The 57,671-nt window shown below is 37.2% G+C and carries 47 protein-coding genes and 3 pseudogenes; 29 read left to right on the top strand and 21 right to left on the bottom strand.

The window, feature by feature from the left end; all coding sequences use genetic code 11:
• The first annotated feature begins 61 nt into the window (after window positions 1–61).
• Window positions 62–298, top strand: coding sequence for a hypothetical protein (locus tag KNQ97_RS00255; RefSeq protein WP_000044010.1), 237 nt, complete (start codon window positions 62–64; stop codon window positions 296–298).
• 167 nt (window positions 299–465) lie between these two features.
• Complete coding sequence (locus tag KNQ97_RS00250; RefSeq protein WP_000582742.1) at window positions 466–1,053, top strand: uracil-DNA glycosylase family protein; 588 nt, start codon at window positions 466–468, stop codon at window positions 1,051–1,053.
• Between the two features lie 8 nt (window positions 1,054–1,061).
• On the opposite strand, the gene KNQ97_RS00245 is transcribed toward KNQ97_RS00250, so the two are convergent.
• Window positions 1,062–2,621, bottom strand: coding sequence for a phospholipase D family protein (locus KNQ97_RS00245; protein ID WP_103236526.1), 1,560 nt, complete (start codon window positions 2,619–2,621; stop codon window positions 1,062–1,064).
• A 432-nt stretch (window positions 2,622–3,053) separates the two neighbouring features.
• On the opposite strand from KNQ97_RS00245, the gene KNQ97_RS00240 reads away from it, so the two are divergent.
• A complete protein-coding gene (locus tag KNQ97_RS00240; protein WP_103236525.1) occupies window positions 3,054–3,521 on the top strand; it encodes a hypothetical protein in 468 nt (155 codons plus the stop codon).
• Between the two features lie 812 nt (window positions 3,522–4,333).
• Window positions 4,334–4,699: a hypothetical protein gene (locus KNQ97_RS00235; protein ID WP_001127350.1), complete on the top strand. Its 366-nt coding sequence runs from the start codon at window positions 4,334–4,336 to the stop codon at window positions 4,697–4,699.
• A gap of 77 nt (window positions 4,700–4,776) precedes the next feature.
• Here KNQ97_RS00235 and KNQ97_RS00230 read toward each other — a convergent pair whose 3' ends face one another.
• A complete protein-coding gene (locus tag KNQ97_RS00230; protein ID WP_253611639.1) occupies window positions 4,777–5,940 on the bottom strand; it encodes a catalase family protein in 1,164 nt (387 codons plus the stop codon).
• A gap of 182 nt (window positions 5,941–6,122) precedes the next feature.
• Here KNQ97_RS00230 and KNQ97_RS00225 point away from each other — a divergent pair, with 182 nt between their 5' ends.
• The 3 genes and pseudogenes from KNQ97_RS00225 to KNQ97_RS00215 all read left to right on the top strand — a co-directional run bounded on the left by KNQ97_RS00225 (window position 6,123) and on the right by KNQ97_RS00215 (window position 7,996).
• Window positions 6,123–6,371 (top strand): hypothetical protein, encoded by a 249-nt coding sequence (locus KNQ97_RS00225; RefSeq protein WP_096639839.1) that lies wholly within the window; start codon window positions 6,123–6,125, stop codon window positions 6,369–6,371.
• Window positions 6,325–6,657 (top strand): annotated as a pseudogene (locus KNQ97_RS00220) (phage capsid protein); the annotation flags it as partial. The gene KNQ97_RS00225 and the pseudogene KNQ97_RS00220, both read left to right, overlap by 47 nt.
• Before the next feature lie 229 nt (window positions 6,658–6,886).
• Window positions 6,887–7,996 (top strand): S-(hydroxymethyl)glutathione dehydrogenase/class III alcohol dehydrogenase, encoded by a 1,110-nt coding sequence (locus tag KNQ97_RS00215; RefSeq protein ID WP_000842124.1) that lies wholly within the window; start codon window positions 6,887–6,889, stop codon window positions 7,994–7,996.
• Window positions 7,997–8,043: 47 nt separating this feature from the next.
• Here the strand turns inward: KNQ97_RS00215 and KNQ97_RS00210 are convergent, their stop codons facing one another.
• The 4 genes and pseudogenes from KNQ97_RS00210 to KNQ97_RS00195 form a co-directional block, all read right to left on the bottom strand.
• Window positions 8,044–8,136, bottom strand: coding sequence for a DUF4882 family protein (locus tag KNQ97_RS00210; protein WP_252361924.1), 93 nt, complete (start codon window positions 8,134–8,136; stop codon window positions 8,044–8,046).
• 44 nt (window positions 8,137–8,180) lie between these two features.
• Window positions 8,181–8,318, bottom strand: a pseudogene (locus tag KNQ97_RS00205) (DUF4882 domain-containing protein); the annotation flags it as partial.
• 98 nt (window positions 8,319–8,416) lie between these two features.
• On the bottom strand, window positions 8,417–9,433 hold the full coding sequence (locus tag KNQ97_RS00200) for a fimbrial protein (protein WP_253611638.1): 1,017 nt from the start codon (window positions 9,431–9,433) through the stop codon (window positions 8,417–8,419).
• Window positions 9,430–10,182: pseudogene (locus tag KNQ97_RS00195) on the bottom strand (fimbria/pilus outer membrane usher protein); the annotation flags it as partial. The gene KNQ97_RS00200 and the pseudogene KNQ97_RS00195, both read right to left, overlap by 4 nt.
• A 716-nt stretch (window positions 10,183–10,898) precedes the next feature.
• Here KNQ97_RS00195 and KNQ97_RS00190 point away from each other — a divergent pair.
• Genes KNQ97_RS00190 through KNQ97_RS00155 form a run of 8 tightly spaced genes read left to right on the top strand, consistent with a single transcriptional unit; the run spans window position 10,899 to window position 20,610 of the window.
• Window positions 10,899–11,957: an ABC transporter substrate-binding protein gene (locus tag KNQ97_RS00190; protein ID WP_162283751.1), complete on the top strand. Its 1,059-nt coding sequence runs from the start codon at window positions 10,899–10,901 to the stop codon at window positions 11,955–11,957.
• Window positions 11,958–11,970: 13 nt separating this feature from the next.
• The gene (locus tag KNQ97_RS00185) at window positions 11,971–12,681 is read left to right on the top strand and encodes a class II aldolase/adducin family protein (protein WP_000209266.1); all 711 of its coding nucleotides are present in this window, start codon (window positions 11,971–11,973) and stop codon (window positions 12,679–12,681) included.
• A gap of 32 nt (window positions 12,682–12,713) precedes the next feature.
• Window positions 12,714–13,907, top strand: coding sequence for an LLM class flavin-dependent oxidoreductase (locus KNQ97_RS00180; RefSeq protein ID WP_031965301.1), 1,194 nt, complete (start codon window positions 12,714–12,716; stop codon window positions 13,905–13,907).
• 10 nt (window positions 13,908–13,917) lie between these two features.
• Window positions 13,918–15,492 carry an ABC transporter substrate-binding protein gene (locus KNQ97_RS00175; RefSeq protein ID WP_253611637.1) on the top strand — a complete coding sequence of 525 codons (1,575 nt, stop codon included), beginning with the start codon at window positions 13,918–13,920 and terminating at the stop codon, window positions 15,490–15,492.
• Window positions 15,493–15,497: 5 nt separating this feature from the next.
• A complete protein-coding gene (locus tag KNQ97_RS00170) occupies window positions 15,498–16,649 on the top strand; it encodes an ABC transporter permease (RefSeq protein ID WP_000155280.1) in 1,152 nt (383 codons plus the stop codon).
• The gene (locus KNQ97_RS00165) at window positions 16,646–17,494 is read left to right on the top strand and encodes an ABC transporter permease (RefSeq protein ID WP_174757587.1); all 849 of its coding nucleotides are present in this window, start codon (window positions 16,646–16,648) and stop codon (window positions 17,492–17,494) included. The genes KNQ97_RS00170 and KNQ97_RS00165 overlap by 4 nt, the downstream gene beginning before the upstream one ends.
• Before the next feature lie 2 nt (window positions 17,495–17,496).
• On the top strand, window positions 17,497–19,314 hold the full coding sequence (locus KNQ97_RS00160) for an ABC transporter ATP-binding protein (RefSeq protein WP_253611636.1): 1,818 nt from the start codon (window positions 17,497–17,499) through the stop codon (window positions 19,312–19,314).
• Between the two features lie 27 nt (window positions 19,315–19,341).
• Window positions 19,342–20,610, top strand: a complete 1,269-nt coding sequence (locus KNQ97_RS00155) for an acyl-CoA dehydrogenase family protein (RefSeq protein ID WP_021510746.1) — start codon at window positions 19,342–19,344, stop codon at window positions 20,608–20,610.
• 336 nt (window positions 20,611–20,946) lie between these two features.
• Here the strand turns inward: KNQ97_RS00155 and KNQ97_RS00150 are convergent, their stop codons facing one another.
• Window positions 20,947–21,999: an ABC transporter substrate-binding protein gene (locus KNQ97_RS00150; RefSeq protein ID WP_253611635.1), complete on the bottom strand. Its 1,053-nt coding sequence runs from the start codon at window positions 21,997–21,999 to the stop codon at window positions 20,947–20,949.
• Between the two features lie 283 nt (window positions 22,000–22,282).
• On the opposite strand from KNQ97_RS00150, the gene KNQ97_RS00145 reads away from it, so the two are divergent.
• The 4 genes from KNQ97_RS00145 to KNQ97_RS00125 all read left to right on the top strand — a co-directional run bounded on the left by KNQ97_RS00145 (window position 22,283) and on the right by KNQ97_RS00125 (window position 29,882).
• Entirely contained in the window at window positions 22,283–24,094 is a 1,812-nt protein-coding gene (locus tag KNQ97_RS00145) for an ABC transporter ATP-binding protein (protein WP_253611759.1), read from the top strand.
• Window positions 24,091–25,923 carry an ABC transporter ATP-binding protein gene (locus KNQ97_RS00140; protein ID WP_001098213.1) on the top strand — a complete coding sequence of 611 codons (1,833 nt, stop codon included), beginning with the start codon at window positions 24,091–24,093 and terminating at the stop codon, window positions 25,921–25,923. Before KNQ97_RS00145 ends, KNQ97_RS00140 begins: the two co-directional genes overlap by 4 nt.
• 166 nt (window positions 25,924–26,089) lie before the next feature.
• The gene (locus KNQ97_RS00130; RefSeq protein ID WP_021510743.1) at window positions 26,090–28,582 is read left to right on the top strand and encodes a TonB-dependent siderophore receptor; all 2,493 of its coding nucleotides are present in this window, start codon (window positions 26,090–26,092) and stop codon (window positions 28,580–28,582) included.
• A gap of 88 nt (window positions 28,583–28,670) precedes the next feature.
• Window positions 28,671–29,882 carry a lipase family protein gene (locus KNQ97_RS00125; RefSeq protein WP_081039298.1) on the top strand — a complete coding sequence of 404 codons (1,212 nt, stop codon included), beginning with the start codon at window positions 28,671–28,673 and terminating at the stop codon, window positions 29,880–29,882.
• A 92-nt stretch (window positions 29,883–29,974) separates the two neighbouring features.
• Here the strand turns inward: KNQ97_RS00125 and KNQ97_RS00120 are convergent, their stop codons facing one another.
• Window positions 29,975–31,063 carry an LLM class flavin-dependent oxidoreductase gene (locus tag KNQ97_RS00120; protein WP_253611634.1) on the bottom strand — a complete coding sequence of 363 codons (1,089 nt, stop codon included), beginning with the start codon at window positions 31,061–31,063 and terminating at the stop codon, window positions 29,975–29,977.
• Window positions 31,064–31,379: 316 nt separating this feature from the next.
• Between KNQ97_RS00120 and KNQ97_RS00115 the strand changes: the two genes are divergently transcribed.
• Entirely contained in the window at window positions 31,380–32,456 is a 1,077-nt protein-coding gene (locus KNQ97_RS00115) for a sigma-54-dependent Fis family transcriptional regulator (RefSeq protein WP_000846949.1), read from the top strand.
• 29 nt (window positions 32,457–32,485) lie between these two features.
• On the opposite strand, the gene tatC is transcribed toward KNQ97_RS00115, so the two are convergent.
• From tatC to KNQ97_RS00080, 7 genes are all read right to left on the bottom strand, one after another.
• Complete coding sequence (gene tatC, locus KNQ97_RS00110) at window positions 32,486–33,232, bottom strand: twin-arginine translocase subunit TatC (protein ID WP_005131906.1); 747 nt, start codon at window positions 33,230–33,232, stop codon at window positions 32,486–32,488.
• Complete coding sequence (gene tatB, locus KNQ97_RS00105; protein WP_031965290.1) at window positions 33,229–33,645, bottom strand: Sec-independent protein translocase protein TatB; 417 nt, start codon at window positions 33,643–33,645, stop codon at window positions 33,229–33,231. Before tatB ends, tatC begins: the two co-directional genes overlap by 4 nt.
• A gap of 13 nt (window positions 33,646–33,658) precedes the next feature.
• Window positions 33,659–33,874 carry a Sec-independent protein translocase subunit TatA gene (locus KNQ97_RS00100; protein WP_005040670.1) on the bottom strand — a complete coding sequence of 72 codons (216 nt, stop codon included), beginning with the start codon at window positions 33,872–33,874 and terminating at the stop codon, window positions 33,659–33,661.
• 96 nt (window positions 33,875–33,970) lie between these two features.
• Window positions 33,971–34,741 (bottom strand): ABC transporter ATP-binding protein, encoded by a 771-nt coding sequence (locus tag KNQ97_RS00095; RefSeq protein WP_253611633.1) that lies wholly within the window; start codon window positions 34,739–34,741, stop codon window positions 33,971–33,973.
• A 19-nt stretch (window positions 34,742–34,760) separates the two neighbouring features.
• Window positions 34,761–35,549: an ABC transporter permease gene (locus tag KNQ97_RS00090; protein WP_253611632.1), complete on the bottom strand. Its 789-nt coding sequence runs from the start codon at window positions 35,547–35,549 to the stop codon at window positions 34,761–34,763.
• On the bottom strand, window positions 35,549–36,388 hold the full coding sequence (locus KNQ97_RS00085) for an ABC transporter permease (RefSeq protein ID WP_057076285.1): 840 nt from the start codon (window positions 36,386–36,388) through the stop codon (window positions 35,549–35,551). Before KNQ97_RS00085 ends, KNQ97_RS00090 begins: the two co-directional genes overlap by 1 nt.
• A 3-nt stretch (window positions 36,389–36,391) precedes the next feature.
• Window positions 36,392–37,465 carry an ABC transporter substrate-binding protein gene (locus KNQ97_RS00080; protein WP_004701586.1) on the bottom strand — a complete coding sequence of 358 codons (1,074 nt, stop codon included), beginning with the start codon at window positions 37,463–37,465 and terminating at the stop codon, window positions 36,392–36,394.
• A gap of 314 nt (window positions 37,466–37,779) precedes the next feature.
• On the opposite strand from KNQ97_RS00080, the gene KNQ97_RS00075 reads away from it, so the two are divergent.
• The 4 genes from KNQ97_RS00075 to KNQ97_RS00060 all read left to right on the top strand — a co-directional run bounded on the left by KNQ97_RS00075 (window position 37,780) and on the right by KNQ97_RS00060 (window position 41,094).
• Window positions 37,780–38,913 carry an LLM class flavin-dependent oxidoreductase gene (locus tag KNQ97_RS00075; protein WP_253611631.1) on the top strand — a complete coding sequence of 378 codons (1,134 nt, stop codon included), beginning with the start codon at window positions 37,780–37,782 and terminating at the stop codon, window positions 38,911–38,913.
• A 190-nt stretch (window positions 38,914–39,103) separates the two neighbouring features.
• Window positions 39,104–39,931 carry an energy transducer TonB gene (locus KNQ97_RS00070; RefSeq protein ID WP_103236512.1) on the top strand — a complete coding sequence of 276 codons (828 nt, stop codon included), beginning with the start codon at window positions 39,104–39,106 and terminating at the stop codon, window positions 39,929–39,931.
• 24 nt (window positions 39,932–39,955) lie between these two features.
• On the top strand, window positions 39,956–40,690 hold the full coding sequence (locus KNQ97_RS00065) for a MotA/TolQ/ExbB proton channel family protein (protein ID WP_253611630.1): 735 nt from the start codon (window positions 39,956–39,958) through the stop codon (window positions 40,688–40,690).
• On the top strand, window positions 40,690–41,094 hold the full coding sequence (locus tag KNQ97_RS00060; RefSeq protein ID WP_001018517.1) for a biopolymer transporter ExbD: 405 nt from the start codon (window positions 40,690–40,692) through the stop codon (window positions 41,092–41,094). The genes KNQ97_RS00065 and KNQ97_RS00060 overlap by 1 nt, the downstream gene beginning before the upstream one ends.
• A 62-nt stretch (window positions 41,095–41,156) precedes the next feature.
• On the opposite strand, the gene KNQ97_RS00055 is transcribed toward KNQ97_RS00060, so the two are convergent.
• Complete coding sequence (locus KNQ97_RS00055) at window positions 41,157–42,740, bottom strand: ABC transporter substrate-binding protein (RefSeq protein WP_253611629.1); 1,584 nt, start codon at window positions 42,738–42,740, stop codon at window positions 41,157–41,159.
• 285 nt (window positions 42,741–43,025) lie between these two features.
• On the opposite strand from KNQ97_RS00055, the gene KNQ97_RS00050 reads away from it, so the two are divergent.
• The 3 genes from KNQ97_RS00050 to KNQ97_RS00040 all read left to right on the top strand — a co-directional run bounded on the left by KNQ97_RS00050 (window position 43,026) and on the right by KNQ97_RS00040 (window position 49,440).
• Window positions 43,026–45,638: a TonB-dependent siderophore receptor gene (locus tag KNQ97_RS00050; RefSeq protein WP_253611628.1), complete on the top strand. Its 2,613-nt coding sequence runs from the start codon at window positions 43,026–43,028 to the stop codon at window positions 45,636–45,638.
• Window positions 45,639–45,890: 252 nt separating this feature from the next.
• Window positions 45,891–48,221 carry a TonB-dependent receptor gene (locus KNQ97_RS00045; RefSeq protein WP_367398805.1) on the top strand — a complete coding sequence of 777 codons (2,331 nt, stop codon included), beginning with the start codon at window positions 45,891–45,893 and terminating at the stop codon, window positions 48,219–48,221.
• 22 nt (window positions 48,222–48,243) lie between these two features.
• The gene (locus KNQ97_RS00040; protein WP_057076290.1) at window positions 48,244–49,440 is read left to right on the top strand and encodes an LLM class flavin-dependent oxidoreductase; all 1,197 of its coding nucleotides are present in this window, start codon (window positions 48,244–48,246) and stop codon (window positions 49,438–49,440) included.
• A 742-nt stretch (window positions 49,441–50,182) separates the two neighbouring features.
• Here KNQ97_RS00040 and KNQ97_RS00035 read toward each other — a convergent pair.
• Window positions 50,183–51,013 carry an aldo/keto reductase gene (locus KNQ97_RS00035; RefSeq protein ID WP_031946949.1) on the bottom strand — a complete coding sequence of 277 codons (831 nt, stop codon included), beginning with the start codon at window positions 51,011–51,013 and terminating at the stop codon, window positions 50,183–50,185.
• A gap of 31 nt (window positions 51,014–51,044) precedes the next feature.
• Window positions 51,045–51,653, bottom strand: a complete 609-nt coding sequence (locus KNQ97_RS00030; protein WP_024432744.1) for a CoA pyrophosphatase — start codon at window positions 51,651–51,653, stop codon at window positions 51,045–51,047.
• 217 nt (window positions 51,654–51,870) lie between these two features.
• Between KNQ97_RS00030 and KNQ97_RS00025 the strand changes: the two genes are divergently transcribed.
• Window positions 51,871–52,884 (top strand): glycoside hydrolase family 3 N-terminal domain-containing protein, encoded by a 1,014-nt coding sequence (locus tag KNQ97_RS00025; RefSeq protein WP_253611627.1) that lies wholly within the window; start codon window positions 51,871–51,873, stop codon window positions 52,882–52,884.
• A gap of 52 nt (window positions 52,885–52,936) precedes the next feature.
• Here KNQ97_RS00025 and KNQ97_RS00020 read toward each other — a convergent pair whose 3' ends face one another.
• The 3 genes from KNQ97_RS00020 to KNQ97_RS00010 all read right to left on the bottom strand — a co-directional run bounded on the left by KNQ97_RS00020 (window position 52,937) and on the right by KNQ97_RS00010 (window position 56,628).
• Window positions 52,937–54,550 carry a GMC family oxidoreductase gene (locus tag KNQ97_RS00020; protein ID WP_253611626.1) on the bottom strand — a complete coding sequence of 538 codons (1,614 nt, stop codon included), beginning with the start codon at window positions 54,548–54,550 and terminating at the stop codon, window positions 52,937–52,939.
• 20 nt (window positions 54,551–54,570) lie between these two features.
• On the bottom strand, window positions 54,571–55,440 hold the full coding sequence (locus KNQ97_RS00015) for a sugar phosphate isomerase/epimerase (RefSeq protein WP_253611625.1): 870 nt from the start codon (window positions 55,438–55,440) through the stop codon (window positions 54,571–54,573).
• A gap of 108 nt (window positions 55,441–55,548) precedes the next feature.
• Entirely contained in the window at window positions 55,549–56,628 is a 1,080-nt protein-coding gene (locus KNQ97_RS00010; RefSeq protein ID WP_253611624.1) for a substrate-binding domain-containing protein, read from the bottom strand.
• 221 nt (window positions 56,629–56,849) lie between these two features.
• Between KNQ97_RS00010 and KNQ97_RS00005 the strand changes: the two genes are divergently transcribed.
• Complete coding sequence (locus KNQ97_RS00005; RefSeq protein WP_024437599.1) at window positions 56,850–57,515, top strand: ThuA domain-containing protein; 666 nt, start codon at window positions 56,850–56,852, stop codon at window positions 57,513–57,515.
• The last annotated feature ends 156 nt before the right edge of the window (window positions 57,516–57,671 follow it).

Below are 57,671 nucleotides of genomic sequence, written 5' to 3'. Positions count from 1 at the left end.
ACATTGTAGCAAAACACCCTTTACTATTTTTTATGTTAAGAATAAAAAAATGGAGATTAGAATGTCAAAGCGCCATATTTTAAAAGAAGTTAATGCGAAAAGTATGTGTGGGATGGAAATTGTGGTAGAGCAAATTTTTGAAAATACATTAGAGAAAAATTTAGCTTCGGCTGAAATCGAACAAAACTGGTTACCACTTTCCAAGATTGTGATTTCAGATAAAGTTATCAATTTAGATCAAGATAATACCTTTGCTCATCCCAGAACAGGGAAAGTCTTTAAAGTTTTAAATTCTTAAATATTTTTGGTTTTTAGCATGAATATAAAATTAGAAATGATTGAGGCGAAACAACAAAACGTTTCACCTCAATACATTTAATTAAGATAATTTGCACTTCTTGACTCGTGATTAACCTTAAAATACGTTAAGTTATTTATAAATTTTGAAGTAAATACTGATTTTTTATGATAATTGAGATAGAAACCCATCCACTGCAACCGTTTTTGCCAGAAAATGCCCGTTTATTAATGTTGGGAAGTTTTCCACCGCCACGTAATAAATGGAAGATGGACTTTTACTATCCGAACTTTCAAAACGATATGTGGAGAATTTTTGGTTTAATCTTTTTTCAAGATAAAACTTATTTTTTAAGTGAGAACCAAAAAAGCTTTAACGAAGAAGCTATCCGCAGCTTTCTGATTGAGACAGGCATTGCTATTTTTGATACGGCGTATCAAATTAAACGCCTAAAGGGCAATGCTTCAGATAAGTTTCTTGAAATTGTCACTCCGACAGACTTAGCGGTTTTATTGAAACAGATTCCTCAATGCCACACTATTATGACTACGGGCGATAAAGCCACAGATACCTTAATCTCAGTTTTACCTGAGAACACGGAAAAACCTTTAATTGGGACATCTACATCAACTTATTTTGCAGACCGCGATATTAATTTATATCGATTACCGTCATCTTCTAGAGCATATCCATTAGCTCTCGAGAAAAAAGCAGAAGCCTATCAGAAATTTTTTAAGGAAATCGGTTTCTTGTAATAAGAAAATTACATCATCCACTCAATTGGCAAATAAGAGACAGCTTTAATCATTGTTCTCTGAAAACGGCTGGTTCCCGGGTCTTTATCATATTCAATGACTTGTCCGTTAGCTTGGTAATCTAGCCAAGTAATTTGGCCTTGGCTATTTAGCTTAAGTTGATATGCTACTTGAGGTAAATGTTGATCTAACATGACAGAAATCTGAGTTTGTAATTGACTGGACTCAATCACCAAACCTACTTCGGTGTTTAAATAGGTAGAGCGGGGGTCAAAGTTAAATGATCCGATAAAGACTTTACCATCTACATCAAAAAACTTGGCATGCAAGCTCGACTTATTTTTTCCTTTTGCTGGTATAACGCTGCCTGTTACGATTTCGTACCACGTTCTACGTCGTCGTTCCAGAACAGGTTTAAACTCATACAGTTCAATACCATTCTTAAGCATTTCTACACGGTATTGGCTATAAAAGGCATGTACGATCGCAACATCGTTTGCAGCAAAAGAATTTGTTAAAGCGCGGACTTTTATGCCTTCAACTCGTAGTTGCTTTAAGTAATAAGTGCCTTGTTGGGTAGGTACAAAATAAGCTGAAGCTAATTCTAAGTGTTGCTTAGGTTTACCCATAATAGACAAGACTTGGCCATAAAGCATTTCATGTTCAGTTGCAGTGCCCAGTATTTTTTTAGGAGAATCAGCAACAAAATGGGCCTTAGACCATTGAATAGGGTTATGCTCTAAAAGCTCTTTTAAGTAACTCTGCGCATCGTAAAGCTTATCTTCAGTGAGGCTATGGTCTTCGTGGTGGAGTTGTTCATAGTGCTCTCTTAAAGCTTTTAAATGGTGCTCAGCACAAGTTCCGATAATCTCAGTTGCATTTACACTTAAGGTACTTTCCCAAAAATCAGCAAATACAGCTTGGGCATGGCGTACTGCATGCCCATAAAATAAGATATCCATATCCGTAAATTGAAACTTACTACTTGCTTCAAAATATTCACTACTAATATTTCTACCGCCTGTTACTGCAATCGATGCATCTGCAATAATAAGTTTATTGTGCATCCGATGATTTACTTTTTTAAATCGGAACAGATAATCAAAGATACGTAAGTATCGAAATTTATAAGGATTAAATAATCTAATTTCAAAGTTGGTATGCTGTAAAAGGCTTCTTAATATACCATCGAGCTTTATACCGTTTTGATCATCAATTAATAAGCGAACTTTGATGCCACGATCCGCTGCCTTGAGCAGCTCATGTAAAATAAGGTTCCCCACAAAATCATTGGTCCAAATGTAGTATTGTAGATCAATCGTTTCCTTGGCATTTCTAATTAAATAAATTCGTGATGCAATACTCATAAATGCGTCATCAAGAGCTACAAAGGCAGTAAGACCTTGCTGAGTTTTTTCCTCTGCTGCCTCATCATTCAACCAATTATTTGTCTTTATCACTATATCTTTCTCATTAGGATCATATTTATCTGTATAAGAAGGTAAATCAGTAAAGCCCCAAGCACTTAAGGCCATAGTATTATACTGTTCATATAGCTGATTGATCATGTAAGCATTTAATTTGCATCCAAGTTAGAGCTATAAGAGCATTCTTATATTCAATTTATATGTCAAAATTCACAATAACTGTATGATTTTGTTATAATCCAAAAAGATTAAAATTTAAAATATAATAAAAACACTGGCTTATAAAATATTTTTTAAATTTTCTATAGTTATATATGACTAATCAACCTAATTATGTGAACTGTATTTTATTGCAAACAATTATTTCGATAGTTTACGTTTTTTATAATTAAAACAGTGATGTAGTTCTCTTTATCGCTATAAGATGCGTTTTATTAGATACCCAGATTTCATAACTTTACATTACTTACAATTAAGTTACCAACAACTACATTACAACACATGATTTCTATCATACTTCCTTAAAAAGCTGAGTAAGCAACCAGCCAGAAAGAGGAAGGAAGGAGATAGGAAATGCCACAATATTTAATGATTGCTGAAAAGGTGTATAAAAAAATTAAAGAAGATGATCTTTTCTCTGATACTCCGACCGAGCATTTAAATAACTTAATAGGTGTGATTCGTAAGGAAATTAAAGGTACAAAGTTTAAGCTTAAATATAATTTTATTGACTTTGACGAATGTTTAACAAAGCCACTAGATGAATGTGCCGTCAAAATTGATATTAGCCTCATGCCTAGTCATAAAAATAAAGATGAATATATTTTATGGTTAGCTGGATTTATAGAACGAATGACGACAGGTGGGGAAACCCATCTTCCACCTATCTCAAAATTTATTCCGCCCGATTTTAAGTTTAATTGCGAATTTGATAACGCTAAGACACCAGCAAAATCTACACATCTAGATGATGAAGGTGAACTGATCATTAACTATTTTAAATCTGAAGCTTTTATGAAAATTATAGACGAAGAAAAATAATGTGATAAGAAATATAGAAGGGTTTCTGCCGTACTTCTATTCATAGCTGTTAAAATTCAGCAACCGCCTTTTGGGGCGGTTTTTTGTGGCTTAATCTCTTTTTTATCTCGTTCTCTTCACATAAGTTTTCATTCTAAACAGAAATCACTTGTTCCCTATAAAAACAGATACATAGATTAGTGCTACCTTTTACTTATCTTCATTGAGTAAGGAGATAAGATATTTTGAAATATTTTCTTTTTGCTTCAACTTAAGCTTTTTCACATACCTTTCAAAAAAGATATGGTGAAAAATTTCCCTTTTAGACAATTGAGTCTAGATGTATTCTGAATTTCTAAAAAACTTCCATAATTGTTGGTTTTTTAAGGAGGTGTCTATGCTCCATAATATTAGACAATTTTTCTGCATGCACATCTGGGAATATGATTTTGATATTTCACATGATGAAGTCAGAGAATGCAGAAAGTGCGGGAAAATTCATAAAATGAAGAGTTCCCATAAAATGACTTAAGTTTAAAGTGAAATACTTCAGTCATACTAAGCCAATTAAAGATAAGCTCAATAATTAAAAGTGTTGAGCTTATTTATTTTAAAGAAGAGCATAGTTTAATTCAGTAATCATATAAAACCTATTAATTTACTCAGAATATAATTCAAAGTAGTTCACACTTTAAAATAATAAAAAGTTGCAACTTACATAAAACTCTATTAATTTTAAAAAATAAATAACACTTCAATAAAAACTGAAAACTTAAATTTATAACTTTAATTTTATACTCATATTTTATAAAAAAATTGACAAGGAGATAGAAATGCCAAAATACTTACTATTAGCAGAAAAAATTTCTAAAAATATTAAACAAGATTCTTCAAGCAATTATCTAAAAAGCTTAAATAATTTAATTATAGAAATAAAAAAAGCCATTACAGGAACAGAATTAAAATTTTTATATAATTTTTTAGATTTCAGTGGTTCGCTGCTTAACCCTCAAGATGAAGTATTGCTCAAATTTGATAGCAGTCTGATTCCTAGCTATAAAAATGAAGAAGAATTTATTTTATGGTTAGCAGACTTCATTGATCGGATCACCATAGATACAAGTAAAGGAGATTATCCAATAAAAAAGAATTTAGCCAACCTAAGCTCTATTGCTGAGAAATTGATGTATAGAAATTAGAAAATCTATGGCCATCCTCATCAAATACTGAACTATAAAGAACTGCTTTGATTATTGGCAGTTCTTTTATACTTAAATTAGTTTTTGGGTTCTTGTCGGGGAGCTGAGTTGATATCGTGTCTAACTCTGCTTATATTTTCATAAATAATTTTACGCATTCTATTTATTGCGCCAAGCGGTTTATGCTCAGGTAAAGCATGCCACGGTGTAAAAGAGAGATTTTCACAAAATTGATTCTGTTCAGGTGTATCAAAGCTTTGCTTTGGAATATGAATGGTCGCAACTTGATAAAAAGGTGCTTCATTTTCTTTCCACTCGGTCATTGCATCTTCAACCAGCATTTTAGTCGAAGTTCTTGGCTGTATAAGAAATTCCATACACACGTCTTGCTTTTGCAATGTATCTTTTAAAGCATCTCGCAAAAAATTATGGCTAGGATGATCAGGTAGAGCTGTAGCCACTGTAGAGCAATTTCTTACGGAGTATTTAATCGCTTGACGGTCGACACCTAAACCTAATTGATAGGGCACCATAGACCAGTACCGTGCATATAATGGATTTGCAATTTTAGAATTACGCGCGCCTAAAGCATTCATAGTACCTTTAAAACCTAAGGCAAATGGAATATGAAGCTTTCTGATCATATTATGGCTATTTAGATCGTTCATAAAAGAAAGGTATTTTTGCCCGTCATTTACAAAAAAGACGGGGTGATTAATCATAATAAAGTCTTGAGTTGTGGCCACTTTTTCATTTTCTAAAATTTTCTGACCTGATACACCTAAGATTTTTATTGCCATTCCACGTGCGTCTTTTTCAATATCTGCTCTAGAAGCATCATTAGAAGCATTCGAAAAACGAATCCATGCTTCATAGTTTTTATCTGGAATAAAAATACCTTTTGCAAGTTGAGCTGGTATATTTTTAAGTACATGAAATTCAGCACGAACACATCCATGCGCTTTAGGGTGTGCATCACGCAAAGCATTTCCCGCCGTATACTGTTCACGAATCGACTTCTCAATAACTTGAGTTATTTGATGAGCTATTACTTCCTCATTCGGTTGTAACTTTTCTCCTAATGCTGTATCGATCTCTAGATAGTCGATATTTTCTGAAGAAGACTTTACTGATGGGATTGTTTGGGAATATAGCGTTTCACTACAACCTATTGATACAAACAGAAGAGGAGTAAATATAAACAAAGCCTTAAAACTGATAGGCTGTATTAATTTTGACATTTATAGTCTCCTCGGTATAAAAAATATTTTAGAATAATATTAAGTTTTTTGTTTAAGTTTATTTTGAGCTTTTTAAAATTATTCACTGTAAATAATTTAAACGTCATTGTTACTTATCTGAACAGTAAAATAAGAATACTTATTTAATATAAAACTTCTTAATACATTAAGAGAATGACGTCATGATAACTAATCGACAAAATGTGCAAAATAATACTAATACATCACCTCATCCAATTACCCAAAATACACTTATTGATCGGTTTAGTCCTATTTACTGGAGAATAGATGACCCACAAACCATGTCTTTTGCCATTACAAATTATGGAAATGGATTTGAAGCATTTTTTAGATCACGTATGACAAATGACTTGGTAGGGATTAGCCGTTTCTCAGATACCCACTCAAGATTTAGGTTATCCGGCAAATAAAGTTGCTTATTTATCTGGATTTGTGCCAGATGCATCTATTGCTTATATCTATGGATTCGACAAAAACAAACCTTATCGGACACCAATTTGGCAGAGGATTTTTGGCGATATGAAAAATAACGTATCTCTTGGCCTAATGAAGCAGTTTATCTGGGCCTATCCGCAAGTCATGTTCGATTCAATTACAATTGATACGGCCCAAGCCCCAAATGGTTTCTTTGTTGAAAATACGCTTTACTCACCAATTAGTGATAACACACCGTATCCACTAGATATTTACCTCTAAGTAAACATAAGCTGTTTATAAGAGAAGTAATCTGATAGAAAACCTCTTCATCTAGGAGGTTTTCTTCTTTTTTTAGTACAGGCTTGCTTAGACGTTTCTGACTGGCTATGCTGTGATGGATTGTCATGAAAGCCAATTTTAATTTAAGCAAAATTAAGCTCTTGTATTACGGTTACATAATCTATTTTGCTCGACTATAAGTACCGAATGATATAAAGGAAACCCAAAGATGAAATCTCGTGCAGCTGTCGCCTTTGCCCCAGGAAAACCTTTAGAAATTGTTGAAGTTGATGTTGCACCACCCAAGGCTGGTGAGGTTTTAATAAAAATTACCCATACAGGGGTATGCCATACCGATGCTTTTACATTATCTGGCGATGACCCAGAAGGTGTTTTCCCAGCGATTTTAGGTCATGAAGGTGCAGGTGTTGTAGTTGAAGTAGGCGAGGGCGTAACAAGTGTTCAACCTGGCGACCACGTGATTCCACTTTATACAGCTGAATGTAAAGAATGCTTATTCTGTAAATCCGGAAAAACTAACTTGTGTGTTGCGGTACGTGCTACTCAAGGTAAAGGTGTAATGCCGGATGGAACTACACGTTTTTCATATAACGGCGAACCGATTTATCATTACATGGGTTGTTCAACCTTTAGTGAATATACAGTAGTTGCGGAAGTCTCTTTAGCTAAAATCAATCCTGAAGCGAATCACGAACAAGTTTGTTTACTTGGATGTGGTGTAACGACCGGTATTGGCGCCGTGCATAACACAGCAAAAGTACAAGAAGGTGATTCAGTTGCTGTATTTGGTTTAGGCGGTATTGGTTTAGCTGTTGTACAAGGTGCACGTCAAGCAAAAGCAGGACGTATTATTGTCGTAGATACCAACCCAGATAAATTTGAACTTGCTAAGCAGTTTGGTGCTACAGATTTCTTAAATCCAAAAGATTATGATCAACCTATTCAGCAAGTGATCGTAGAAATGACAGGATGGGGTGTAGATCATTCATTTGAATGTATTGGCAACGTCAATGTTATGCGCTCGGCTCTAGAATGTGCACATCGTGGGTGGGGACAATCAGTCATTATTGGTGTTGCTGGTGCAGGCCAAGAAATTTCGACACGCCCATTCCAGTTAGTGACGGGCCGTAAATGGTTGGGTACTGCGTTTGGTGGAGTAAAAGGCCGTTCACAACTTCCTAAAATGGTCGAAGATGCTATGAAAGGTGAAATTCAACTTGAGCCTTTTGTAACGCATACTATGCCTCTACAAGACATTAATACTGCTTTTGATTTAATGCATGAAGGTAAATCAATTCGTACTGTCATTCATTTCTAAACGAAAGAAAAGGGCTGTGATTCAGCCCTTTTTTACACTTGATAGTTTTATATCTTAAATAGTATTACACAGATATCGGTTGTACCCTGAGGGTAGTTAAACTGTAATGCATTACGGTCAGTAATGAGTTTGTTAGACAACTCTTGTCCAAATAATTGTTTAGCATCTATTGATATTGCACTTATGATGAAAAGTTTTTAGATGTGACTTTTTGGCTAGCCTCATTATGCGTTACTGTATTGGTATTATCAAAAGACATCTCATACATAGCCCAATATAATGTAATTGCACTAACAGCCACTATACCTATTTTTTCATAAATATTCCTATCGAGTTAAGTATGAAATTTTTAGAAAGTAAAAGTTATTATTAATATTTAATTATTTGAAAATTATTAATTTTATTAACTATTGAATATGATTAATCATATTCAATAGTTACAGTAGCCATTGCACGTACTTTACCCGCCGTCACATTTGCTGCTGTTTGATAGTAGCGGGCAGTCATTGGTACATTATATTGAAGTGTCTGGTTAGAAGACAAAGTACCTAAGGCTAATTTGTCACCTTTTTTGATAACCTGATTTTTATTTTGATAATTCCAGAGTAACTGTACACCTACACCATTTGCTTTTTCAGATGTCGGAGCAGTATTTGCTAGGACCTGATTATTTGTTCCGTCTTGGGTAAAGTCGTAAGTTAAGCTAATGAGGTTTTTCTCTTCATAACCTGTTGGGTTAATACCACCATTACATAGAATGTTCATATCAAAGGTTTGGTCGCCTTGAGTTGAGCCAACACCTTTAAAACCTGCCTTTGTAACTGTTGGCAGCTGTACAACTTTATTGATATTACCCTGAATTTCACATGAAGAAGAAGCTATGGTAATTGCATTACCATACACAGTACTTGTTAACCAAGGAACAGCTGAATAGCCAGAGGCATTATAAGTACTATAACGACCGGGTACTAAGGTACCTGAGCCAGTCTGTGTTTCAGTTTTAACAATCTCCACTACAAAATACCCTGTTGCTAGCGTATACCTTCTACTTCTTTGAGTGGCCGCTCTATAAGGATAATAACCAGAGAAATTTGTAGCATTTTCTGCTTCACGGTATAAACGAATACCAATCCCAGGAATATTTGTTGAATAGACATTATTTCCGATGGAGCTAATAGGATAATTTTGTGTAAGATTAGCTTCTAAATATCCTCCATATGAATCACACCAGTAAGTTGAGCCATTGGAAGAAATAGGGAAGGTAGCTTTCCTTAATACCTTTCCAACTTCATCAGTTGGGCGAACCACCACACGTCCAACTGCCATAGGAACGTCTAGAGTCTTAAATCCAGTTTCAGGAGTACAAGCAGCATTAGCTTCACCATATACACCAAGGCCTGCCGAAAATAAAAAACCCGTTAATAATATTCTTTTCATTTGCATACAGCCTCAGTCATAACTATGCTTTGTTGTTTATTTTGCAACTCATTACTGATGTTGTACTCAACCGAACAACGTTCATTACTTTCATCGCCCCATTTAACATAGAGACGATCTTGAGCGAGGGGTGTACGTAAGTAAATCATACTCCCTTGTGCAACAATACCTACAGCTTCATCTTTCTGGTTAAAAACTTGCGCTGCAAATGGTAAACTGTTGCCATCTGCAGTTTTACTATTAATATAAACTGCATAGCCTGTTTTAGTTGCAAAATCTACTTTAGCAATTGCACCAGCAAATGGGGCAATACGTTGACTTGTTTCTTCAAGTTCAACTTCGCTCGACATCTCTTGTGGGTCAAGAGTAATGTCATTAAGGCGGTATGGCGTAACATAAGGAACTACTGCATAACCCGCTTTATTTACACTTAGACCAACCGTGTTATTCACTTTTGCCCCAGCGGCATCAGGCGCATGTACAAGTACCATGGTTTGGCCTTGTTCAGGTCCAAATAAGATACCTTGTGAGTGAGCAACAACACTACCGCTTAAACTTACCATTGCTTGTTGGTAAGAATTAGCAATACTATAAGAGCCGCCAACAGTTGCATAATTAGTACGATAACGACCATTAGCATTAAACGTTGGGTTTGCATAGTCTTGATGCGAAACAGAGGCACCATAACTAAAGCGATCGCCCACCATCCCACTTGCACCAACAGTACGGCTGTCTTCAGAAGCAGTAACGGAGCATGGTTCATCTGAAAGTTAATTTAAATTTTAATTCTTTAGCCAAGGATGATCATCTAAATTTAAGTGCAGCAAAGATTCTAAGAAAAGCTATACGGTGATCAATAAAATTATATTAGCTATGTAAAGCTAAATAGAGAATGATGAATGTCATATTTTTGCTCAAATAGTGATGTTCAGCCAAATAACTTAAACCTACATAAAGAGAGCTTTAGATCTGAAATCGTATGTTTAACTCAACTTGTTCCTTTTTGGTCTTATAAAATTCAATAACTTAAGTAATAAGGTAACAAGTTGAGTTAATTTTTTTTTAACTGAACTTGTTACCTTAATGAGCAGTAATATAAGGATATTTTTTAATGAAGCCTATGTAGAATTGATTTCAGTCCATAGTATTAGTGAGATGAGATAACTGATGTTTTTTTATATATAAACATTGAATCTTAGCTTTCTGATACTTATATCTAGAAGATAGTGTTCTGGCATCCTAAAAAAATCATTGAATTAAAAAGTGGTCATAACAAATATATAGAAAGTTATATTTGTCTAAAATAATTGTTGATAAAACAACACTAGCCTTGAAAAATGATGAAATATAAACATTTCCAATCCTACTATATTTGCATAAACATTTGAAAATAAATAATAAATTAAATTGGCATAAAAGCTGCTCAATGTAAGTGATGAAAGTGGAATTATCCTAAGGAATCCGTATGTCACTTGTAGTAGATAAAAAAGAAAATTCTAAAGAATTTGTAAAAAACATCCTGTCTGAAATTTGGGTCACTCGATGTCCAGTACCCACAGCAACAGGTATTTCATTAAAACGCGGTACTTTAGTTAAAAAGTTTGAAAAACACGGCATTGATGTTGCTGTCTTGCAAGATGCGCGTAAAGGTTTATCGGTCCATCATTTTGATCATCAATTGCCAGCTCTGTTCCGAGAGGGTGGAAATGTACCTGCGTTAGCCGCACGCTCTGAAGGCGCGCCAAGCCGACTCATTGGATTGACTTGGATTGATGAGTGGCAAGTCATTATTGTGCGACCTGATTCAGATATTAGCCAGCCAGAGCATTTAAAAAATGCGAAAATAGCTTTACCAGAATATGCTGACAAACGTGCTGGCAGTATTTTTAGAGCCATGTCATTGCAAGGTATTCGTGGTGCTTTACAACTTGCCAATCTCACTTTTCGTGATGTGAATTTTATTGAAGTACCTGAACGTGCTGGATCTAAAGAGAATCGTGATGCGAGTACGTATTGGTCAGGTCTTGATGCATTAATTACAGGTGAAGTTGATGCCGTGTATGTAAAAGGAGCTTCTGCTGTTGAAGCTGCAACTAAACGTGGCCTAAAAGTTGGGATTGATTTAGATAAATTTGAAGATGTGACTTCTCGTGTTAATAACGGTACACCTCGTCCCATTACGGTCCATGAAGACCTATTAGAAGATCATTTTGATGTGGTCGTCGATTTTCTTGAAGAGTTGTTTGATACCGCAGATTGGGCACAAGATCATTTAGATGAGGTCTTGGTCATTTTAGAAGATGAAACGATTGCAGGAGCAGAAAGTGTTGCAACAGCCTATCGAAATAATTTTCATAAGTCTTTACATCCGTCATTAAGTAAAGACCGTTTAGAGCTATTAAAACAACAAAAAGATTTTCTTTGGTTGCATGGCTTCTTAGAGCGCGATGTCGATATTGAAACATGGGTTGATCATCGTCCTTTACTCGAAGTTTTAAAACGCCGTCAAAATAAAAATTTTTAAAGAGGATTTGACCATGACAACACTTATTCAAACGCCATTATCTCGTGAACTCAATGACTTTATCGAATTGAACCGTGAAAAAGCTGAATTTGCTTTTGAAGTATTCCGTGAAACAAGAACAATTACTGCAAATGGAACAGTTAATTTTGTTGAACGTGGACCTGAAAATACCTTAGTCACTTTTAACTATGCAGGACCGTGGTCTAAAGATAAAAAAAGCAAAGTATTGGTGGAGACAATTGATGGTGAAGTTTTATTGGGAAGAAAAAGTGCAGGTGGGCGCTATAACAAGCTTTTTAAAGAGCATGCAGATGTCACCACAATATCTCATGTACACGCGCCGAATTTAGGCGCATGGGCTCAAACCCATCGTACTTTACCGATCCGCTATGTGCCTGTTCAGCGCTTCCATTTATTTAAAGAGTTGCCGATTTACATTGATCGCCGTCAAGCTGAAGTGGATTTTATTTTAGATCAACTCAAAGTTGATATTGAACATCGGGCCATTTTGGAAGCCAATGGTGGAGCAACTGTATGGGGACGCCAAGGACTACAGGAAACTGCTGAATTTATTTTATTGCTTGAAGAAGGTGCTCAAATTCAGCTGCTGGCTGAATTAGTCGGTGGCAGCCGAGAATACGGGCAAGGGGTTTTACATCAGCAATGGAAAATGAGCGGATTGACTGAAAAAGCAAAATCGCTGGGTTTACTTCCCCTGAATTAGATAAAGATTAAAAAATAAAGATCGAGAATACTATGGCTGTAAAACTTTTATGGTATCTCACTTCTCCAGATGGACCATATCCTTGGTTGGAATCTGGGCGGTGGGATACCGATTATGAACACTTGCAACAGATTGCGATTATCGCAGATCGACTTGGTTTTTACGGTTCACTCATGGGTACAAGTGAGTATGAAACACTTGCTGTTGCTGCAAGTTTAATTCCATTTACTGAACGTTTAAAGTTTCTGGTTGCCCAACATCCTGGAGAAGTCCAACCAGCAGTTTTGGCAAAATATGCGCAAACTTTTGATGCATTTTCTAAAGGGCGTTTGTTATTTAATGTCGTCAATGGAAATGATAAGGGTTTGGCAGCTTTAGGCATTCACTATACTCATGATGAGCGTTATGACTTTAGTAAAGAATACTGGAATGCATTTCAACAAAACTACTTAGGTGATACCTCGGGATTTGAGGGCGAGTTTATTCAAATTGCTCCACGCTTAGAGGGTGGATCTCCAATGTCCAAATGGCGTGGTCCAACTCAAAAGCAGGGTGTTCCTTTGTGGGGAGCAGGAACTTCTGCCAAAGGCGTTCAGCATTCTGTTGAATTATTAGATGTGTATTTAAGTTTTGCGAATACACCACCATTACTTGGAAAAAAGTTTAGCAAGGTTGCGGCTGAGGCAGCAAAAATTGGCCGAACTTTAGAATTTGGGACTCGATTACAAATTATTGTTCGGGAAACAGAAGAAGAGGCTTGGCAATATGCTCAGTCGTTACTTGACAAGATTGATGTAAATTATGCAATCGAAGCTGTTAAACGACAGCTTCCTCCAAATGAAAGTTTTGAGAGTTATCAAAGCAACAACCCATCTATTCAAAAGAACTTAGAACAATTACGTCGAGGTGATTTGCCTCAAGCTAAAGATTTTGAAATTTATCCTAATGTTTGGACTGGCCCATCTTTATTTGGTTTCGATATTTTAAACCCAGCCGCAGGAACTGCCTTAGTTGGTAGTGCTGAAAATATTGCCAAACGGATTAAAGAATACGAAAGCTATGGTGTATCAACCTTTATCTTGTCTGGTTTCCCTTTAATTGGAGAAGCCTATCGGGTAGCAGATTTATTGTTTCCATTATTAGAGCTAGATCATGGTTTTGAGTTACCTAAGCTAAATAAAAATTCATCCATTGATTCCCTCTTGAATCAAGAAGTCGTGGTTTAAGGGAGAAGGCATGAATAAAATTACACGTAGAGAACTCATTAAACAGACGGGATTAGGTGTTGGCGCTTTTGCTGCAATTAGCCTTATAGGATGTTCTAAACCTGACTCTTCATCGTCTGAAAGCGCTACTGCCGCTACCCCCCAAAATGATACGCCGAAAAAAGGTGGTGTTATCAAAATTGGAGTGATCAATGGTAACCAAGCAGGCAATTTAGATGCACATAAACCTATTGGTATGTCTAGTGCGTTTAGAGGCTGGCCTTTATATGCAAAGTTATGGGAATGGGGCAGAGATATTCAGCCAAAACTTGCCCTTGCTGAATTTGCTGAACCTAATAATGACGGAACGAAATGGACCATTCGCCTTAAAAAAGGACTCGAATTTCACCACGGTAAAACCATTACAGCTGATGATGTTATTTTCTCTTTACGCCGTTTGACCGACCCAAAACTTGCCTCGCCATTCGCAGCTTATCTTTATTCTTTGCAAAGAGATGCAATTAAAAAGCGCGATGAATACACCGTTGAAATTCCTTTTTCTCAAGGAAAGGGATTGGTTGCTTTACCAGAAGCATGGATGAGCTGGGGTGGTATTGTTCCTACAGATTATGACCCAGTTAAAAATGTAGTTGGTGCTGGTCCCTTTAAGCTTGAAAGTTTTACACCCGGCCAGCGTTCACGTTTTGTACGTTTTGAAAATTACTGGAAAGAAAATCAACCTTATGCCGATGCAATAGAAATTATTGATTTTAAAGATCAAACAGGGCGTCTTGCTGCTTTGCAATCTGGTCAAATTGATATTGCATCTGGAGTAAGTGCTGAGCATATTTCTTTAATTCAATCTAATAAACGGCTAAATCTTGTTTCATCAGAAACCGATGCTTGGCAATCATTTGATATGAATACGGCTAAAGCGCCGTTCAATGATCTTCGGGTACGACAAGCTTTTAGATTGATTGCTAATAGAGACGATTTGGTCAAACGTGCTTTAGCTGGGCAAGGACGAGTTGCAAATGACCTTTATTCGTTTAGTGATCCTGTATATGACCACAGTATTGCGCAGCGCAAGCAAGATTTAAATACAGCAAAAGCGCTACTCAAAGAAGCTGGTTTTAATAATAGTTTGACTGTCGATTTATATACAGGCCCAGATAGCAATGCTGCATTAGTTTTTGCTCAACATGCTGCTCAGGCAGGTGTCATTATTAATGTTAAACAGGTTGAGGCTGCTACCTTTGCGGATGCAGTAAAACAAGATTGGGCATTTAGTACAGGCTCGAACGTTTCACGTCCTTTCTTATTAACAGTTTTGCAAATTGATGGACCAGGTGCGGCAAATAATAAAACTCGTTTTAAGAATGAGCGTTTTACGGAACTAGTGCATGCAGCATTGCAACAACCCGATTTGGAAAAACGAAAAGTTCTTGTTCATGAAGCACAGCATATTCAACATAAGCAAGGTGGTTTACTCATTTGGGGCTTTAATAATGTCCTTGATGCACATTCGAACCAAATTGGTGGTGTAACCCCTGATCGCACTGGTTTTGCTGCGTGGCGTACAGATGAATTCTGGCGTAGAGGGTAACCAATATGACAATTCAATCCAGCAAAATAGAAGCATCTATTCAACAACCAACAATTGCCAAGTCATTTGAATTTCCTGCATGGTTACCTTGGTTTTTGACACGTTTGGTGTCAGGGGTATTGGTTGTATTTGTTATTAGTCTCATTGTTTTTATTGCAACACAAGCACTTCCATCTGACCCGGCTCGCGTCATTTTAGGACCAGAAGCACCTGAAGCGACGGTACAAATACTTCGTGAACAATTGGGATTAAATGATCCGATATTGCTTCAATACTGGCATTGGTTGAGTCAATTGTTACAAGGTAATTTTGGACGCTCGATTGATTCCAATGTGCCTGTTTTAGAAATTATTCAGAATTATTTTGGTAATACAGTTGCACTCACGAACCTCGTGATTGTTGTTACTGTACCGATTTCAGTCGTGTTAGGTGTGTGGCTCTCGCTTCATCGCGATAGCAAACTCGATCGTATTATTGTCTCTAGCTCTATTGTGTTTAAAGCGGTGCCGGGGTTTGTTATTGCGATTTGGTTAATGATGTTTTTTTCAACATCGGTTTTACATATATTACCAGCGGCCTCGTTACTGATTCCTAATGAGTCTCCTTATAGCCAACTAGAGTTTTTAATTTTACCAATTTTAACTTTAGCTTTATCACTCATTCCATATCTGATGCGTTTAGTACGTGGTTCAATGATTGATGCGCTAGAGTCGGAATATGTGACCTCTGCACGACTGCGTGGTATTCCTGAGCGCCGGATTATTTGGAAACATGTTTTACCAAATGCATTGGTTCCTGTGGTGCAGGGTACAGCATTGACCATACGAGTTTTGCTGAGTGGTGCTCTCATTATTGAGGTGGTTTTCAGTTACCCCGGTATTGGTAATGCACTTAATGCAGCAATCGAAATGAGGGATATCCCGACCATTCAAGCAATCGTTTTATTGCTCACCATTTGTGTGGTCGTTGTTAATTTAATTGCAGATTTAATCACGACTTTACTCACACCAAAAATACGAACTGCAAAAAGACATAAAGCACGTTCACCAGGGCGACGTCAGGCATTACGTTTATGGAAGTCTGGCCGACCAATTACGGTAAAACCTGTCGATCGTCGCAATGCGTTAAAGAATATTCAGCAAGGAGGTGGGAAATGAGCTCACTTCATTGGTACCAAAGAAACTTTTTTCAAACATTAATCCGTGAAAAACAAGTACGTTTTGGATTTGTAGTCACAGCCCTAGTTTTGATTTTCGCATTGGTTGGACCGTTATTTGTTGCATTTGAACCTACGGCATTGGTCGGCATGACTTATGGACCACCCGAAGGAAAATCATTTTTAGGTTATGACTATATTGGTCATGATGTTTGGTCACGTGTTCTTGCTGGCGGTGCTTCAATTATCTGGATGACGCTAGCTGCCAGTTTGGTCGCATTAGTTATTGGTTCTAGTTTAGGCATATTAGCTGCTTTTGCCCGAAATAAGATTGATCAGTTCGTAACTTGGCTGACTGATGTTTTTATGGCCTTTCCTGATCTTATTTTGGTCTTACTTATCGTTTCGATGTTAGGTCGACAGCCTTGGCTCATCGTTTTAACGGTTTCAATTGCTTTTATTCCAGGAGTCGTGCGTCTTGCACGAAGCGTTGCACTTAATTTAGTGGAACAGGAATATATCGAAGCTGCCCGAATTCTTGGTTATTCAAAAACTTATATTTTATTCCGTGAAATTTTACCCAATATATTGACGCCATTACTCATTCATCTTGGTGTGATGCTGACATGGGCAGTGGGTATGTTATCTGGTTTGGCTTTTCTAGGTTATGGCGTGGCACCTCCAGCAGCAGATTGGGGGCTCATGATTAATGAAAATCGCGCTGGTTTATTAGTTCAACCATGGGCCGTGTTTGCTCCTGTCATCTTAATTGCCTTGTTTGCGCTCGGAACGAATGTATTGGCTGAGGGCGTTGGACGTGCAGCAGCTCGGATTGAGGAAAAATAAATATGGCAAATACATTTAAAAATACAGTATTGACCGTAACAGACTTAACCGCGGCATTGGTAAACACCGGCAATCACATCGTTTCTAATATTTCATTTAGCTTGCGAGAAGGTGAAGTTTTAGGTCTGGTCGGAGAGAGTGGTTCTGGTAAAACGACATTATCGAGTGCCTTATTGGGCTATGCACGACATGGCGCCAAGATTATTCAAGGAACTATTGAACTGGATGATGAAGATATTCTCAGTTTAGATGATCATGCTTTACGTCAGGTTCGTGGCTATAAAATTAGTCATGTCGCTCAAGATCCTGGAGCGGCACTCAACCCAGCATTAAGTATTGGTCAACATTTATTTGAATTATTAGAAGTCCATCAGGCCCAGTTATCAAGCGCTGAAAAATACCAGAAAGTAGCCAAAATTTTAGATGAAGTGGGGTTACCTCATGATGAGCTATTTCTCAAGCGTTATCCTCATCAACTTTCAGGTGGACAGCAACAACGAATTTTATTGGCCTTGGCATTCTTATTACAGCCACGTTTGATTGTTTTAGATGAGCCAACCACTGCCTTAGATGTGACGACACAGACATTGGTGTTGAACATCATTCGTAAATTATGCCGTGAATATAATGTTGCTGCTATTTATGTATCGCATGACTTAACGGTTGTAAAAGATATTGCAGATCGGGTGATTGTTTTATATTCAGGGCGAATTGCTGAAGATGCGGTATTAACCCAACTATTTGAAACCCCTAAACACCCTTATACGCAAGGTTTACTTAACGCCATTCCCGATGTGGCCATTCGTAAATATTTATCTCCAATTGAAGGACACGCACCCTCACCAAATGAGCGTCCAGCCGGATGTGCTTTTGCAGTACGTTGTACTTTCGCCACAGACATATGCCATCAAAAACAACCTGAATTAACTCAATTAAAAGATGAGTTTGACCCGCATTTTGTTGCTTGTCACCATTCGGATCATGTTGGCGTGATTAATTTTAAAGAGCTTGATCATCAGGTTATTGAACGAGAAACTGATCGAGAAGCACTGCTGAAAGTTGAACATATTAATGCGTGGTATGGGCAGCAACAGGCTCTTTTTGATATCTCATTTCAACTCAAAAAAGGTGAATGTTTAGCATTGGTTGGTGAATCTGGCTCAGGTAAGACAACTTTATCACGTGTGATTGCTGGCCTGAATGAAAATGCAGATGGACAAATTACATTAGCAGATGAAGTCTTGTCATTGCGTGGACAACAGCGTCATTTACGGCAACGACATAAACTGCAATATATCTTTCAAAATCCTTATAAAGCCTTGAATCCAGCGCATACGATTGGACAGACCTTAATTAAAGTTGTGCAGCATTTCTTTGGAGCATCTCGACAAGAAGCCATAGAAAAAGTCACACAGGTACTTAAACAAGTCTCTCTACCTATACAAGTTCAGGAACTCTATCCAAGAGATTTATCGGGTGGGGAGCGACAACGAGTGGCGATCGCGCGAGCTTTATTGTGCCAACCTGATGTTTTGATTTGTGATGAGATTACCTCTGCTTTGGATGTTTCAGTTCAGGCATCTATTTTAAAACTGTTACAAGACCTTCAGCAGCAAGGTGTGACCTTACTATTTGTGACTCATAACCTAGGGGTTGTTCGTGCAATCGCAGATCGAGTCGCCGTATTAAAAAATGGACATATTGTTGAATACGGTGAAACAGATCAAGTGCTTAGTCATCCTCAACATATATATACCAAAACTTTGCTTACCCATGCGCCAAGCTTGTTTAAAAACAACGTATTAGAAGTTAGCGCATAAAAAAGAACAGATTTTTCGGAGTTAAAAATGAACGATATTAACCAACACAGTTTTTTAGAATTAGGTAGCGTAAGACATATTCAAAGCGAGCAAGAAGCACTTGAGATTGCAAATGAGGTAGCAGATCAACTGAATCAATTTGCTCGAGATCCAAGTTATAACAAGACTGTCCCTTATGATCAGGCGCGTTTAATTTCAGAAGCCGGTTTAACCGCGATTATTGTGCCCAAGCAATTTGGAGGCTTAGGTGCCAGTATTTCAACCTTGGTCAATGTGGTGAAAATTATTTCATCTGCCGATGGTGGTGTAGGGCAGTTATTACAGATTCACTTCACTATGTTCCGAGGAATTTTAACTGGCTATGACGATGAAATTCGTGATCAATTACTTGCCGATGTATTAAGTGGAAAGCGTTTAGGCAATGCACTTGCAGAAGTGGGAGGCAAAGATAAGTTCCAGCATAAAACACGCGTAGAAAGGAATGCAGAAGGACAATTAATTCTAAACGGCAGTAAGTTTTATTCTACGGGCTCTTTACTTGCAGAATGGATTTCTTTATTTGCGGGTAGTGATGATGGACCAGTCTCGATTTTAATTCATCGAGATACAGAGGGAGTAGAGTTGCTTGATGACTGGGATGCAATGGGACAAAATAATAGCGTCAGTGGCACTGTTAATTTTAAAGATGTGATTGTTGATGAACGTTATATTGCTAAGCGGAATACTGGTGGTTTAGGAACGGTTTTACGTACGGGACTCACTTGGCCTCAGATTTTACACGCTGCAATGGACACAGGAATTGCCAAAGGGGCATTACAAGGCGGGATTGATTATTTACAACATCATGCTCGACCTTGGGTAGAAAGTGGGGTCGATTCACCTACACATGAATCTCATATTATTAAACAAATTGGTGAGTTTGCTGTTTTGGTCCGTTCGGCTGAGGCATTGTTAGATCGTTCAGCACAAATTTTTGAACAGCATTTGGCAAATGTAGAAGATGAAGACTTACAAACGGAACTGATTTTATCGGTTGCTGCTACCCGTAGTCAGTCTGATCATGCATCTTTAAAAATTTCGAGTGAAATTTTTGGATTACTCGGCGCAAGTTCAACCTTATCGAAATGGAATCTAGACCGTTTCTGGCGTAACGCACGAACCCACACCACGCATGATCCAATTCGCTGGAGGCTATATCATGTTGGAAATTATTATTTAAATAATATTCCACCAGGAGAATACAACTCGGTACTTCTGAAGAAACAGGCGGAAAATGTGACTAAATTTAATAAATAACCCGAGTTCGAAAGTAAATATGATACTCGGAAACGTCATCTGCAACCTGCATGGTTTAAACAAGAGGCTGTTTCTACGAGAGGTTTTAATAAATCCAAGAAAAGAACAGGTTTTGCAGATGACAATGCCTTTGGTTACTTTGGGCGAAACCAAAGTAACTCCAGCTGAAAGCTAATCCTAAAATTGGATAAAACTCGATAAGACTCCGTTAAAATAATTGTTGTTAAAGAGATTAACATTACCGATGCTAACTACTACGATAGTTTAGGGTTACTTGAATTTGGATGCTAAAAATAAAAAAGGTTGTCATCAAGACAACCTTTTTGTTTTGAAGTATTAAGCCACTTGAGCTTGAATAGAAATATCCTGTGCCAGCCATTCACGAACATTAATCTGTGCAGGAATAAAGTTCCAGCGGTATAGAAAGTCACTCAGGTCTTGTAAAGCAACAATAGAAGTCTCATCAAAGCTAGTGTTGAGTTTCAGATGCGCATCTGCACCATACGCCGCATGAACCCATTGTTCACTGCTATTACACTCTTTTGCCAAATAACGACGGGTTTCATCGGGATGGGCATGAGCCCATTGTTCTGCTTGTAAAACAGCATCGACAATCGCTTGGGCTTGCTCTGGATATTGCGTTAGAAAATCTTCATCAACAGTGAGCGTTCTTGGTGTTCCATTATTAGAGCGTAGAATAGGGTCTGGATGTGAGCCAATATCAATAATAGTATGCAGGGCGAAATCATGAGCAATTTGCGCAGCATGTGCACCTTTTAGGAAAATAGCATCGACATCACCTTTAATTAATGCCACAATTTCTGCACTTGCATTAATTTTGTTACGATTACCATAAAAACTAGAATCATTTTCTTCAGGCTGTTGTTGCTGTGCAGCTAAAATATCTACTCGTAAACAATCGACCAGCTCAAGATCGCTCACCTTCAAATCCACTATTTTTAAGGCATTCTCTAAACCACGAATCGCCTGTGCACGTGAGAAATCAATAATTGCATCTTGATTCAGTGGAATACCAAAACGTTTGCCTTTTAAGTCTGCAACAGTTTTGATGTTTGAATCGTAGCGTGTTAATAACAATTGAACTTCATCAGCCCAAGATAAGCCAATCACTTTGGTTTTTTGACCAGATGCATATGCCCAAATTGCAGGAATACTGCCGCCATGTCGAACTGAGTTGGCAAGGGTATGGTTAAAATGGGAGTTACGAATATCTTTGGAGTTTGATTCTCGAATTGATTTTATTTCAATCTGCTGCTCATTAAATTTTTCTTTGAGCCAACCTTTTTGAATTGAAATGCCTAGACCAGTTGGTACGGGGCAGCGTGTATACCAAAGTGTGTTTAATGGTTGAGTTTGAAGTGTTGTCATCGTGACATCCTTTTGTGGTTTTCATGCTTTAAAGCAAAATTGATGCCACTCATTAATTTATTGATATTTATAAATTATTTTTAATATCTTTTTTTATGATGTTGATATATCAAATTTTGTTGCGATTACAACACAAGAATTGCGTTGGTGTTTTAAAAACAACACCCCCATAAATAGCGCTCTATAAAAACAATATAAAACAATAATTTAAAATATTTTTTAAGGTCATTAATTTGGCATGAATCTCGCAATAAAACGGAATCTTAAATTTTTACTATCTTTTATGTTTAAAAATTATCCATTATTGCGAAGTTTGGCTTTATATCGTTTTATGCCATTTCGTTTTGTATTGACGGCGACCTTATTTGTTATCGCAAATATCGGGTTAGCACTTCAACAGTATTCAATCGGTCATGCGATTGATACCTTAAAACATAGTGAACGAACAACCTTATTTCAGCATGCTATCACTGATCCTTTAAATCCTTGGTTTTGGTTCATTCTACTTACGAGTATTGCAAGTATTAGAGCTGTTATTCAATATTTAGCAGGGTTAAGTGCTTTAACCATTGGCCAGCAACTGCTAAGTATTTTAAGGGAAAGAATCTTTAGCCAAGTACAGCATTTAGATGTTTCATGGCACTGGAAACATGGGCTAGGAGAAGTATTATCTCGTACAACACGTGATTCAGATAAATTAAAAGAAGCGCTCATCAATTTTTGGCGTCAAGTATTTGAGTCAAGCTTGGTTGTTACCGTAACCGTTGGGCTCTTGTGTTGGTATCATCCTTGGCTTGGCCTAGTTCCTTTATTATTTATTTTTTTAGGGCTTTGGGTTCTATTTAAACTGACCAATCAATTGGTGGTTCTGGACCATCAAGTTGCATCTGCATATGAAAAAGTCAGCGATACATTGGCAGAAAGCGTCAATGGAATTCGGGTAGTCAAAGCTTTTCAACTCGAAGAGAAACTTTTACAACGTTTTAACCATGCTGTAGATCTATTTATTCATCATTCTATTCAGACCATCAAGACAAGTGCAAAACGGTTACCTATTCCGCAAGTAATTATTGCGGGTTCTTACTTATGGGTCATTGCTTTTGGTGCTTATTTAATTGGTCAAAATCAGTTGCAAGTAGGGCAATTTGTTGCTGCCATTCTCATGGCAAATTTATTGGTGTTTCGTATTGAAAGCATTGGTCAGGTCTTACATATTTTTGCCGATGCTCGCTCGTCTGCAACAAGAATCTGGCAAATGCTAGATGAGAAGTCTGCAATTGAAGATCAACAATATCCTCTAACGTTGCAATGGCGTGATGAATTAAGCATTAAATTAGAAAATGTCAGCTTTCAGGATAAAACAACAAAAAATTTTATTTTAAAGCAATGCAGTGTTGAATTTCGAGCAGGTGAAATCGTTACTGTTGTCGGTAAGACAGGCTCAGGTAAAACGACTTTGATGAATTTACTCAATCGGTTTATTGACCCAACAGAAGGGCAAGTTTTAATTGGTTCTGAGCAAATGGGATGGACGAATATTAAAGATTTGAGCCTATTTGAATTACGACATTGGGTTCAGATCATTCCTCAAGAAAATTTCTTTTTTAGTGGCACACTGGCAGATAACTTAAGAGTTGCTAAGCAAGATGCAACGGAGCAAGAGATGAAAGAGGCTTTACATTTAGCTTCTGCATCTGAACTATTACAACGACTTGATAATGGTTTAGACACGTTGATTGGGGACAAGGGCGTTACCTTATCTGGAGGACAAAAACAACGACTTGCCTTGGCCCGTTCTATTTTAAAAAATTCACCAATTTTAGCACTAGATGATTCTACCAGTGCCTTAGATGCCACTACAGAAAAACAAGTTTTACAGCGACTATCAGGACTTTCTGATGATGGAAACCATTTTAAGAAAACAATCATTATTAACTCTAATAAACAAACCACGATTGCTTTATCTGATCGCGTTATTGTGCTTGATCAGGGTCATATTATTGCCCAAGGCACACATGCTGAATTGGTTCAAAATTGTTTGTTTTATCGAGAGTTGATGGGTTTTCAGTTAGAGCAGCAGGAGATTGATGCATGAATACCAGTGTTAAAAATTTCCGCCCATTTGCAAAATCAGCTGATCTACAAATCGAAGAAAATTTGGCAAATGCCTCAATTCATAGAGGAATGCTAAAAAAACTTATTCCTTTAATTTATCCCATTCGATACTTGCTGCTTGCTTTAATTGCAGTAGAAATTTTACAAGTGATGAGCGTTTTTGTTCGGCCTTGGGTGGTGAAATATATTTTAGATTCGGGCTTTCAACACATTGCTGGAAAAATAGTATTGAATCAGCCTGTTTTATTCATTGCGATTAGCATTTTAATCTTAAGTTGGATTTGTCGTTTTGCTTTAGCGGGCGTATCAAAATATCTTTCAGGCCGAGCAGCTTTGAAAGTGATTAATGGTTTAAGACGTTCGTTATTTCAGCATATCCAAAGTTTAAATATTGGTTATTTTGATCGTACCAAGGCTGGCAGGATTATTTCACGGGCCGATCGTGATGTCGAAACGCTAGAGCCTGTTTTAATACAAGGGCCACCAGAGTTACTTTCGGCAATTTTGCGTTGTGGATTAGCTTCAGTACTCCTTTGGCATATCTATCCACCATTTTTCTGGTGTTTATTTGCGACGCTACCCATTTTATTTGGAATGACTGCAATTTTTAAAAAGTCATCACAAAAACATTGGGGACGAGTTGCGGAGGAACGCAGTCGGTTTACTGCTCATTTGGTTGAAACAGTAAATGGAGCAAAAATCATTCAGCAATTAAATTACACCGAAACCAATCAATCTCGTTATCAAGAATTATTAAAAGACTTTAATAACTCTATTATTTATGGCAGCAAGCGGACCAGTTGGTTTGCTCCCTTTACAGGTTTACTCTCAACTCTAGCTACTGCCGGATTCATTGTGATTGGTAGTTATGCGTATAGTGATGGCATGATTAGTATAGGGCAGTTTGCAGAGAGTATTTTCTATGTGTTTTTATTCTTAGCCCCCTTACAGGAACTGACCGATTTATTTGAACGTTATGCAAATGGAGCAGCATGTGCGCAACGAATATTTTTACTTTTAGACACTCAGTCTACGATTCAAGAACAACCGAATGCTTTGAAGCTTGAACACTTGAACGGTCATATTCGATTTCAGTCGGTAGATTTTGCCTATACCCACAAACCTGTTTTACAAAACTTTAATTTGGACATTGAAGCTGGAAAAATAATTGCGATTGTAGGGCCAACGGGACATGGCAAAAGTACCATGGTTCAGTTACTAACGAGATTTTATGAACCCCAGCAAGGTGGAATTTTTCTAGACCGTTATCCAATACAAAATATTCATCTTGCAAGTTTAAGACAGCATGTGAGTATCGTTTTACAAGATAATGTTTTATTTAGTGGAACAATTTTAGATAACTTACGTCTAGTTCAACCTGATGCTACAGACCAGAAACTTATCCAGGTTATTGAAGACTTGGGAGTGGATGAGATATTGCAACAACTGCCGCAAGGCTATTTCACCGAAGTGGGAGCGCTTGGTAAAAATCTTAGTCATGGACAAAGGCAACTTGTTTGCTTAGTTCGTGCTTATTTGGCAAACCCCAAAATATTAATTCTAGATGAAGCCACCTCTGCAATCGATATTTATACCGAGCAAAAAATACAATATGCGCTCAGACGCTTATGCCAAAATAGAACATGTATTGTCATTGCACATCGGCTGAGTACCATTCGTGAGGCTGACAAAATTGTTGTGATTAAAAATGGCCATGTCGTAGAAGAAGGTTCACATGAGCATTTAATACAGCAGCAGTCAGCTTACTTTCAGTTATATCAGTCATATTTACAAAACCAACTTGTTTAAGCGATTTACAGATTTCACAACTGTAGTTTTATAAGCATTTTTTTGAATCATTGTTTAAATTTAAACAATGATTCTTTTATTTAAATTTCTTAATGCATTGATAATAAATAATAAAATATTTGGCATCGGCTTTGCTATATCGGTCTAGATCGTTAAGGAAGCTAATATGCATACATATTTTTCTCAATTCATTCTTCACTCCTCAATTTTTGCACTGAGTACACTCACTGCCTCAATTACTTTGGCAAATGATCAAAAGAATTTGCCAGATAAAGAGGATGCCATCACATTACAATCTGTGGTTGTCACAGGCTCTAGACGGGCAATTAGTAGCTCACTTGATGCACCTGCACCCGTTGATATTTTAACTGCCAAAGAGTTACAAGAGACTGGTGCAACTGATCTTGCAGCAGCATTAACACGATTGTCTCCTTCGGTGACTTTACCGAGTTCTCCTGCAGGTGGGTTTGGGGCATCGGTTCCGCCAAGTATTGCACTTAGAGGATTATCTGCTGATCAAACTCTAATTTTAATTAATGGAAAACGTCGTCATACATCCGCTTATTTCACCCGCCAAGCCTATGCAGGTGGAAGAGGCGCAGCGGTAACTGACCTAAGTTTAATTCCAGTGAGCGCGATTGAGCGTATAGAGATCTTGAGGGATGGTGCTGCCGCACAATATGGGTCAGATGCAATTGCCGGCGTCGTTAATATTATTTTGAAATCACGAGATCATGGAGGTGGCGTAAGCTATCAAACAGGTGGCTACACTCAAGGAGATGGTGAACAACATAAAGTTAATCTTTGGAAAGGTTTTGCACTTCCTAACGATGGTGCATTGACGGTTGCATTAGATTTAGGCAAACGTGAAGCTGCAAGTAATACAGCACCTGATACGCGAACTTTTTATGATGGTTCAACCAAGGCTCAATATACAGAACAAAATACACCCTATAGAACGTGGAAATTTGGCTCCCCTGAACAAAAAGATCAAATCAATGTGACTGCCAATCTAGATTTGCCTTTGACAGATGACGTTGCACTTTATGGTTTTAGTAGCTATGGCCATCGTAAAACAATAGGGGAAAACTTTTATGAGCCCCCAACAACCAAAACCGTACTGAATCAATCCAGCTATTTTAAAGAACGTTATCCAGATGGACGCTCGCCATTGAGCTTGGTCACTGTAGATGATTTTGCAACGACAGTTGGAGTTAAAAAAGGAGAGCAGAAGTCAGGTAAATATGATCTTTATGCAACCTATGGACAAAATAAAGTCAGCACAGAACAAGGCAATGGCATTAATCCAAGTTACGGGCCAAATTCTCCTTCAAACTATGACTTGGGCGAAAATATTTTTTCACAATTAAATACAGGGCTAGATTATAGCCGTGATATTGCAATTGACTGGTTCGCAAGCCCACTCACGTTGTCTACAGGGGTTTTATATCGTTGGGAGCAATATAAGCAAAATGCTGGTGATCCGATTGCCTATACCCGCGGCCCATATTTCAATCCAAGCACAACTTTGGGCGTTGGTGTTCCGGGAATATATGCCGGAATTACAGACCAAGATGAACGAAAAATTAGCCGTGATGTCTATGGTATCTATCTAGATTTAGAAGCAGATATTATTAAAGACTTGAATGTGGGTGCCGCTGTTCGAAGTGAAAAATATTCAGACTTTGGTTCGACCACAAACGGAAAATTATTTGCTAAATATGATGTATCACCTAAATTTACTGTACGTGGTTCAGTAAATACAGGCTATAGAGCGCCGTCATTGGCACAGCAGGGCTATTCGGCTTATAGCGTACAAACAGTGCAAACCGCTTCAGGTTGGCAAGATGTTCAACAAAGAACTTTAGTTGCAGGAAGTGAGGCGGCTTTACTGATTGGCGGAACTTCTCTTAAACCTGAGAAATCGACGAATTATTCTTTAGGTTTTGTTTGGAAGCCACTTGTTAATACATCGGCAACTTTGGACCTTTATCAAATCGATATTAAAAATCGTATTTTGCTTTCAGACAATATTACTGGAAGTGTAATTACCAATGCTTTTGCCAATACACCGTATTCGAATATTGCCAATGTGGCGTTCTTTAATAATTTACTAGATACACGTACTCAAGGCTTAGAGCTCGCACTTAAACATGATTTAAACCTTGAACAATATGGTAAGTTAAATCTGAATCTCGGTCTGGCATATAACAAAAATGAAATTACCGAAACTCGAGATTCTATTACCGCAAAAGGTGAGCGAATTCCTGTTTCAAGTATTGCAGGACGAAATACACAAAGCCTGATTGAATCTGCTGCGCCGAAAACAAAGTTAACGCTTGGCGCACTTTGGTCAAATCAAGCATGGAGCGTGAATACGGCTGTCCGTCGCTACGATAAATGGACTACTTTAAATAATACCAATACTGCACTAGACCAAACCTTTGACCCTCAGTGGATTGCAGATTTGGATATTGGCTACAAAGCGGATGCATTCGTGAAAGGCCTGAAATTCAATTTAGGGGCGATCAACTTATTTAATAGCCATCCTGATCAAGCCAAAGATTCTTCGGTCGGCAATATTGTCAAATATAGTTTTAATGCGCCTGAAGGAGCATTTGGAACGTATTTATATGGCCGCGTAAGTTACGAATTTTAAATCAAAAATGATGAGACAGTTTTTAAGGTAAATAACAATGCAACATACTTTTTTATCAACTTTATGCAAGTTTTCTTTAATCACAACGATGTTAACTTCAAGTTGTTTGGCCACCGCTCAAAAAGCTCCAACGCCAGAAGATAAATATGGAGATGGCCGAGTTTCCGAGTTTTATACATGGAAATCAGCTATTCCTGAACAGGCAGGAAAATTATTAAAAACAGAAGCGATTCATAATCCTTATATTCGTTTGGCAAATGACAGTCAGGCTATTCGGATTCTCTACAGTTCTACCAGTGGTAAAGATAGCAAAACACCTATCGTGGTTTCAGGAAGTATTCACTTACCAAAAGGAACGCCGCCGAAAGAAGGTTGGCCAGTGGTGTTATGGGCACATGGTACTGTAGGTTTGGCCGATGCTTGTGCGCCGTCTTGGAGTGGACGATCATACCGAGATGTACAATATTTAAATCGTTGGCTTAAAGAAGGTTTTGCTGTCGTTGCCACAGATTACGAAGGGTTAGGTGTTGCAGGACCACACTTGTTAATTAATAACCCCATGCTGGCTTATAGTATTTTAGATAGTGGTAGAGCTGCTTTAAAAACCAAGTTACCACTTGCGAATAAGTTTGTGATTGTTGGCCAATCACAAGGAGGCGCTGGGGCTGTTGCGGCTTCTTCCTACTCGGCAACGTACGCACCTGACTTAAATATTAAGGGTTCAATTGGTACGGGCGTGATTTATCAAGATCCTGAAGCGACGCCTGAAAAAAATCAGTTAAAGTTAAATCCTTACGAAGTCAGCCCATCACTGGCTTATGGCATCTATAGTTTTTTAGTGACACAAAGTTTATATCCAGAAATTAAAACAGACGATATTTTCACGCCTGAAGCTGCTCCTTTAGTTGAACAAGCAAGAAATGCCTGCTTAACAAGTTTTATGGGAGATATTCAAACCGCAGGGCTTTCGCCAGCACAAGCATATAAACCTAATCCGCCGGCAAGCTATAAAAAACTGCAAGAGAAACAGTCAAATGATTATGGTTATTACCCTACATTAAAAATTAGTCATCCATTATTTATTGGGACAGGGGCAAATGACCGAACTCCAGATGCTCGTTCTCAAATGAAGCTGGTGGCAGATGCTTGTAAAGCAGGTACAGTGGTCGAAGGTCATTTGTATCATGGCTTAGGACATAGCGAAACTGTTAATGCTTCCTTAAAAGATTCAATTCCGTTTGCTAAAAAGGTGATTGCGGGAGAGAAAATTCAGGCTATTTGTAAACCTGACTTGCAATAAAAGATGGACTAAAGATTTTCTCACTAAAGAAAATCTTTATTAAAAAAGCCGCTCTTCAAAGATATTGAATGAGCGGCTTTTGCTTTAAATATTTAAGCGATTTGTTTTAATCTTTTGGCTGCCTCTTCACGTACAGCGGGGATAATATAACGACCATAATCGACCGTATCATAGATCGGATCGTAGCCCCGATTTAAGAAAGTCGTCACCCCTAAATCCACATAATCGAGTAATGAAGCAATAATGGTGTCTGGCGTACCAACTAGGGCAGTCGTATCACCATAGGCTCCTACAGCAGTTGCGGTTGGCATCCATAATGCGCGGTCATGTCGATCACCTTGCTGGGCTGCTGCCAATAAGCGCTGTGAACCAATGCCTTTGATTTTATGTCCAGATAATGTGCCATTATTTTGAAAAGTTGGATTATTTTGAATATCTGCAAGAATCTGTTCTGCTCGTTGCCAAGCAAGTTTTTCGGTTGCACCAATAATAAGACGTACAGATAAACTAACAGGAGGCTGCGGTTTATTGGCTTTTTCTGCTGCGAGCTTCAACTTAGTAATTTGCTCTTTTACCCCAGCCAGTGGTTCACCCCATAGTGAATAGAGATCTGCATGGCGAACTGCAATATCATAAGCAATGTCTGATGAACCACCGAATGAAATCGGGATTGTACCGTTGACTGGCTTTAAAGGGCAAAAAGCATTATCTAACTTAAAGTATTTACCTTCATAGCTAATCGGTTGATCGCTTTTCCAAAGTTTCTGGATGATATCTAGATATTCACCCGTCCGTTCATAGCGCTGAACTTTATCAACAATATAATCACCTTCTTGAGGCTCCGCTGTAATTCCCGTAATTGCATGTAATCGGATTCTTCCACCACCTGTAGTATGGTCAAGCGTAGCAAAAGAACGCGCAGCAAGATTTGGAGTGAGGAGTGCAGGACGATGGGCAATCATAAATCCAAGACGTTCTGTATGTTGGGCAAGGTATGCCGCGATTTGTGCACTGTCTGGGCTGGTTGGCCCGCTAGCAATTAAGACTTTATCAAAACCCGCATATTCATGTGCCCGTGCGTGGTAACGTAGATATTCAAGGTCAATTTTATGGCCAATTCGTGTTCCTTTGGTTTCAGACCATTGGTTAGGGAAAACCATACCTACAAATTCGATGCTCATTATTAAACCTATTTTGTGGATTTTAAATGAATGAGCAAAATAAATGCCAAACTTTATACCTATATAAATCAAATATAGGAATGGATTATAATTTTTTAGAGTGTTTGGATTTAATCAAAAACACAACATTGTGTTTGAGAAGCAACATATCATAAAAAAAGGATTGTGTTTATTTTTAATTTATAAGAGAAAATATTTTCAGAATAAATTAGATGAATTTTGGATTAAATATATTTATTTGTTATTTATTAAAAAACACACTGAAATGTAATATAGCCTTTTAGAATACTTATATCATAAGTTTTATGGGGTAATTATGAAGACCTTTTTAGATAATGATTATAAAGTAATTACTTTGCCTGATAATGGTGTTCCTGTAAAACCAATAAGAGCAAAAGCAATTATCTTTTCAGATCAGAACTCCCGTAAATTATTAAATCAAGTTGAAACGATTGCTCCAAGCTCTGCTAGTGTCATCATTCAAGGAGAGTCTGGGACAGGTAAAGAGTTAATTGCACGCGAAATTCATTTGAAAAGTGATCGTAAAAATAAGCCTTTTCTTGCGGTCAATTGTGGTGCTTTGGTCGAGACTCTTGCGGAGTCTGAACTGTTTGGCTATGAAGCTGGTGCTTTTACGGGTGCAAACAAAACTCGAGCTGGTATTTTTGAAACAGCCGATGGGGGTACTTTATTTTTAGATGAAGTAGGTGAGTTGCCTCTATCCTTACAAGTTAAGCTGTTAAGGGTGTTGCAAGAAAAAGAAGTCGTACGCGTGGGTGGTCGAAAACCAATTCCAATTAATGTCCGTATTCTATCGGGGACACACGTTGACCTACGTAAAGCGGTAGCAGAAAATAAGTTTCGTCTCGATTTATATTATCGCTTGAACGTGGTTGTGCTTAATATTTTGCCACTGCGTGAACGTAAAGGAGATATTTTACCTCTGGTTGATTTCTTCTTAAGTTCATACTCTCAGAAGCTCATTACGACTAAGCCAAATATCAGTGATAGAGCAAGAAATGCGCTGCTGAACTATAGCTGGCCAGGCAACATTCGTGAGCTAGAAAACAATATTCACTATGCTTTGCTGGTGAGTGGCGGTAAAACAATTGATCTTGAGCATTTAAGATTTTCTGAGGAAACGGGTTCTGCCGTGTTACCAGACAATGATCTTATTCAAGAGTTTGAAAGTATTTTGAAGCGTCTTTTTCAAGAATATGATGGGGAAGCATGGCATATTATTGAAGATAAAATAGTAAATACTGCATTTTCAAGTTGCTGGAACAATCAGGTCAAGACAGCAAAAATGTTAGGCCTATCGCGTAATGTTTTACGTAATCTTTTATCAAGATATAACTTACTACCTAATAAGAATGAAAATGAAATTGCTTAAGGGTTTTATATAGAAAAAACATCCATTTTTTAATGGATGTTTTTTTGCGTTGTGAATTTTGTGATCCATAAACCCAATTCAAATAACAACCACATTGGGACTGCAAGAGCAAGCATGCTAAAAACATCAGGAGGGGTAATAAACATTGCAATAAAAAAGAAGAATACAATGATGTGCTTACGATGTGCTTCTAGCTGTTGAATAGAAATAAGACCAATAAAAATAAGAATATAAGTTAAAACTGGAATTTGAAATGCCAGACCAAAAGCAAGAAAAAGCTTTAAACAAAAATCTAGATAGCTATTGATATCCGTCATAGGTAACACATTATCAGGCGATGCCAAGACGAAAAACTTTAAAGCGAGAGGCAAAATTAAAGTATAGGCAAACACAATTCCTAAATAAAATAGAAGGTTACTCGAAAGCATAAGTGCTATACCGAACCTTTTTTCTTTTTGATAAAGAGCTGGAGCTACAAATTGCCAAAATTGATAAAGAATAAAGGGAATGCTTAATAAAATCGCAAAATAAATATTGAGTTTAAAGGGTGCTAAAAAAGTACTCATCACATCTGTTGCAATCATGGTGGAATTGCTAGGAAGTAATGAAATTAAAGGATAAGCAAGAAAATGGTAGTTCTTCTGAGCAAGCGGAAGTAATAATAAAAAAATCGCTAAAACAATACCAATGCTATAGATCAGCCGTTTTCTTAATTCTTTTAAATGTTCGCTATATTTCATTTCAGTGAGGCTTTCACTGACAATATGTTCCGTCATGCGGCTTGATCCTCACTGAATTTATTGGCTGTTTTAAAATGAGCTAAAAATGGTGTCTTTAACTCATCTTGTGAGTGGGTATAGATATAGTCGTTGATGCGCCGTGCTTTGGTTTTTTGTTCCGTAAAAACAGATGTTTGTACATTTTCAATTTCTTGTTGCATAAGAGCGAGTTGTTGTTTGAGCTGCTCTTCATTTTGTTTTATTTTTTGCAGCTCTTCTTGCATGACTCTCTTAAGTTCGATCAGGTCAAGTTCGTTTTCAATATCATTTTGAATTTTACTAATTTGGTTTTTAACTGCTCTGTATTTGAGGAGGACTGATCTTAATGTATGAGGAAGCTTTTCAGGTCCTAAAATAATAAGCGCAATAATTGCAAAAGCTAATAACTCTCCAAAACTGATATTAAACATAATAATAAATCACTCATATTTTATTTTGTTTTTCATTATGTGATTCAACTGGACTAATATCTTTGTATTGTTGGTTTTGCAATAACTTTTGATCATCAGAATTAACTGAATCTTTAAAATCTTTAATTGCACCACCTAAGTCCTTACCTAGGTTTTTTAACTTTGAAGTTCCAAATAATAAAATAACAATCACTGCAAACAGTAAAATATGCCAAATAGATAAACCCATTTTCTCTATCCTATATTAATTAAATGTAAAGAATATTAATATCACGACATTATCTGTTTTCTAAATCATATTAATATAGATCAATATTCAAATTAATTATGCTGTGTGATCTAGCATATTAAGTGCCTGATTGCGGAAACCAAATAAAAGTTCACTTTCTTTATGTCGAGGATGTGTCAACGGAACTTGAATAATTTCTTTAATTTTTCCTGGTCGGGCTGACATCACAATGACACGGTCTCCAAGATAGACAGCTTCTTCAATATCATGGGTAACTAAAATCATGGTGATTTTTTCGTGTTGCCAGATACGCTGAAGCTCAGCTTGTAAGTGACTCCGTGTGATGGCATCTAAAGCACCAAAAGGCTCATCCAAAAGTAAAATATCGGGTTTATTGACGAGTCCACGGGCAATTGCAACACGTTGCGCCATGCCACCCGAAAGCTCATGTGGATAAGCCTTTTCAAAACCTTTCAGCCCGACAATTTCAATATGTTCATTTACCCGTAAATTTTTCTCTTCACGAGTGAGTGGAGTCTCTTCAAGTGCTAAATGGATATTTTCAAAAACAGTAAGCCATGGAAGTAATCGGTGTTCTTGAAAGATAAGACCACGTTTTAAATCGGTACCTTTTATTTGGGTTTGATTCAATAAAATTTCACCGTCATAGTCTTGATCTAATCCAGCAATAAGACGTAATAGTGTTGATTTTCCACAGCCACTGCTACCAACAATCGAGATAAATTCGCCTTGCTCAATGTTGAGGTTAATCCCATCTAAAACGGTCAAAGTATTTTGATCACGTTGAAAAGATTTATTGAGTTTTTTAATAGAAAGTAGTGAGAAAGACATATAAATTCCTAACAATATTTTTTAAAAAGACAAATTAGGTACGCCATTGCAGCAGACGTTTTGAAATAAGATGAATACTTGCTGTCATAAAGGCCCCACAAAGGGTAACCGTTATGGCGCAAACCAACAGAATATCCATTTCAGCGTTAATCTCGGCTTTCATCATTAAGTTGCCGAGTCCTGCACCTGCATTGAATAGTAATTCACTTGCTGTAGTGGTGATCCAAGTAAAGGGCACAGCTAAATTTAGACCAGTTAAAATATGGGGCAGGGCTTGGGGAAGGCGTATTTTTTTAAATTTGCGCCAGAATGAAAATTGATAAATACGTGCGATTTCATCGTATTTTGCATCATTGTGGCTAAGGCCCTGAAATGTATTAATGACTAATGGAAAAAATGAGGCAAGCGCGATAATAAAGATTTTTGCTTCTTCTCCATTACCAAACCATAAGGCAATTAAAGGTGTTAAACCCAGTAATGGAACTTGTCGAATACTGTTAAATAGTGGAGAAACTAAAGCATTTAAAACTTTTGAATAGGCAAGCAAAGTACCTAAAATTAATCCGCTTATCGAACCTAAGATAAATCCAATTCCAGCTTTTTTAAGACTTCCCCACGTGTTTAGCCACAATTCACCTGTTTCAAGCAATTTGATATATGCGAAATAAATGTTTTGTAGAGGAACAAATGCATAGGCATGACTGGCACCTAAGCTTGAGTTGTATTGCCATAAGCCTAATAACAATAATGGTAGTACTAAGCCTTGTACTAAAATGATTGGCCGTTGCCATGTCTGTTTTAAAGTAAATGAACGCTGAGACATTATTTCTCCCCCGAACTAAGCGCAGGCGAGATAAAGCGTTGTTCCACTAAACGTAAAACTTTATCCAAACCAAACCCGACCACGCCTGTGATAAACACACCAACCATCACCACATCTAAGCGCAACATTTGACGTCCTAGTTCCATCATTTGCCCAATACCCGTTCCAGCTGCCAGTAGTTCAACAGCAACTAAAATCAGCCATGCACGACCAAGTGCAATTCGTAGTCCACCAATTAACGGCGGGAGTATGGATGGAAGAATAATAAACCTGAGCCAAGCTCGTGTTTTAAGCTGGTAGATTTGTCCTAGTTCAATATATTTTTTGGGAATATTTTTGACTGCATCGGCTGTTGCTAACGCTATTGGAAAAAAGCAGGCCTTAATAATCAGTAAAATTTTAAATAATTCACCAATCCCAAAAACTAAAATAAAAATAGGAATAAGGACAAAGATTGGAATTTGATAAAAAACGTTAAATAAAATATAGGTGTAATTACGAAAGAGAGTATTTGCTCCATAGGCAATACCAAAAGCAATTGCACTGATTGCTGCGATAGAAAATCCCAAAAACAGACGAGAAAGACTATCTTTGAGATGCATTTGAAGCTCACCACTTTGTAACAACGCAATGAAAGTATTCCAGACAGTTTTAGGCGGCACCAAAATTTGGGTTGGGAAAATCTGTAAAGAACTAATCAAATGCCAAATGAGGAATACTAATAAGGGTGAAATCACAGAGAGCAGCCCATACACCTTTTTAGAAGAAAATTTCTTACGGAGTGGGGTTTTAAATAAAACGTTATTTTGCTCAATAAGTGGCTTTACTAGTATTTTCATTGTCTAGTTTCCTTGCTTATTTGAAGCATGATTCGTCTGTAAATTTTGAATCGCTTGACGGGTAAACTTCGGATTCAACAGTTCATCTGCTTTGATTGGAGTTTGAATAAGCTGATTTTTCACTGCGTGATCAATGACTTTTGAATAATGCTGTTTCAAAAAGTCGACTTGATAGTCTGGAGACCAGTCTTGTTGCCATGTGCTTGCCGTATTCTGGCTTTCACGTTGAATCACACTAAGAGGTTGGCCAAACTTAGTTTGACTTTGCTGAAACTCATCTTGATGGTGCGCAATCCAATCCATTGCACGTACTGTCGCATCAGCAAGTAATTGCGTGGTATCTGGATGTTGCTCAATATAACTTTTGCTCCCCCAGAGTTCGGCACGCATTTTCCAATCTGCGGGCAAAGATTGTGATGACCAAATAATTTTACCCAAATGGCGATCTTGTAAAGTAAGTGCATCGCTTAAGGTAAAAAAGGCATCTACACTTTTGGCAGATAAAGCAGCAGCTCCAGCTTGCGGGTTTAAATTCACAATTTGAAAGTCTTTTAAGCTTAATCCTTTACTTTGTATGAGTTGTCCAAAGTTAATTTCCCACGGGCGGCCACGATGTAATGCAATCTTTTTACCTTTTAATTCCTCAATAGATTTAATAGGTGAATTTTCTGGAACGATAAGGTAGACGTTATTACCAATACCTCCGGGTACAACAATTTGTGTTTTAACGCCTGTTGCGTTAAGGACTACAGCAGGAAGATTTCCATAAAAAGCAAAATCGATTTTATTATTTAGAAAACTTTCATTAACCAGAGTTGCTACAGCAGCAGTGGTCACAGGTTCCCATTTCAATTCAATGTGATTTTGCTTTAATGCTTTTAGAAAAATTTGATCTTGTGAAATGAGTTGTGGCACACCAATAAAGTCCAAACTACCCGAAGTGCCATTAGCAACGACAGCAATTCGGAGTTGTTGCTGTTCAGACTGTTTTGGGGTGGTCTCTTCTGTTTTTTGTGCGCCACAAGCAACAAGACCCAAAAAACTAAAACCTAAAACTAGACGTGGAAAAATACGCATATCATCATAAGAATTAAAAAATATATGAGTATTGAGCAAGAACCACGCCAATAAAATTATCTTAAATAAATCAATAAATTATAATTTTTTATAATTATTATTGAGGTTAAATGCCGCCGTTGTGTTGTGATTGGGACACTCTTTAGCGTTTAAGTGTTGAAATATCAACACAGCTTTTAAACTCGATTTTTTAATATTTATATAAAACAGTAGTATAGCTAAAAATTAATTTAAAAAAATAACGGCATGATTCCTGCTCATAAGACTTATAACGAATTAAATATCGTCAAATCTTTAAATTATCGAGATTCATTATGTCAGTTGAGTTTTTATGGAGAATCCCTGTTCATGGGGATGGTCGTCGAGCACATCAATTACACACACGCGGTGAATGGAATCAATTAACCCCAGCAGTTCAATCTCCACAACGTGTTGCACCGCAACATGAAGATCAGTTATTTGCTTACTATGACTATGTCGAGCAAGTAGCGAAAGCAGCCGATATTGTTGGTTTTCATGGCGCACTCATTCCTGCTTTTCCACATACTGAAGAACCATGGGTGTTAGCGTCTGCATTGGCCAGAGAAACTAAAAGACTTCGTTTGCTCATCGCAATTCAGCCTTGGTTTATTCATCCTGCTTATGCAAGTCAAATGGCTGCAAGTTTGCAGCGTTTAAGTCAGGGACGAGTAGAGTGGAATGTGATTTCAGGTGGAGGCGGTGCACAACAACGCGCATATGGGGACTTTATTGAACATGATCAACGCTATGCACGGACCAATGAATTTTTAGAATTTGTGAAAGGTTATTCGCACCATGCACCTTTCAATTATGATGGAAAGTTTTTCCATGTTGAACAAGGTGGCCTGAAATACCCAATGAATCAATATGACGTTCCACGTTTATGGTTAGCAGGTGCAAGCGATGCAGCTTTACAAGTCGCAGGACGTCACGCAGATATCCACTTAACTTGGGGCGAACCTGTAGACCAACAGAAAAAAGTGATCGAACAGGCTCAAAATTTCTTTGAGCAGAATTCGCCGGAACGAAAAGTTAAATTTGGCATGCGTATTGATATTTTAGCGCGCCCAACCCAAGAACAAGCCTTTCAAGAGCTTAAACAAATGTATGAAACCATTGCTGTCGATAGTAATGCTTTTGAACGCAAAGACACTGAATCTGTAGGAGTGAAGCGCCAGCAAGCTTTGGTGCAGGGCAACCGTTTTGAAGACTTATTTGTGAGTCCAAATGTGTGGGCGGGAATGTCAAATGTACGAGGTGGCCCAAACTGTATTTTAGTCGGGAGTTATGAGCAAGTCGCAGAACGTTTGCAAGAATATATTGATATTGGGGTGGGACATTTTATTTTAGCCAGTAACCCGCATTTAGAAGAAGCATATCGTGTGGCTGAAGAAGTCTTACCCTTAGTAGGATATAAATTAAAATAATAAACTTAGATCCCTTTGCGATATCAAAGGGATCTTGTTGTTTGAACAGCATAACACTGTCTGAAAACCAACATCTTTTGTATCAATCATTTAAAAAACAAAAATTAAATTTATAAAAAATAATAACTTATAGTTTTGGCATGGCTTGTGCAATTTACTACTTAATCTTTTATTTTTAGTTTAAATTTTTATGCGTGATCAAATCTTTAATCCCCATAAGCGGGCTTTGCTCTTTGAGCAATTTGCGACAGTTGCAGCCACAACTGAAATTGCAGATCCGTTTGCACGGCATGATCAAGATGTTATTCAACCTGCTCCAGTGAAGTTGAATAAAGTCTTAATCGCAATTATTGCGGTTGCTTCAGCACATCTTGGAATTTGGTATGTTGCAAAACAATTGCCGACACCAGCTTTAGATATTCATAAACCCGAACCTGTGGTGATTGAAATCGTAAAACCGGTTGAACCACCTAAAGTGATTGAACCCAAAATTCCACCGATTACTGAAAAGCCAAAAGTTCCACCTGTGGTGGAAAAACCCAAGCCAATTTCTAAACAAGTGGAACAACCCAAACCTGTCCAAAAAAGTGTGGAGCAACCTAAGCCAGTTGCAAAAGCCGTGGCTCAACCCACTCCACAAAAAGTTGCAGAACCAGTGATCACAAAAGAAGTAGTCGCAGAACCGGTTAAAAAAGTGGCTGAGCCTGTAAAAGCGTCAGATGACAATTTACCTGTGACTGAAGCCAAAGGTTATGCCGGATATCTCAGTAACCCTACACCTGAATACCCTGAACAAGCTTTAGAACGTGGTTGGGAAGGCTCTGTCATTTTACGGGTCAAAGTATTAGCAAATGGCAGCCCAGATACAGTCAGTGTCAAGCAAAGTAGTGGCAAAAAACTTCTAGACAGTGCTGCCGTAAGAACAGTAAAGCAATGGAAATTTTCACCTGCACTAAAAGGGAAAACCCCTATAGAAGGCTGGGTCGATGTTCCAATTCATTATCAATTACCGAAATAAAATTTAAATTAAGAGGATATTTTCATGTCAGATATTAATTCATTGATCCATGACGGCACAATCTGGTTATTAGTTGCTTTCTCAATTGTGACTTGGGTACTGATTGTGGTTAAGGTGGTCCAGACGCAGCGAGCGACAAAACAAAGTAAGCTTTTTGTAGAAGAATTTTGGAAAGCAAAAAATTTATCAGATGCAGTAACTAAGTCTGAACTTGGTGAAGGCCCAGCAGCGCGAGTGGCTAACACTGGTTTTCAGACTTTAATTGAAGCAGATGAAAAGACACATCAAGATTTACAAAACAGTTGGAGCCGTCAGGACTTATTAGAGCGCCATTTAAGTAAGCAAGTTCTAACTGAACGCCGTCAATTAGAAAAAGGTTCAGCTTTACTGGCTTCTATTGGAAATAACGCCCCATTCATTGGTCTGTTCGGTACAGTATTTGGGATTATCCATGCATTACAAGCGATTGCTCATTCAGGTAATGCAAGTATGGATGTCGTTGCAGGACCAATTGGAGAAGCGCTGGTTGCAACGGGTATTGGTATTGCAGTTGCTGTACCTGCGGTACTTGCCTATAACTACTTTGTGCGTAAAGTAAAAACAATTGGCGCAGATCTTGATGATTTTGCAACGGACTTCGTGAGCCTGAATCAAAAAGCAGGATTCCAACTACCAACTACTAAAAAAGGTACGACTGGTAATACGGCGCTTAAAGATAATTCTGCTAAAGAAGTTAAAGAGAAAGGAGTGTTTGCATAATGGCAATTTCTACCTCTCAAGAAGACGATGTCGTCAGTGAAATTAATATTACGCCGCTAGTCGATGTCATGTTGGTCTTACTTATTGTATTCATTGTGACAGCTCCTTTGTTAACAAATACGGTGAAAGTAAACTTACCCAAAGCGGCTCCAACTCAATCGACAGATCAAAACAAAGCTGTGGTGATTAGTGTAAATCCACAAGGTGAAATATTCCTTGATAAAGATAAGGTTACACTTGCGAACTTTGAACAAGAAATAAAGTCACGCAAAAGCAGTAACCCGAAATTAGCATTAAACTTAAATGCTGATGAGACCGTACCGTATGGAACAGTTGCAAAATTATTGGCAAGTATTGAACGTGTAGGCGTAGATAAACTTTCTGTGATTACAGTGCCTAAATAATTATACCTCCATAAAAAAAGCTGCTTCGGCAGCTTTTTTTATATTGTGATTACAGACGAGTATTAAGCTTTCCAGAGTTTTTCAAAGCGCCATGTCGGAAAAATTGTATGCTCAGGCGCTAAACCACCAATATTTTTAGCTGCTGCGTCAATCGTATGGCTAAATCCCCAAATGAGCATTCCACCACGTTCATGTTGAATTTTTTGTGCTTGCGCTAAATGGATTTTGCGTTTGGCTAAATCAGGCTCTGCCAGTGCTTTAAAAAATAACTCACTATATTCAGGGTCTTTAAAGTTCACACGATTGGTGGTGGAAATTGGAGCATCGTTAACAACGGCCGTCGATAAATATGGCGTGCCGACATTGGACGCATTACTCGATAACTGCCACTTACTGCGGTCAGGGCCATTAAACGTTGCCAAATCCACTTGTTTAACTCGAATATTCACATTGGCTTGTTTCGCTTGCTCGGCAAAAATTAATGCCGGTTGAGCGCTACTCACTGGGGTAACAAGTTCTACATTCAAACCATCTTTAAAACCTGCTTGGGCTAATAGATTTTTTGCCTCGGCAATATTTTGTTGGCGTTGCGGCAGATTGAGAAAGGCTGGGTCTTGCGGCGAATAAAGATCGTTAGCGATTCGACCTTGCCCATTTAAGCCTCGTTGTACCAACTCTTCTCGGTTTGCAATCAAACGGAATGCCTGGCGCACTCTAGGGTCATTAAACGGCGCTTGTTGGGTATTAAAGTCAAAACTATTATGCGTATTGGTCGCAGAGCGTATAGTTTGAATGTGTTTTGCTTGCTCCAAAATTTTAATATATTCAGGTGAAATCGCATTTGCTACATCAATTTGTCCAGCCAATAAAGCATTTAATCGAGAAACCTGATCTTTAAAATCAATCACTTCAAAACTATCTGCATAAGGTTTGTCTGCTTTAAAGTAATTATTAAAACGAGTAAAAACAGAACGCTGCCCCGGAATAAACTCTTTGACTTTATATGGACCAGCTCCGACTGGATTATGAATAGGGTCGAAGTCAGTTGGTACAATTCCTCCAAAGTTTACCCAAGTTTCGGGCAATGCAACAAAGCCGGGAATCGTACTAATGAAAGGAATACGAACGGTATATTCATCTAGTTTTTGAATACGATCTCGGTCAATCCACTGCACCAGATTGCGAAATGGTGAAGCGAGTTTAGGATCTGTTAGACGTTTCACTGAAAAGATCACATCATCTGCCGTAATGGTTTTACCGTGATGAAATTCTAAGCCTTTGCGTAAACGGATGGTCCATTCACTTGCATTATGATTAGGTTCGGCAAACTCCGCTAAAGCAAGTCGGGGCAGCATATTTTCATCCCATTCCCATAACTTATTATAAATAGCGAAACCTCGTGTAATACCACTTCCCGATGCTGAAAGATGAGGATCTAAACTGCCTGATTGTTGTCCTCCAATCAGCCCCAAGCGTATAACTCCTCCATGCTTAGGCGTTGCTGAAGAAGTACTTTTTGATTCGTTACTATTATCTGGAGAGGGGCCACAACCTGATAAACTGCCCAACAAAGAGACGCCACCTAGCGCCGTAAGACTTTGCGTTAAAAATTTTCGACGTGATAACTGAAATGTTTGATTTGTCATTATAAATACCTGATTAGATCTTCATCTTCTAAGGTATTGCAGAATAAATGCCAATATCTTTATATAATTTTACTATATTTATCAATATCTTATATAATTATTGTTTTTGGTGAGTGTCTCTATTTCAACAGCTTTGTTGAAAAAATAAACATGAATAGAATTGATAAGTAAACAATGAGAAATTAAAAACAACTGAATCAAATGGTTAGGGTAAATTATTTGGGCATTTAATGGTTGGCATAGGCTTTGCGTAACGCATTGTAAATTTACTTTACTGAGTGTGATATGAGACAGCCTTTTCAATTAAAACCTTTAGTTATTGCGCTTAGCGTATTAGGGGCGACTTTACCGTTATATGTTTTTGCCGAAGAAACGCCACAGCAAGCAGGTGATTCTGAAAGTGATGTAATTACTTTGTCCGATGTAGTCGTTACTGGAGCAACCAAGAAAACTACCGTAGTTCCTAAACGCAAAGTTACCTCAATTTATGGAACGGATAGCTCTGTATTGGATACCCCGCGTGTAGTATCCCAAGTGTCAGAACAACAATTTAGAGAAGATGTTATTCGCAGTGCTGATGATCTCGTCAAATATGCACCTAGCATTACGCGAGGCGGGGGACAAAATGCTAACTTTGCTCCACAAATTCGTGGACAGAACTCGGAAGTTTTTCAAGATAGTCAACGCATTTACAGTACTCGCCATCCAACCAATCTTAATGCTTATGAAGGAGCCGATATTGTGGCAGGGCCAACAGGTGTAATTTTTGCACCGACTTCAGGTTCTGGCGGATATATTAACTACCTGACCAAAAAGCCTAATTTTAATAAAGCCGAAACCAATATCTCTGGGACTGTAGGTTCCATTTACTCAGGTAAAGGCGCAGAGCCGAATTTCTCTGTCAGTATTGATCATACGGCACCCATTTCAAAAGAATTAGCATTTCGCGTAAGCGCAACAGCACAAAAGACAGATGACTATTATGACAATGTGAAAAATAATTTTAATGCATTTTATGGGGCACTTGCTTGGCGTCCAAATGATCGTTTAAGGGTCGATTGGAATATCAGTTACGATGACTATTACGATTTTAATGTCACACATGGCTGGAATAGAGCATCGCAACAATCGGTTGATAATGGCCTTTATTACAAAGGTAGGGCTACGCCTATTATTCAAAACGGTTCGACTTTTTGGTCTCCAGTATTTGAATCAGGTGCGGCAAATTCTAAAGTCATTGGTTGGCAAACTCGTCAGAAGAACGATAAAAACCAATATGTTGCTGTTGGTGGAGTTCAGACCACGCCTTTACCGAACTCAACTGCTGATCAAGCAGGAAACATTAAAGGTTGGGTCTACGATCCATCAATCCCTGGTAATGAATTGGTCAAGCTAGATGATAATGTTTCAGGACGTAGTGAAGATAAAAATAGTGCCAAGCGATTTAGCACTCAATTAAAAGTAATTAAAGATTTAAATGACCATTGGTCTATTGCAAACAGTACGCTCTATCAAAATAACAAAGATTTAGGCGACTCTGTTGGAAGCTTTTTTACAGATTTAGATCATGAGTTAATTGATAACCGACTAGAATTTTTAGGTGACTATGATTTTGAAATAGCTGGCGTAAAAATTAATAATAAAAGCAGTACCGGAGGAACATATCGTCATGAGAAGTTTACCTCTTTAGCTGCAAATAATAGTTTTAATATTAATCCTTATGATTTAACCAATGATCCATCGCAGAAGAATCCTGGTGATTTACTGGGGTTAATTAACAATAGCGGTTCAACAGGAGGTTGGATTGGACAAGCCGGAGTGCCTCAATATTCTCAATATTTTGGTTATTTAAATTTACCGCGCATGTACCCAATTGGAAATGGTTTATATGCAGAAAAAGGTGGCTTTCCACCGAATGGAGGAGGTGCTGTCTATACGGGTTCTGGTTTCTGGGATACGTTGAGTGTATTCACTCAACAAAACTTTACCTTTAACGATGTATTCGGTATTAATTTAGGTATTAACCATAGTTCTATAAGAGCAAAACTTGAAAACCCACTTGTTTTAACCCCAACAGATGTCCGTTCTTCGAGTGACAAATATAGTCTATTGAGCTATCAACTGAGTACGTTTATTAAGCCTACTGCGAAAAGCACACTCTATTTTACTTATGACAAAAGCACTGCATTAAATACGGGAGTATTTGGGCCTTTCTTGATTTGGGGCGCTGGAAATCAACTTAATCCTTTAGCTTTTGACAGTCAAAGTGAGCTAAAAGAAGTAGGATTTAAATATGAACCTATTACTGACCAGTTATTTTTAACCCTAAGTGGATTTGAACAAAAACGAGATTTATCGCCCGATACGAACGGAAATATGGCTCGCTTTGAAATAAAAGGTATTGAGTCATCATTAAGATGGCAACTTCAAAAAAATATAGCGATTGGGGGCAATTTCACTTATTTAGATGCTGAATACAGCTCTATTATACCTGCTGGTTTTTCACCATTTGGCTTTCATGCGGACAATGCTACGGTTTGGGGAGACAATAACGCTTTAAACCAACGTAAAGCCGGACGTTATGATGCAGCAGGAATTCCCAAATACTCTGCAAGTGCTTATGTAGATTACCAACATCAGTCTGGTTTTGGGGTTAACCTTTCGGGATGGTGGACAAGCTACTGGTACACAAACTTAAGTCAAACCGTGAAAGTACCGAATAACTATAATCTGGACTTAGGTCTTTATTATCGCCAGCCACAGTGGACGGTGGGCCTTAACATTCTTAACCTAACCAATGAACGAAATTTTGTGAATGGTTTGGCAGGAGCGAATAGTGAGTTTTTACAACCAATGCGACCTCTGACTGTACAAGGCCAATTTAGTTATAAATTTTAAAACCAATCAATCATTTCCAAGAATCTTAAAAAGCCATACGTCCGTATGGCTTTATTATTAATACGGGATATAAAACACGTTAAATCGTGAATGTTGAAATAACAACAATAATACCTTTCAGACTGTCTATCTATCAGCAGCATTGAATCATTTTTATTTTTAAATTTTTATTAAGTATTTGAAATTGTTTACATAAATTAAATGGCATAGAAGTTGCCAATATAAGAATAGATTTATTTAAATGGAGTCACCATGTTTAAGGTTACAAAAATTAGGCAGAGTATTTTAACTGCTATGTGGGGAGTAACGGCGAGTGTTTCGACATTAGCTTTAGCGAACGATGATGCTGATGCAATTCCTGCTGAGCAACAAGCTCAAGTGGTAAATGCTAAAGATGTAAAAAAACTAGGCGATGTCATCGTTACTGCACAATATCGTGCACAAAACATTCAAAAAGTTCCAACTGCAATTACAGCAGTTTCGGGTAAAGATTTGGCTGCGAAAGGCTCAACATTTATTGGTGATGTTTTAACTTATACGCCCAATGCAGCAGCTGAAAACCCAGATGGCGATAGCCGACCACGTTGGTATATTCGTGGTTTAGGAACTGGCGATGTTGCACCCTCTACAGTTTTTCCAGTCGGTATTTATGCAGATGGGGTTTATTTAAATGCGCCTGTTGCTGGTGCTGGAGATTTATTCGATTTAGAACGTATTGAGGTTCTACGTGGTCCACAAGGCACGCTTTACGGTAAAAACACCACGGCTGGTGCGGTGAATTACATTTCACGAAAACCTGTTTTTACAGATAAACCGACTGGTTATGGAACAATAGGAATAGGTGACCATAATCTTCGTACTTTTGAAGGCGCCGTGAATGGGGCTATATCAGATAACGTTGCCGTGCGAGGAGCATTCTATTCAGAAGACCGCGATGGCTATGCAAAAAATTTAGCCAATGGTGAAAACTACGGGGATGTAGATAAAAAATCATTTCGCTTCCAGATATTAGGAAAAATTAATGATGATTGGAATGCTTTAGTCAATCTACATAGCCAAACTTATAATGGTCTTGGCAATAATGGCTCTTTAAGTATTGGAAAATACTGGGGTGTTTATGAAAGACCACAAGGCCGAGATACAAATTTAGATTTACCTGAAAGTAATAAAATCCAACATGATGGCGCTTCACTCACCTTAACAGGAGATTTAGGCGGCGGTCATACTTTTACATCCATTACAGCGTTTGATAAAACCACTCAAAAATCTATTTCTGATGGTGACTATACGCCTTACGATGTAGCAAGAAGCTATAGCGATAATGAGTGGCGCCAATATAGCCAAGAGTTTCGTGTTTCTTCTGATGCTGAAAAAAGACTCAGTTGGATCGCAGGTTTCCACTTCTTTAATGAAGACTTAGATTCAACAGGTGTAAGTGCGCGGGTAAATAAAACATTACCTAATGGCGCTCCAGCTCAGACTGCGGGAACACCAGCTTTTAGAGATATTACCTATAATCAGACGACACAAAGTTTTGCTTTGTTTGGTAACAGTACCTATAAATTTACCGATAAATTTAAAGTAACAGGTGGTTTACGTTGGACAAGTGAAGAAAAAGACATTGATCTAGATCTTGTTCAAATTACCTCAGGCGATTACACCAAAGGTAGTTGGTGGCAAAAGGATGGGTACAGTAATGCGGTTTATAACCCAGCACCGAATGCAAATGGTTCAACAAGTCGTAAAAAGAGATGGAATGAGCTGACCTACGACATTACGCCAGAATATGAAATCACTCCTGATATCAACACATACTTCCGTTTTGCTCGAGGTTTCCGTTCAGGCGGCTTTAACACCGGACTTTCAAGTAGCCTGACGCAACTTGCAGATGTTAACCCTGAATATTTAAATAGCTATGAGCTAGGTTTGAAGTCTAGCTTGTTACAAGGCAATTTAACCGCCAATGCTAATATTTTCTATTACGACTACAAAGATATTCAAACAAATTTATTAGTTGCAACAGAAGGACAAGGTGGAGGGGTAACCTCAGTTTTGGCAAATGGACCTAAAGCAGAAGTAAAAGGTGCCGAATTAGAGTTAGATTATTTAGCTACCGATAACTTACGCCTACGTTTTGCAGGCGCTTATTTAGACAGTGAATACACCGACTTTGTTGATAAAAACCCAGTAACCAATGTCGTAAATGCTGACAATACAGGTAACAGCTTGGTTCGTTCTCCAAAGTACACCATCGGTTTAGGGGGTGAATATACCTTTAATCTTGATAGTGGAGCACGAGTTATTGTGGGCACAGATGCAAAATATCGTGACCGTGAGTTTTTCTTAGTAAATCGTCAAGATTATTCTGTTGACCCAATCTTGAGTCAAAAAGGGTACACCTTATGGAACGCGAACGTTGGATATATCAGCGCAAATAATAAATACCAAGTTAATGCTTACGTTAAAAACTTGCTAGACGAAGAATATCAAGTTCATGGGCGACCAAATGGTCCTGCTGGACAATATGTCTTAACCTATGGAAACCCACGTCAAGTTGGTGTTTCTCTCACTGCAAAATTCTAAGCTTTGCTTTAAGGAGAAAATAATGGGAATTGAATTTTTTACACGTTTACCGCTTCATGGCGAAACAGAATTTTTACCCGGTGACCCACGTAATCGTGGTGATTGGGCCAATATTGAAAATGTTGAAAATACTGGAGCGGTTTCGAACTATGAAGTAGGTGACGATTTTACCTATATTGATTACTTAAGTCAGGTAGCACGGGCAGCAGAAATTAATGGTTTTGCTGGTGCACTCATGGTGAATGCACCAACGGGTGAAGAGCCTTGGACAGTATGTTCATTGCTGGCAAGAGAAACCAAAAAACTTAACTTTGTGACTGCATTTCAGGCCTATCATTTTAGTCCATATAATGCTGTACAAACTGCGGCAACTTATCAGCGTGCAACGGGTAATCGACTGGTTTGGAATATTATTAATGGCGGCTCGGAAGTCATCCAACGTCAAGTAGGCGATGACTTACCTCACGATGAACGTTATGCACGTGCTACAGAATTTCTAGATGTTGTAAAAGGATATTGGAATAATCCTTCATTTCACTATAAAGGGAAGTACTATTCGGCAGAAGGCGGTGGTCTAAAATATCCACTGAATAAAGCAAGTCTTCCCATTATTTGCACAGCAGGTTCTTCAGAGGCTGCTCGCGAGTTTGGAGCAAAACATGCCGACTATTATTTAATGCGAGCTGAAAAACCAGAAGAAATTGCCGCATTGATTGCAGACGTACGTGCTCGTGCAAAAAAGTATGGTCGTGAAAATATAAAATTTGGTCTATCAATCGATACCATTGCTCGCCGTACTGAACAAGAAGCATTGGCAGAGGCACAGCGCTTTCTCGATGAAGCCGCTGAAAAGCAACGTTTACACGCGGCAGCAGCCCATGCGGGTTTACGCTCAGCGCGCGTATTAAGCTTCGAAAAAGAGTATGCCGAAAAAGATGGCAGTAAAAATGTTAGCGACTTTTTCATCCATCCAAATGTTTGGTCTGGATTTGGATATATTGGTGTGCCACCTGGTGTTGCTTTGGTAGGGAGCTATCAACAGATTATTGAGCGTATTCAAGAATACAATAGCATTGGCATAGAGTTATTCTTTCTTGCAGGCTATCCACATCTTGAAGAGTCATACCGTCTTGGTGAACACGTTCTTCCACACTTTAAAAAGCAACGTGCTCGATTACAGCCTACAGTAGCTAGCCCAGAGTTTGATATTGCGCTTTAAAGTTTAAATGTTCTTTAAATAAGCCTGATTAGTAAGCTAGTTGGGCTTTTTAAATTTTTTGTTCCTTTCAATTTTCATGGGAAAAAGAAATTATGCATTTTTTTGATCACAGCCTTATGGGGATGGCCGAATGTTATTTTTATTCTTTAACTCAGTGGTTACAGATGATGACTAACCCTAAGAATCAAAAAGGTAAATTCCAAAGCTCAAACTTTATGGATTTCGCCATGTCACAGATATATTTAAAATTTAACAGTGATAATTCATGTGAGGTAATGAGCATAGAAAGAGTAGATAAGTAATTCTAAGAAAGAAGTAACAAGTTGAGTTAGTTTTTAAAAAATTATTTAAAAAACTGCATTTTCACTCAAATTCATAAAACAAAGTAAGCTTATGAAATATTTAAGATTTAATTTTCATAGTTAACAAGTTGAGTTAAATGTACGATAGAAATAACTAGGGATTAGTTGAAACTATATAACTGTTCGTATAATGTATATTATGTTAAATAAAAGATTTGGAAACCTACCATATATAAGGCTTTGCTCATCACGCGACATATAAGTTGTCACTGACGACACATACAATGTCATTATTCCTTTCCTAATATGAGCAACCAAGGCATATTTTTACCTATAGATGTAAAAATGAATTATCAGGTTGATTTCTTCTTCAATACCCTAATCAACTTAAATATTGTGGCTGGTTCACTTTGATCAGCCATATTCACCTGATTAAAGTTTTATTCAAAAGTATCAGGGTCTGGGCCTAAACGCTCTTCTCTATCAAGTAAAGCTATTTTATTGAGATCTTCATCTTCTAATTCAAAATTGAAAACATCAAAATTTTCTTTAATTCGAGCTAATTTAGTCGTTTTTGGAATTAAAATTAAGTCATTCTGGAGATGCCAACGTATGATAATCTGCGCAGGCGTTTTATTATATTTTGTAGAAATATCCTTAATAATTTCATTATTTAATGCTTTATTTTGAGCTAATGGACTCCAAGATTGTGTTTGAATATTCAAACTTTTATTCAAACTCCTCATCTTATGCTGTTGCATATATGGATGAAGTTCAATTTGATTTAGAACTGGTGAAATATTAGTTTCTTTTATTACTTTCTCTAAATGTTCCTTATGAAAATTAGCCACTCCTATTGAGCGAATTAGACCTTTTTCTTTTAATTTAATAAGTGTTTGCCAAGTCTCAAGATATTTTTCTCTTTGAGCCACTGGCCAATGAATTAGATATAAATCAATATAGTTGAGCTTTAAAAGATCCAGACTTTTCTCTAGAGCCATTGTAGTAGCCTTTTCTCCATGAGAGTCATTCCAGACTTTAGTTGTAATAAAAATATTATCTCGATCTATTCCACTATCTCTAATACCGATACCTACTCCTTCTTCATTTCCATAAATCGATGCTGTATCGATTAAACCATATCCATGTTGTAAAGCTTCACGTACTGCAAAACTTGCTTCTTGATTTGTTGCCTGCCAGACACCTAATCCTAATTTAGGGATATTCATACCATCATTTAATGTAATTTGTTCTTTAAAATTTTTAATCATCAATAATTTCCTATACTTGATTATTATGCCGTTAAGCAATTTCTTGAGAATAAAACGTCCAATCTTTTTTATACCCAACCGTAACTTCAAATAACGAAAGAATTATTCGTGCAGTTAAGCCCCAAATTATTTCTTTATTATATTCAATACATGAAACTTCTACTTCTCCCTCTGGGTATTTGCCCTTGTATGGCTTAACATCGTTAATTAAGAAATAATTTAAAGGTATATAAAAAACTTCAGAGACCTCTTTAATATTTTTTATAATTTTTAAATCCGGTGGAATAACAGCAACTAAGGGAGTAACTTTTAGCCCACCTAAAGAGTTTTGTAGAGGTAACTCACCAATAAATGTAATATCTTTTTCGGTTAGGCCTAATTCCTCATGTACTTCTCGTAAAGCTATCTCACGATTTGAACTATCATTTTTTTCAAGGCATCCACCTGGTAAAGCTATCTCTCCAGGATGATGAGATATAAATTCAGATCTCTTAGTTAACAAAATCTTAGGTTCAGATTCATCTGTTATAGCTAATAAAACTGCAGCATCTGTTAAATTATTACTATATAAACCAAGTTTTCTGATCGAAATATTAAGCAATTCTCTTGATGACAAATTTTTTATCATATCTATCTTCATACTGTCCTTGTTTTAATTCTAAATATAAAAAATTAGTTAAGTAATTAAAACTTCGCAAATTACTTAAAGTTGACGCAAATTTAAGTAATACTTAATTATCTTTATAATAACTTCACATTGCTTCTTACTTATCTAAATTGCGAAGTATAAAAGTAATTTCCTCTAAAATATTATTAAAAATTGATACCAGTTCACTCCATTTTAAAAAAGGATTCAAATGTCTTATACAATTCAACAAGATACATATGCAGTACTACTGCCAGCGTTTAATGATTTGAATATTAGAAATATTGCAGAGCCTTTTCTAAGGAAAGGTGGATGCAGTATTCTATTAGGTGAAACGAGAGAAGAATATGTAAACAGAAGAATGAATGAAAAACGGATAAATATTGAAAAGAAAACTGATTTTATAGATTTATTCTGTTGGGCGAAAACAATTCAACCTAACCTTAATGTGGTTATAGATTTTGAGCCATATGGTATAAATAGATTAGATGGAAAAGTAGATCTAGAATGGAAAGATTTGAATAATATTAGTGAAAAAGAATTATATAGTTATTATAAAAACAAAGCGTTGGCTTTAAAGCAACTGGGTATTACTATGGTATTAGGACCAATAGCTGATATTATAACTGGGTCAAATCCCTGGTTGAAAGACAGACAAATTAAAACAACTTCATATAATATTAGCCAGTTAGTTAAAATATTTATTGAAGCTCTACAGTCATTGGAGATTGACTGTGTTACTAAACATTTTCCGGGATATAATCATTTAGAAAAAGATCCAGCAATAGAAGATACTTTGTTAACTACAGATAAAGAAACAATTATCAGCAACTTAGTTAGCTTCAGTTCAGCTATTAAAGTTAATACTGCTGGAATAATGTTAGGACCAGCAGCTGTAGAGGTTTTTGATCAGGTGAATTCTGCGTCAACCTCTCAAAAGTTAATAAATTTTTTGAAAGAAGATCTAAATTATAAAGGTTTAATAGTCAGTGACGATCTAGATGCTCCAGCAATACTAAGAGGTAAATCAATAGATGAAATTGCTGTTCAAGCACTGAATTCAGGAGTTGATTTATTATTATTGAGTTCTGAAAATGATCTTGATCAAATTGCTCAATATATTAGTCTATCAGTTGCTTCAGGAAATTTAGATAGAGAAAGGCTATCTAATGCTGCAAATAAGGTCAGAAATTTATCATTCAAGAAAAATTTGAATAATAATTAATTTTGAATATCATAAGCTGAGCTAGAAGTAGCGTCTAACTCAGCTTATAGTTTTAACCATTTAAGATTAAATCTGCAGCTTTTTCACCAATCATAATCGTTACAGCATTTAAATTTCCCGAGATTACATTAGGCATAACCGATGCATCTGCAACTCGTAGCCCTTCGACACCATGAACTTTCAATTCAGGATCTACAACTGAGGTAGTTTCATCTTCCCCTATTCGACATGTGCCACAAGGATGAAGACCAGGATAAGCCTCATTACGAACGAAATTTTCAAAATCTTCCTGAGTTTTTAGTGGTTTTTCTGGAACATGACTTACTTCAACATAATCTTTAAAAGCCTCTTGGGACATTATGTCTTGCACCAATTTAGCTCCATCCGCTAAAGTTTTTAAATCATTTGGCGATGTAATATAATTGGGAACAATTAAAGGCTGTTTATATGGGTCAGAACTTTGTAGTTTAATATAGCCTACAGATTCTGGGCGTGTTTGTGTAATACTGATCGTACAACCATTACCACCAGGAACCCCATCTTTACCTTCTTCAATCCCTGCACCTGCTAAGAAAAATAATTGTAGATCTGGTAACGTTTTCCCTTGAGAACTCCACCAGAATGCACCTGTTTCAATAATATTTGATGTCGCAGGTCCAGCATTAAATAACAAAAATTGAAGTCCCGCTACAGCTTGCCACTGTAATTTTTTATATTTGTCATAACTGAAAGCACCTTTAAGCTTATAAATAAGGGACATTTCAATATGATCTTGATAATTTTGTCCAACATTAGGTAAATCTTTAACAACAGGAATACCGTGCTCTTTCAAATTTTCTTTTGGGCCTAATCCAGATAATAATAAAAGATGAGGTGAACCAAAAGCACCAGCAGAAACAATTATTTCCTTTTTGGAATATACAGTTTCTTTTTTTCCATTCTTAATAAATTCAACGCCGACAGCTCGGTTACCTTCAAAAATAATTCTTAAAACTTTACACCCCGTTTGAACGGTTAAATTATCTCTTTTATTTGATAAATAAGCTTTGGATGCACTCGAGCGACGACCATTTCGAATTGTAACTTGGTAAAAACCGCATCCCTGTTGCTCACCTGAGTTGAAATCAGCATTAAAAGGAAGACCATATTCTTGACACGCCTTTAACCAAACGCGAGATAAATTATGTTTATACGAACAATCTGATACTCCAAGAGGTCCATTGACACCATGTACTTTATTATGAAAAGTATTATTATCTTCTGATTTCTTAAAATATTTAATTACGTCTTCATATCCCCAACCTTTTGCACCTGCTTTTTCCCAATCAGCATAGTCGTTTGCATTACCTCTTAAGTAAAGCATAGCATTAACTGAACTCCCCCCACCTAATACCTTGGCTTGAACCATCGTCGCTTCATGTTGTGGTGTTTGTTCTGCGCTCCTTACATAATTATAGCGCTTGAGTAATGGACCTTGAGCTGTTTTATAATAAGTAACAGGAATATGAATATAAATACTTTTATCCCTAGGACCTTCTTCTAACAAAAGAATAGAATTATTCGAGTTCTCACTTAATCTGCCTGAAATTGTACTTCCAGCAGAGCCACCTCCTATCACAATATAATCGAAAGATGGCTTTTTCATTTCAATATTTAAATTACTCATCTTACATCCTAAAGATTTGATTAATTAAGAATTAGTGTTTCAAGATACTTATAATGCTTTTGCGCATTTTCTAATGGTGAATCTTGATGCTCTTTCTTATAAAAACTTTCGGATGCCCACCAACCCTCATAACCGGTTGCCTTAACAGCTTCTATCCATTTATCTAATTGAATAACTCCTTGACCTAAGTCGACATTTCTTAATTTAACTTCTTCTGGTATAGCAGAACTATTCTCTAAACCATCACAAACATGTACACCATAAATTAAGTTCTTATCTAGTTTTTTGACATCTTCCGGAGTATTCCCACAAGTATTCAAATGCCAAAAATCAATAATTATCTTGATATTATTCTTGTTTGCTAATTGAATTGTTTTAATTTGATCTTCTAGCCTTTTGAGCGGGGTCCATGCCAGAGCTTCTAGATAAATTACTAAACCATACTCTTGAGCTACATCTGCCAAGATCGATAAATTTTGTGCTGTTTTTTCTATGATCTCATCAATTTCTAGACCTAACAGGCCTTTATAACCATTAAATTGTTTTTGTTCGGAATGACTAATAACAGCATTTACGTCAAGAGGTCCACTCAAAACCTGAACACCCTTTGCACCACTTTTTTGGGCAAGACTAAATATTTTTCGGGCATCAGTAATTAAATCTTCCCGTTCAAGCCCCTGTTTTTCTATATTAACTAAATATCCCATTCCTGAAATAGTTAAGCCTTTAAGTAAAGTTTTAAGGTCAGACTCTGTAAAACCAGCATCTAGATAATCCGCAACCTTCTTTGCAGATAGTTCAAGGCTTTTAAAACCAGCTTCCTTTGCTGACTCCACTTCCACAACTAGTGAACTATATTTGGCTAAAGTTGTATTATGGGTTAATTCCATTTTGTATACTCACGACCTGTTATTCAGCCGCAATATATAGCATATTGATTTTGTCTCCTTAATTTCGCACTTAAGTTTGAGAATGCGCAATATGACGCATTCAAAAATTTAATTTATATTTAGAACAGAAGTAGAACTCCTGATTACTAACTTAGTTTCAAAAATTTTCTTATGGATCTTTAGGTTGTTTTCTTCGTTAAGAAGTTCTAAAAGTAACTTGGCAGCGTAAGCTCCTTTTTCTAAAAGTGGTTGTTGAATAGTAGTTAAACCATGTATAGATGCTTCAGGTATATCATCGAAGCCAATAATAGATAAATTATTTGGAACATTAATATCATGCTGATTAGCAAAATTTAAACTGCCAATCGCCATCACATCAGAAGCTGCCACAATAGCTGTTATATCTTTATTTTTCAGTAATATAGATGTAGCTATATTACCATCTTTAATATTAAATCCTCCTGCCTCATAAATATGCAAATCTGAAAAACTAATTCCATATTTTTTAGCTGCTTCTAGATATCCATATAAGCGTTCTCTAGAAATCATTTCTGTTGATTTTTTTAATCTTTTTTCATCAATAAAACCTTTAAAACCATCTGGTATTAAGCGTTCTATAATAATTCCAATATTTTTATGACCTAAAGATAATATATGTTCCATTTGATTAATTGCTGCATTTCTATCATCTATACCGATGTAATTTATATTTTCAACTAATGGTGCATCCAAGATTACAGCAGGAATTTTTTGTCGAATAATAGCTTTTACTACTGGATGATTATCTGGCAGCGTTGAAATAATAAGGCCATCAACCAATCCTCGTGTTGCAAGACTATATTCATTTGTTCCCACCCCATCCTTAAATCTTGAATTATTAATCGGTATTAAAGTTAATGCGACATCTGATAATTCTTCAACACTACTAATACCCTGCAATAGCGTGATAACCCACGGATCAGTACATGCATAAGCTAATTGATCCATCACCATTAAGCCTATAGCACCTACTCTTCCAGACTTAAGACTTTTAGCCCTAATGTCCGGCCCCATATAACCTATCTTTTCTGCCGTTTTGAATATTAACTCACGCATTTCTTTTGATACTTTAGGAGATCCGTTATAAGCGTATGAAACTGTTGCCTGTGAGACCCCACACTCTTTTGCAACATCCTTCATCGAAACCATTAATTTTCTCCAAATTAACTTAAAAATAAGTATGAAACTAAACAACTTTGTACTTATAGCATATTTCATTTAAGTCATAGTATGTACGTTATTTCCTACATACAGCCTTTTGACAAAAACTTTATTCATCTTTTAAGGATTGACAATTTTTTTTGTTATCGTTAATTTTACGTTAGGTTATACGTATAACCTAATATGAAAATTGGATTTCGGAGAAGAAAATGGCTAAAGTTTTGTATTTGTACGGTGGGTGGCCTGGCCATTACCCTTATGAAGTTGCTGCATGGATGCTCAATTTACTAAAAGAGCTAGATTATGTTGTTGAAGAAAGTACTGATATTTTTACATTAGATCGTGATTTAACCAGCTATGATTTAATAATTATTGGCTGGAATAATGCTGTAACAACAGAAACACTAACCCCCTCACAAGAGAATCATCTCCTAAAAGCCATTGAATCAGGAACAGGCCTAGTTGGAATCCATGGAGCTGGCGCTGCATTTAGATCTAGTTTGCGATATCACTGGGTACTTGGTGGCTCATTTGTTGAACATCCAGCTGGCGAGGCTTATCCAAAACCTTATATGGTTAATATGATTGATTCATCTCATCCTGTTACACAAGGCGTTAGTGATTTTGAAGTCCGTTCTGAACAATATTACATGGAGGTAGACCCTAATATACATGTACTTGCGGAAACAACATTCGATGGTGATCCTATGCCATGGCTAAAAGGCCATAAAAGTCCTGTAGCTTGGGTACGCAATTGGGGAGATGGTCGTGTTTTCTATCATTCTATTGGCCATGATACCAATAATCTCTCGGACCCAAATATTCGTTTACTAACTAAGCAAGGTATAGCTTGGGCTACTCGTAAGCAAAATTAATCTTTTCTAATTAGCCACCTATTTATAAACCAAGGAAGTTATTAATGAAGAAGAGATTAACGGGTAGTCAGATTGTTGCCCAAACCCTAAAGAATTATGGCGTTGAATATGTAGCCGGTATTCCTGGACACGGTATCTGGACCCAAACCGATGCTT

The sequence above is a fragment of the Acinetobacter sp. UC24323 genome (genome assembly GCF_024151445.1).
GTDB lineage: Bacteria > Pseudomonadota > Gammaproteobacteria > Pseudomonadales > Moraxellaceae > Acinetobacter > Acinetobacter baumannii.
This window is presented reverse-complemented; position numbering and strand designations above follow the sequence as displayed.

Coding starts and splice junctions, on each gene's coding strand:
- KNQ97_RS00075 (WP_253611631.1), top strand. CDS start 37,780: ATGTCAGTTGAGTTTTTATGGAGAATCCCTGTTCATGGGGATGGTCGT.
- KNQ97_RS00070 (WP_103236512.1), top strand. CDS start 39,104: ATGCGTGATCAAATCTTTAATCCCCATAAGCGGGCTTTGCTCTTTGAG.
- KNQ97_RS00050 (WP_253611628.1), top strand. CDS start 43,026: ATGAGACAGCCTTTTCAATTAAAACCTTTAGTTATTGCGCTTAGCGTA.
- KNQ97_RS00125 (WP_081039298.1), top strand. CDS start 28,671: ATGTTAACTTCAAGTTGTTTGGCCACCGCTCAAAAAGCTCCAACGCCA.
- KNQ97_RS00045 (WP_367398805.1), top strand. CDS start 45,891: ATGTTTAAGGTTACAAAAATTAGGCAGAGTATTTTAACTGCTATGTGG.
- KNQ97_RS00060 (WP_001018517.1), top strand. CDS start 40,690: ATGGCAATTTCTACCTCTCAAGAAGACGATGTCGTCAGTGAAATTAAT.
- KNQ97_RS00240 (WP_103236525.1), top strand. CDS start 3,054: ATGCCACAATATTTAATGATTGCTGAAAAGGTGTATAAAAAAATTAAA.
- KNQ97_RS00005 (WP_024437599.1), top strand. CDS start 56,850: ATGGCTAAAGTTTTGTATTTGTACGGTGGGTGGCCTGGCCATTACCCT.
- KNQ97_RS00245 (WP_103236526.1), bottom strand. CDS start 2,621: ATGATCAATCAGCTATATGAACAGTATAATACTATGGCCTTAAGTGCT.
- KNQ97_RS00190 (WP_162283751.1), top strand. CDS start 10,899: ATGTCACTTGTAGTAGATAAAAAAGAAAATTCTAAAGAATTTGTAAAA.
- KNQ97_RS00180 (WP_031965301.1), top strand. CDS start 12,714: ATGGCTGTAAAACTTTTATGGTATCTCACTTCTCCAGATGGACCATAT.
- KNQ97_RS00040 (WP_057076290.1), top strand. CDS start 48,244: ATGGGAATTGAATTTTTTACACGTTTACCGCTTCATGGCGAAACAGAA.
- tatC (WP_005131906.1), bottom strand. CDS start 33,232: ATGACGGAACATATTGTCAGTGAAAGCCTCACTGAAATGAAATATAGC.
- KNQ97_RS00030 (WP_024432744.1), bottom strand. CDS start 51,653: ATGAAGATAGATATGATAAAAAATTTGTCATCAAGAGAATTGCTTAAT.
- KNQ97_RS00165 (WP_174757587.1), top strand. CDS start 16,646: ATGAGCTCACTTCATTGGTACCAAAGAAACTTTTTTCAAACATTAATC.
- KNQ97_RS00100 (WP_005040670.1), bottom strand. CDS start 33,874: ATGGGTTTATCTATTTGGCATATTTTACTGTTTGCAGTGATTGTTATT.
- KNQ97_RS00150 (WP_253611635.1), bottom strand. CDS start 21,999: ATGACAACACTTCAAACTCAACCATTAAACACACTTTGGTATACACGC.
- KNQ97_RS00010 (WP_253611624.1), bottom strand. CDS start 56,628: ATGGTTTCGATGAAGGATGTTGCAAAAGAGTGTGGGGTCTCACAGGCA.
- KNQ97_RS00055 (WP_253611629.1), bottom strand. CDS start 42,740: ATGACAAATCAAACATTTCAGTTATCACGTCGAAAATTTTTAACGCAA.
- KNQ97_RS00020 (WP_253611626.1), bottom strand. CDS start 54,550: ATGAGTAATTTAAATATTGAAATGAAAAAGCCATCTTTCGATTATATT.
- KNQ97_RS00185 (WP_000209266.1), top strand. CDS start 11,971: ATGACAACACTTATTCAAACGCCATTATCTCGTGAACTCAATGACTTT.
- KNQ97_RS00130 (WP_021510743.1), top strand. CDS start 26,090: ATGCATACATATTTTTCTCAATTCATTCTTCACTCCTCAATTTTTGCA.
- KNQ97_RS00080 (WP_004701586.1), bottom strand. CDS start 37,465: ATGCGTATTTTTCCACGTCTAGTTTTAGGTTTTAGTTTTTTGGGTCTT.
- KNQ97_RS00155 (WP_021510746.1), top strand. CDS start 19,342: ATGAACGATATTAACCAACACAGTTTTTTAGAATTAGGTAGCGTAAGA.
- KNQ97_RS00065 (WP_253611630.1), top strand. CDS start 39,956: ATGTCAGATATTAATTCATTGATCCATGACGGCACAATCTGGTTATTA.
- KNQ97_RS00215 (WP_000842124.1), top strand. CDS start 6,887: ATGAAATCTCGTGCAGCTGTCGCCTTTGCCCCAGGAAAACCTTTAGAA.
- KNQ97_RS00170 (WP_000155280.1), top strand. CDS start 15,498: ATGACAATTCAATCCAGCAAAATAGAAGCATCTATTCAACAACCAACA.
- KNQ97_RS00085 (WP_057076285.1), bottom strand. CDS start 36,388: ATGAAAATACTAGTAAAGCCACTTATTGAGCAAAATAACGTTTTATTT.
- KNQ97_RS00200 (WP_253611638.1), bottom strand. CDS start 9,433: ATGAAAAGAATATTATTAACGGGTTTTTTATTTTCGGCAGGCCTTGGT.
- tatB (WP_031965290.1), bottom strand. CDS start 33,645: ATGTTTAATATCAGTTTTGGAGAGTTATTAGCTTTTGCAATTATTGCG.
- KNQ97_RS00235 (WP_001127350.1), top strand. CDS start 4,334: ATGCCAAAATACTTACTATTAGCAGAAAAAATTTCTAAAAATATTAAA.
- KNQ97_RS00140 (WP_001098213.1), top strand. CDS start 24,091: ATGAATACCAGTGTTAAAAATTTCCGCCCATTTGCAAAATCAGCTGAT.
- KNQ97_RS00145 (WP_253611759.1), top strand. CDS start 22,283: ATGTTTAAAAATTATCCATTATTGCGAAGTTTGGCTTTATATCGTTTT.
- KNQ97_RS00225 (WP_096639839.1), top strand. CDS start 6,123: ATGATAACTAATCGACAAAATGTGCAAAATAATACTAATACATCACCT.
- KNQ97_RS00250 (WP_000582742.1), top strand. CDS start 466: ATGATAATTGAGATAGAAACCCATCCACTGCAACCGTTTTTGCCAGAA.
- KNQ97_RS00175 (WP_253611637.1), top strand. CDS start 13,918: ATGAATAAAATTACACGTAGAGAACTCATTAAACAGACGGGATTAGGT.
- KNQ97_RS00120 (WP_253611634.1), bottom strand. CDS start 31,063: ATGAGCATCGAATTTGTAGGTATGGTTTTCCCTAACCAATGGTCTGAA.
- KNQ97_RS00230 (WP_253611639.1), bottom strand. CDS start 5,940: ATGTCAAAATTAATACAGCCTATCAGTTTTAAGGCTTTGTTTATATTT.
- KNQ97_RS00015 (WP_253611625.1), bottom strand. CDS start 55,440: ATGGAATTAACCCATAATACAACTTTAGCCAAATATAGTTCACTAGTT.
- KNQ97_RS00090 (WP_253611632.1), bottom strand. CDS start 35,549: ATGTCTCAGCGTTCATTTACTTTAAAACAGACATGGCAACGGCCAATC.
- KNQ97_RS00035 (WP_031946949.1), bottom strand. CDS start 51,013: ATGATTAAAAATTTTAAAGAACAAATTACATTAAATGATGGTATGAAT.
- KNQ97_RS00255 (WP_000044010.1), top strand. CDS start 62: ATGTCAAAGCGCCATATTTTAAAAGAAGTTAATGCGAAAAGTATGTGT.
- KNQ97_RS00160 (WP_253611636.1), top strand. CDS start 17,497: ATGGCAAATACATTTAAAAATACAGTATTGACCGTAACAGACTTAACC.
- KNQ97_RS00115 (WP_000846949.1), top strand. CDS start 31,380: ATGAAGACCTTTTTAGATAATGATTATAAAGTAATTACTTTGCCTGAT.
- KNQ97_RS00025 (WP_253611627.1), top strand. CDS start 51,871: ATGTCTTATACAATTCAACAAGATACATATGCAGTACTACTGCCAGCG.